The sequence below is a fragment of the Winogradskyella sp. ABM4_392 genome, from assembly GCF_056160445.1.
The window spans coordinates 57,672-115,342 of the sequence record NZ_JBSWXE010000001.1 but is presented as its reverse complement, the minus strand read 5'-3'; the positions used below and the strand labels follow the sequence as shown (position 1 = coordinate 115,342).

General features: G+C 34.6%; 39 protein-coding genes and 1 tRNA gene (2 of these 40 cut by a window edge). 16 read left to right on the top strand and 24 right to left on the bottom strand.

The features are described from left to right. Nucleotides 1–1,348, top strand: partial view of an Rne/Rng family ribonuclease gene (locus tag ACXAFS_RS00420; RefSeq protein WP_475304570.1) — the 3' portion only. Its footprint begins 197 nt before the window's first position; 1,348 of the gene's 1,545 nt are visible here — the last part of the coding sequence; its start codon lies off the left edge, out of view; its stop codon occupies nt 1,346–1,348. Nucleotides 1,349–1,402: 54 nt separating this feature from the next. Here the strand turns inward: ACXAFS_RS00420 and ACXAFS_RS00415 are convergent, their stop codons facing one another. From ACXAFS_RS00415 to ACXAFS_RS00375, 9 genes are all read right to left on the bottom strand, one after another. Next, nucleotides 1,403–2,632 (bottom strand): DUF5686 family protein, encoded by a 1,230-nt coding sequence (locus ACXAFS_RS00415; protein WP_475304569.1) that lies wholly within the window; start codon nt 2,630–2,632, stop codon nt 1,403–1,405. Nucleotides 2,633–2,789: 157 nt separating this feature from the next. Further along, nucleotides 2,790–3,344: a ribosome recycling factor gene (gene frr / locus ACXAFS_RS00410; RefSeq protein ID WP_475304568.1), complete on the bottom strand. Its 555-nt coding sequence runs from the start codon at nt 3,342–3,344 to the stop codon at nt 2,790–2,792. Between the two features lie 44 nt (nt 3,345–3,388). After that, the gene (gene pyrH / locus ACXAFS_RS00405; protein ID WP_138432298.1) at nt 3,389–4,096 is read right to left on the bottom strand and encodes a UMP kinase; all 708 of its coding nucleotides are present in this window, start codon (nt 4,094–4,096) and stop codon (nt 3,389–3,391) included. 126 nt (nt 4,097–4,222) lie between these two features. Continuing rightward, nucleotides 4,223–5,197 (bottom strand): translation elongation factor Ts, encoded by a 975-nt coding sequence (gene tsf, locus ACXAFS_RS00400; protein WP_475304566.1) that lies wholly within the window; start codon nt 5,195–5,197, stop codon nt 4,223–4,225. Nucleotides 5,198–5,281: 84 nt separating this feature from the next. Continuing rightward, nucleotides 5,282–6,046: a 30S ribosomal protein S2 gene (gene rpsB, locus ACXAFS_RS00395; RefSeq protein ID WP_475304564.1), complete on the bottom strand. Its 765-nt coding sequence runs from the start codon at nt 6,044–6,046 to the stop codon at nt 5,282–5,284. A gap of 208 nt (nt 6,047–6,254) precedes the next feature. Next, the gene (rpsI, locus tag ACXAFS_RS00390) at nt 6,255–6,641 is read right to left on the bottom strand and encodes a 30S ribosomal protein S9 (protein WP_475304562.1); all 387 of its coding nucleotides are present in this window, start codon (nt 6,639–6,641) and stop codon (nt 6,255–6,257) included. Next, nucleotides 6,641–7,096 (bottom strand): 50S ribosomal protein L13, encoded by a 456-nt coding sequence (gene rplM / locus ACXAFS_RS00385; protein WP_475304561.1) that lies wholly within the window; start codon nt 7,094–7,096, stop codon nt 6,641–6,643. The genes rpsI and rplM overlap by 1 nt, the downstream gene beginning before the upstream one ends. A 161-nt stretch (nt 7,097–7,257) precedes the next feature. Then, on the bottom strand, nt 7,258–7,692 hold the full coding sequence (locus tag ACXAFS_RS00380) for a universal stress protein (protein WP_475304559.1): 435 nt from the start codon (nt 7,690–7,692) through the stop codon (nt 7,258–7,260). Nucleotides 7,693–7,776: 84 nt separating this feature from the next. Beyond that, complete coding sequence (locus ACXAFS_RS00375; protein WP_475304558.1) at nt 7,777–8,736, bottom strand: L-threonylcarbamoyladenylate synthase; 960 nt, start codon at nt 8,734–8,736, stop codon at nt 7,777–7,779. Between the two features lie 127 nt (nt 8,737–8,863). Here ACXAFS_RS00375 and ACXAFS_RS00370 point away from each other — a divergent pair, with 127 nt between their 5' ends. Both ACXAFS_RS00370 and ACXAFS_RS00365 read left to right on the top strand, forming a co-directional pair. Continuing rightward, complete coding sequence (locus tag ACXAFS_RS00370; RefSeq protein WP_475304556.1) at nt 8,864–10,816, top strand: YgiQ family radical SAM protein; 1,953 nt, start codon at nt 8,864–8,866, stop codon at nt 10,814–10,816. Nucleotides 10,817–10,946: 130 nt separating this feature from the next. Then, nucleotides 10,947–11,507 carry a type 1 glutamine amidotransferase domain-containing protein gene (locus tag ACXAFS_RS00365; RefSeq protein WP_475304555.1) on the top strand — a complete coding sequence of 187 codons (561 nt, stop codon included), beginning with the start codon at nt 10,947–10,949 and terminating at the stop codon, nt 11,505–11,507. Nucleotides 11,508–11,559: 52 nt separating this feature from the next. On the opposite strand, the gene polA is transcribed toward ACXAFS_RS00365, so the two are convergent. From polA to ACXAFS_RS00345, 4 genes are all read right to left on the bottom strand, one after another. After that, nucleotides 11,560–14,421, bottom strand: a complete 2,862-nt coding sequence (gene polA, locus ACXAFS_RS00360; RefSeq protein WP_475304553.1) for a DNA polymerase I — start codon at nt 14,419–14,421, stop codon at nt 11,560–11,562. A 184-nt stretch (nt 14,422–14,605) separates the two neighbouring features. Next, nucleotides 14,606–18,820 carry a beta strand repeat-containing protein gene (locus tag ACXAFS_RS00355; RefSeq protein WP_475304552.1) on the bottom strand — a complete coding sequence of 1,405 codons (4,215 nt, stop codon included), beginning with the start codon at nt 18,818–18,820 and terminating at the stop codon, nt 14,606–14,608. A gap of 26 nt (nt 18,821–18,846) precedes the next feature. Continuing rightward, entirely contained in the window at nt 18,847–19,044 is a 198-nt protein-coding gene (locus tag ACXAFS_RS00350; protein ID WP_475304551.1) for a hypothetical protein, read from the bottom strand. 156 nt (nt 19,045–19,200) lie between these two features. Beyond that, a complete protein-coding gene (locus ACXAFS_RS00345) occupies nt 19,201–23,163 on the bottom strand; it encodes a hybrid sensor histidine kinase/response regulator transcription factor (RefSeq protein WP_475304550.1) in 3,963 nt (1,320 codons plus the stop codon). A 116-nt stretch (nt 23,164–23,279) separates the two neighbouring features. Here ACXAFS_RS00345 and ACXAFS_RS00340 point away from each other — a divergent pair, with 116 nt between their 5' ends. Continuing rightward, nucleotides 23,280–24,101, top strand: a complete 822-nt coding sequence (locus ACXAFS_RS00340; protein WP_475304548.1) for a GNAT family N-acetyltransferase — start codon at nt 23,280–23,282, stop codon at nt 24,099–24,101. Between the two features lie 68 nt (nt 24,102–24,169). On the opposite strand, the gene ACXAFS_RS00335 is transcribed toward ACXAFS_RS00340, so the two are convergent. Further along, the gene (locus ACXAFS_RS00335) at nt 24,170–24,430 is read right to left on the bottom strand and encodes a hypothetical protein (protein WP_475304547.1); all 261 of its coding nucleotides are present in this window, start codon (nt 24,428–24,430) and stop codon (nt 24,170–24,172) included. Between the two features lie 260 nt (nt 24,431–24,690). Here ACXAFS_RS00335 and ACXAFS_RS00330 point away from each other — a divergent pair, with 260 nt between their 5' ends. Continuing rightward, nucleotides 24,691–26,115, top strand: coding sequence for an aldehyde dehydrogenase family protein (locus tag ACXAFS_RS00330; protein ID WP_475304546.1), 1,425 nt, complete (start codon nt 24,691–24,693; stop codon nt 26,113–26,115). Between the two features lie 195 nt (nt 26,116–26,310). On the opposite strand, the gene ACXAFS_RS00325 is transcribed toward ACXAFS_RS00330, so the two are convergent. Together ACXAFS_RS00325 and ACXAFS_RS00320 are read right to left on the bottom strand one after the other, a co-directional pair. After that, the gene (locus ACXAFS_RS00325; RefSeq protein ID WP_475304544.1) at nt 26,311–27,366 is read right to left on the bottom strand and encodes a tail fiber protein; all 1,056 of its coding nucleotides are present in this window, start codon (nt 27,364–27,366) and stop codon (nt 26,311–26,313) included. A 287-nt stretch (nt 27,367–27,653) separates the two neighbouring features. After that, complete coding sequence (locus tag ACXAFS_RS00320; protein ID WP_475304543.1) at nt 27,654–31,166, bottom strand: tail fiber domain-containing protein; 3,513 nt, start codon at nt 31,164–31,166, stop codon at nt 27,654–27,656. 123 nt (nt 31,167–31,289) lie between these two features. Between ACXAFS_RS00320 and ACXAFS_RS00315 the strand changes: the two genes are divergently transcribed. Continuing rightward, the gene (locus ACXAFS_RS00315) at nt 31,290–33,212 is read left to right on the top strand and encodes a histidine kinase dimerization/phosphoacceptor domain -containing protein (protein WP_475304542.1); all 1,923 of its coding nucleotides are present in this window, start codon (nt 31,290–31,292) and stop codon (nt 33,210–33,212) included. A 3-nt stretch (nt 33,213–33,215) separates the two neighbouring features. On the opposite strand, the gene ACXAFS_RS00310 is transcribed toward ACXAFS_RS00315, so the two are convergent. The 4 genes from ACXAFS_RS00310 to ACXAFS_RS00295 all read right to left on the bottom strand — a co-directional run bounded on the left by ACXAFS_RS00310 (nt 33,216) and on the right by ACXAFS_RS00295 (nt 39,605). Further along, complete coding sequence (locus ACXAFS_RS00310; RefSeq protein ID WP_475304540.1) at nt 33,216–33,830, bottom strand: response regulator; 615 nt, start codon at nt 33,828–33,830, stop codon at nt 33,216–33,218. 107 nt (nt 33,831–33,937) lie between these two features. After that, a complete protein-coding gene (locus ACXAFS_RS00305; protein WP_475304539.1) occupies nt 33,938–34,945 on the bottom strand; it encodes an isoaspartyl peptidase/L-asparaginase family protein in 1,008 nt (335 codons plus the stop codon). A gap of 10 nt (nt 34,946–34,955) precedes the next feature. Then, nucleotides 34,956–36,626, bottom strand: a complete 1,671-nt coding sequence (locus ACXAFS_RS00300; RefSeq protein WP_475304538.1) for an MFS transporter — start codon at nt 36,624–36,626, stop codon at nt 34,956–34,958. Nucleotides 36,627–36,647: 21 nt separating this feature from the next. Continuing rightward, nucleotides 36,648–39,605, bottom strand: a complete 2,958-nt coding sequence (locus ACXAFS_RS00295; RefSeq protein WP_475304536.1) for a GH92 family glycosyl hydrolase — start codon at nt 39,603–39,605, stop codon at nt 36,648–36,650. Nucleotides 39,606–39,645: 40 nt separating this feature from the next. Between ACXAFS_RS00295 and ACXAFS_RS00290 the strand changes: the two genes are divergently transcribed. The 5 genes from ACXAFS_RS00290 (at nt 39,646) to ACXAFS_RS00270 (ending at nt 46,899) form a co-directional block, all read left to right on the top strand. Then, complete coding sequence (locus ACXAFS_RS00290; protein ID WP_475304535.1) at nt 39,646–41,934, top strand: glycoside hydrolase family 20 protein; 2,289 nt, start codon at nt 39,646–39,648, stop codon at nt 41,932–41,934. 1 nt (nt 41,935) lies between these two features. After that, nucleotides 41,936–42,634 (top strand): copper homeostasis protein CutC, encoded by a 699-nt coding sequence (locus ACXAFS_RS00285; RefSeq protein WP_475304533.1) that lies wholly within the window; start codon nt 41,936–41,938, stop codon nt 42,632–42,634. 116 nt (nt 42,635–42,750) lie between these two features. Continuing rightward, a complete protein-coding gene (locus tag ACXAFS_RS00280; protein WP_475304532.1) occupies nt 42,751–45,225 on the top strand; it encodes a beta-mannosidase in 2,475 nt (824 codons plus the stop codon). Between the two features lie 40 nt (nt 45,226–45,265). Continuing rightward, on the top strand, nt 45,266–46,495 hold the full coding sequence (locus ACXAFS_RS00275; RefSeq protein ID WP_475304531.1) for a metallophosphoesterase: 1,230 nt from the start codon (nt 45,266–45,268) through the stop codon (nt 46,493–46,495). 107 nt (nt 46,496–46,602) lie between these two features. Beyond that, nucleotides 46,603–46,899: a thioredoxin family protein gene (locus ACXAFS_RS00270; protein ID WP_475304529.1), complete on the top strand. Its 297-nt coding sequence runs from the start codon at nt 46,603–46,605 to the stop codon at nt 46,897–46,899. Here the strand turns inward: ACXAFS_RS00270 and ACXAFS_RS00265 are convergent. Next, nucleotides 46,880–47,545, bottom strand: a complete 666-nt coding sequence (locus ACXAFS_RS00265; protein ID WP_475304527.1) for a polysaccharide deacetylase family protein — start codon at nt 47,543–47,545, stop codon at nt 46,880–46,882. The two genes, ACXAFS_RS00270 and ACXAFS_RS00265, sit on opposite strands and share 20 nt — an antisense overlap. A gap of 5 nt (nt 47,546–47,550) precedes the next feature. Next, the gene (locus ACXAFS_RS00260) at nt 47,551–50,988 is read right to left on the bottom strand and encodes a glycosyltransferase family 117 protein (RefSeq protein WP_475304525.1); all 3,438 of its coding nucleotides are present in this window, start codon (nt 50,986–50,988) and stop codon (nt 47,551–47,553) included. Between the two features lie 153 nt (nt 50,989–51,141). On the opposite strand from ACXAFS_RS00260, the gene ACXAFS_RS00255 reads away from it, so the two are divergent. Then, nucleotides 51,142–51,214: transfer RNA gene (locus ACXAFS_RS00255), tRNA-Gln, on the top strand. Between the two features lie 170 nt (nt 51,215–51,384). Here the strand turns inward: ACXAFS_RS00255 and ACXAFS_RS00250 are convergent. Further along, a complete protein-coding gene (locus ACXAFS_RS00250; protein WP_475304524.1) occupies nt 51,385–52,209 on the bottom strand; it encodes a universal stress protein in 825 nt (274 codons plus the stop codon). A 154-nt stretch (nt 52,210–52,363) separates the two neighbouring features. Between ACXAFS_RS00250 and rimP the strand changes: the two genes are divergently transcribed. From rimP to infB, 3 genes are all read left to right on the top strand, one after another. Continuing rightward, complete coding sequence (rimP, locus tag ACXAFS_RS00245) at nt 52,364–52,828, top strand: ribosome assembly cofactor RimP (protein ID WP_475304523.1); 465 nt, start codon at nt 52,364–52,366, stop codon at nt 52,826–52,828. Between the two features lie 12 nt (nt 52,829–52,840). Then, complete coding sequence (nusA, locus tag ACXAFS_RS00240) at nt 52,841–54,073, top strand: transcription termination factor NusA (RefSeq protein WP_076619800.1); 1,233 nt, start codon at nt 52,841–52,843, stop codon at nt 54,071–54,073. 71 nt (nt 54,074–54,144) lie between these two features. Further along, complete coding sequence (infB, locus tag ACXAFS_RS00235; protein WP_475304521.1) at nt 54,145–56,826, top strand: translation initiation factor IF-2; 2,682 nt, start codon at nt 54,145–54,147, stop codon at nt 56,824–56,826. Between the two features lie 72 nt (nt 56,827–56,898). Here the strand turns inward: infB and ACXAFS_RS00230 are convergent, their stop codons facing one another. Next, nucleotides 56,899–57,282 carry an SPOR domain-containing protein gene (locus ACXAFS_RS00230; protein WP_475304520.1) on the bottom strand — a complete coding sequence of 128 codons (384 nt, stop codon included), beginning with the start codon at nt 57,280–57,282 and terminating at the stop codon, nt 56,899–56,901. Nucleotides 57,283–57,492: 210 nt separating this feature from the next. Here ACXAFS_RS00230 and ACXAFS_RS00225 point away from each other — a divergent pair, with 210 nt between their 5' ends. Further along, nucleotides 57,493–57,671, top strand: partial view of a c-type cytochrome gene (locus ACXAFS_RS00225; protein WP_475304518.1) — the start only. The gene runs 1,135 nt beyond the window's last position; only the first 179 of its 1,314 coding nucleotides appear in the window; it begins with the start codon at nt 57,493–57,495; the stop codon falls past the right edge of the window.

The window sequence follows — 57,671 nt, the reverse complement described above, 5'->3', positions numbered from 1 at the left end:
ATTTTTACACTATCATGATCTAGGACCAAAATTACCTTCACTTTTAAAATTCATTAAACGTGTAAGCACAGGAAAATTAAGAGATTACAGTCTCAAAGACTTTCCGTTTGAAAAAGATTTAGACAAAAATGGCAGTATAGCCAATGCGCTTAAATCTAATCAATCAATTTTAGTACAAGTAGTAAAAGAACCAATTTCTACAAAAGGACCTCGCATTAGTTCAGAATTGTCTATTGCAGGTAGATACATTGTTTTGGTACCTTTTTCTAATCGTATTTCAATTTCTCAAAAAATTGAATCTCAAGAAGAAAAAGATAGATTAAAACGATTAGTAAAAAGTATTACACCTAAAGGATTTGGTGTTATTATTCGTACTGTAGCAGAAGGCAAAAAAGTTGCCGAGCTAGATAGTGATTTACAGAATTTGCTGGCAAGATGGACAGCAATGTGTAAAAAGTTGTACAAAGCACATCACCCAACAAAAGTTTTAGGAGAAATGAACAAAGCGTCTTCTATTCTTAGAGATATTTTTAATGATTCATTCTCTGGTATTGTTGTAGATGATGAAGAGTTGTACTTACAAGTAAAAGATTACGTGCAAAAAATTGCACCGAAAAAAGAGTCAATCGTAAAGTATTATAAAAACGGCATTCCAGTTTTTGAAAAATATGGTATAGAACGCCAGATAAAAACATCTTTTGGAAAAACCGTTTCTATGGCTAAAGGAGCTTATCTTGTAATAGAACATACCGAAGCTATGCATGTTATAGATGTAAATAGTGGTAACCGTTCTAACAAAGAAAAAAGCCAAGAAGACACAGCCTTAGAAGTAAATCTAATTTCTGCAACAGAAATTGCTCGTCAATTACGCCTCCGTGATATGGGAGGAATCATTGTAGTTGATTTTATAGATATGGGCAGAGCAGAAAACCGAAAACAACTTTACAATCATCTCCGTGAAGAGATGAAAGATGACAAAGCAAAACATAAAATATTGCCGCCGAGTAAGTTTGGTTTAGTGCAAATTACCAGACAGCGCGTTAGGCCAGAGCGCAATATTAAAACTAAAGAAGAAAATCCTAATCTCGTAGGTGGAGACGAAATAGAAGCACCAATTAAAGTAGTGCAACGTATTAAGCAAGACCTAGAAAGGATTATTAAAAAAGACTATAAAAAGATAACCTTAAATGCACATCCTTTTATAGCAGCCTTTTTAACCAAAGGTTATCCATCGGTACGTACAAAGTGGTTCTTTGAACACAAAAAATGGGTAAAGATTATACCCAGAGATGCTTACACATATCTTGAATATCATTTTTTTGATAAAGATGGTAACAAAATCAAATAATATCTATTAGAAAAGCCCTTCCAGAATTTGGAAGGGTTTTTTGTTTTTAATAGCTTATAAAGAAATATTAAAAGTAAATTTAAAAGCAATATTATCTTCAAAATTAGGAAGATGATATGCGCCATAGCGATAGGCAAAACTCAATCCAAACCCAAGCAGAAGTTTATTGATTTCAAAACCAGACTCAGAATAGAGATGATTCAGCCTATTAAAGGTTATTCCTTGGTGTCTATTGATGCTTTTCATGTCTCCTAAGGCATATCTGGAAATAAGCACTAATTGTGGCTTAAAACGCTCTGAAATTTTAAAAGGTTTAAAGAAATGTTTTAGTTGAAGGGTAGAGAACTTGTCACTAAAAAATTCATTAAAATACATGGTTTCAAAACTATTAAGTCCAGCCACAGAAAAACGCTGCAGTATGGTTTCTTTGGTAATATTATTTGGATAGGCGTGATACAAATGTGTAAGAGGTGTCTCTCCACCTGCAATACCTGCTACAAGAGTAATATTTGTTTTAGAATCATTGCTGTGCCTAAATTGCTGAATAGTTCTAAAATCTAACTTAGAGAAATTAAAATCACTACCAAAAACAGATTTAAAACCTTGTGTAAATTGTAATGTAAATTTAGGATAACCATCTTTGGTAACTACAATTTGGTCTTCTTTTAACTCAAATTTGCTAAAAGGACTCCATTGTAAGCTAAATTTAGCTGTACTCAAATCAAACGTGTTATAAGACTCGCCACCTAATACAAAATTGTAATTATATGTAGGGTTAATTTTACTTGTTGAAAATTGTGTTTCAGATAATAAATGGTTAGATATTTTGTGCTGTATTCCTATGGATTTTGTAATGTGCCTATGAAATAAATCAATGTTAAGAAGTCTAGGCTCAAAGAAAGTGAAGAAGCGTTTGTCAGTTAAAAATGTAGAACTCCCTGTTTCCTTTAAGTCATCAGTATAAGCAAAGTTGATCCATGTATTGGTAGCTTTATTAACTCTAAATCCACCACCAATACTGTACTTATAGCGTTTATCTTTAAAGCCATAAACACCATAACCATTTACACGATAGCGTTCAGAAAATCGCTTGTTTGTAATACCACCTAGGCCTGTTCTAAAACCTTCATATTGATTAAACTTTATTAGGTATCTTAAATCTAAATCAAAGAAATTAACAGGTAAAAAACCGTTTCCTATATTTTTTAAGAATTCAGCCTTTTTTATAGAATCTCTAGCTGTTTTAGCAGAATCACTTTCTTTGGGAATAGGATTTTGAGCCATGCAGAAGGTTGCAAGACAAAGAAAAAAAATAGCAAGAGTATGCTTAAGCATATAAATGGATTAATATGAAAAGCTCAATATAAAAACTTCGCTTTACCTGAAATTTGTTTCAGATAGTTTGTCTTACCAAAAAAACTAAATCTAAAGCAAGATGACTTTAAACCGTCATAATTTCGTTTTCTTTTACATCAAGAATTTTATCTATTTTCTTAACGTAAGAATCGGTGAGTTCTTGTACATCGATTTCTGCATTTTTTTGTAGATCTTCTGAAACGTCAGCCTTTTTAATATCGTTCATGGCATCTTTACGCGCATTTCTAACACCTACTTTAGCATCTTCAGCTTCAGCTTTAGCCTGTTTTGCTAAATCCTTTCTACGTTCTTCAGTTAATGGAGGAACGTTGATAATGATAGTTTCTCCATTATTCATAGGATTAAAACCAAGATTCGCTAGCATTATACCACGCTCAATTTCTTGTAGCATGCTTTTTTCCCAAGGCTGAACAGAAATTGTTCTTCCGTCAGGTGTGTTAACATTGGCAACTTGGTTTAATGGTGTCTGAGAACCGTAATAATCTACCATAACACTTCCTAACATGGCAGGACTTGCTTTACCTGCTCTAATGTTTACCAATTGCTTTTCTAGATGCTTAATAGCATTGTCCATTGCTTCTTTTGCAGAATCTAATATAAATTGAATGTCTTCGTCCATAATTTTAAAATTTTAATTGTGAGTTATCAAAAGTTAAGCCAAAACTAAAGGTTAACTTCCGTGCCTATGGTCTCACCAGAAACTACTTTTAGTAAGTTTCCTTTTTTGTTCATATCAAATACTATAATTGGTAATTTATTTTCTTGACTAAGTGTAAATGCTGTTGTATCCATAACCTTTAGCCCTTTTCTTAGGACATCATCAAATGTAATATGGTCAAATTTAACCGCAGAACTATCTTTTTCAGGGTCTGCAGTGTAGATTCCATCAACACGTGTTCCTTTTAAAATAACATCAGCTTCAATCTCAATAGCTCTTAATACAGCTGCAGAATCTGTTGTAAAATAAGGATTACCGGTTCCTCCACCAAAAATAACGACACGTCCTTTCTCTAAATGACGCATTGCTTTACGTCTTATAAATGGCTCTGCAACCTCATTGATTTTAATAGCTGTTTGTAGTCTTGTAGGAATGTTAGCATCCTCTAAAGCACTTTGTAAGGCTAGTCCATTTATTACCGTAGCAAGCATTCCCATATGGTCTCCTTGTACACGATCCATACCATTACTAGCACCAGCAACACCTCTAAATATGTTTCCTCCACCAATAACTATAGCTACTTGTACACCTAAGTCGGTAATGGTTTTAATGTCTTGTGCATATTCTGCTAAACGTTGTGGATCTATACCATATTGACGCTCTCCCATTAAGGCCTCGCCAGATAATTTAAGTAAAATTCTTTTGTATTTCATTACTTGATTTGAAAGTTGAACAAAGCTACATAATTATTAGCATCTGTAAAAGTGAAAAAATTGCCAAAAAAAAGCCTCTCAATAATTGAAAGGCTTTTGGTATTATAAATTATTTTGAATAACGAATTATCCAACTGAAGCACGTTTGAAACCAGTTACTTCAACATCGCCAAATGTCTTAACGTATTCTGCAACAGTTTTCTTTTCGTCTTTAATGAATTTTTGGTCTAATAAACATTGCTCTTGGTCTAGAGTCGTGTTATCAGAAATAAAACGCTCCATTTTACCCGGTAAGATTCTATCCCAAATTTGCTCTGGCTTACCTTCAGCTTTTAATTCAGCTTTAGCATCTTCCTCAGCTTGTGCTAAAACTTCAGGAGTTAATTGTGCCATAGAGATATATTTAGGTACGTTCTTTAATGTTTTACCTAAACGAGCAAGCTCTTCATTGTCTTTTTCGATAACTGCGATACGAGCCTCAGTTTCTGAAGCTACAAAAGCAGGATCAAAATCTTTATAAGATAAAGTAGTTGCTCCCATAGAAGCTACTTGCATTGCTAAGTCTTTAACTAAAACATCAGCATTATCAACTTTTGCAGATAAACCTACTAAAGCAGCGATTTTATTAATGTGAACGTATTGTCCAACAAATGGTGCGTCTAATTTTTCAAAAGCAGTGATATCTAATTTTTCACCGATTACACCAGTCTGCTCAACTAATTTTTCAGCAACAGTCATACCACCAAAATCAGCAGCTAAAAACTCTTCTTTAGAGCTGTAGTTTAATGCAGCTTCAGCAAGATCGTTAGCTAATTTTACGAAGTTTTCGTTTTTACCTACGAAATCTGTTTCACAACCTAAAACGATAGCAACACCAGATGTGTTATCTGCATTTATTTTAGCAACAGCAGCACCTTCAGAAGAATCTCTGTCAGCTCTCTTTTCTGCAACTTTTTGTCCTTTTTTACGTAATACTTCAATGGCTTTATCAAAATCACCACCAGCTTCAACTAAAGCTTTTTTACAATCCATCATACCAGCACCAGTTGCTTGTCTTAGCTTGTTTACTTCTGCTGCTGTAATTTTTACAGTATTTTCCATAGTGTTTAATTTAAAAAAGTCGATTAATTAATGTTCTGCGAAGAAACGAATTAAACGACTTTTATATATTTTCTAAATGTTATTTTATTCTTCTTCTTGAGCTGCTACTGGAGCTTTCTCAGCTTTTTTAGCTTTACCGCTATCTTTATCTGCTCTCTCAGCTTTTCTTTCGTTTAATCCATCTTGAATTGCAGATGAAACAATAGATAAAACTTTATTGATAGATTTTGAAGCGTCATCATTTGCTGGGATTAAATAGTCAACCTGACGTGGGTCAGAGTTAGTATCAACCATTGCAAAGATTGGTATGTTTAATTTTTGAGCTTCTTTAATAGCAATGTGCTCTCTTAAAGTATCTACAACAAATAAAGCGCCTGGCAAACGTGTCATATCAGAGATAGAACCTAAGTTCTTTTCTAATTTAGCACGTTGACGGTCTATTTGTAATTTCTCTCTTTTTGATAATGACTCAAAAGTACCGTCTTTTTTCATACGATCAATCGAAGACATTTTCTTAACAGCTTTACGAATCGTTACAAAGTTTGTAAGCATTCCACCTGGCCAACGCTCTGTAATGTAAGGTTGGTTTACAGATCCAGCTTTCTCAGCTACGATATCTTTAGCTTGTTTCTTTGTAGCTACAAATAAGATTTTTTTACCTGATGCAGCAATTTTGCTTAATGCAGCACAAGTTTCTTCAATCTTAGCAGCTGTTTTGTAAAGGTTAATAATGTGAATTCCGTTACGCTCCATGTAGATATAAGGAGCCATGTTTGGATTCCACTTACGTGTTAGGTGACCAAAGTGTACACCTGCGTCTAGTAGTTCTTTTACTTCTACTTTTTCCATTTTTGTAATAGTTTACGTTCTGTTGAATTAGCAATGATTAAGTGGTTTTTATTTGCCTTAATCATTTAGATGCTAAACTAAATCCTGACAGTGATGTCATGGACAACAATAACTGGTTTATAAATTGCTGCACTATACAGCGGTTTTCAATAAAATAAAATAATTCAGAACTTAAAAAGTCAAGTTCTGAATTAAGTGTTGTTGGATATTAACGTTTAGAGAACTGGAATTTCTTACGCGCTTTCTTCTGACCGAATTTCTTACGCTCTACCATTCTTGGATCTCTTGTTAATAGACCTTCTGGCTTTAATATTGCTCTGTTTTCAGCATCTAATTCGCACATTGCACGAGATAATGCTAAACGTATAGCTTCCGCCTGGCCGGTGATACCACCTCCATATACGTTAACAGTAATATCAAAGTTGCCATCATTGTTAGTCATAGCTAAAGGTTGGTTTACTTTATACTGCAACGTTGCAGTAGTAAAATAATCCGCCATGTCTTTTTTGTTCACCGTAATGTTACCTTTTCCTTTGGCAACGTATACACGGGCAACAGCCGTCTTTCTACGGCCAATTTTGTGAATTACTTCCATTAGTTAAATTCGTTTAAATTAATTGCTTTTGGCTTTTGAGCTTCATGAGCGTGCTCAGCACCAGCAACAACAGTTAAGTTACGGAATAATTGTGCTCCTAATTTGTTTTTAGGCAACATTCCTTTTACTGACTTTTCTACTAATCTGGTTGGATCTTTCTCAAACATCTCAGTAGCAGTCAAGCTTCTTTGACCACCTGGATAACCTGTGTGACGGATATAACTTTTATCTGTCCACTTGTTACCAGTTAAGTTGATTTTCTCTGCGTTTACAACGATTACATTGTCACCGCAATCAACGTGTGGCGTAAAGTTAGGCTTGTGCTTACCTCTTAAAAGTATTGCTACTTTTGAAGCTAAGCGACCTAAAGTTTGTCCTTCAGCATCAACTAAAACCCACTCCTTATTAACGGTAGCTTTGTTAGCAGAAACTGTTTTGTAGCTTAATGTATCCACACTAATTTGATTTATTATTGCACCAAAGGGTACAAAAGATTAAACATTCCTCTTCCGAAAAAGAGTTTGCAAATTTACGACAAACAATTGGATTGACAAACCTTGAAATGGTTTTTTTTGAACTGAAAATCAGTAATGTTAGGATGGATGTAAAAATACAATTAATCTAAAGGTACAACTAAGACAGGAATATTAGTTTTTTTAATCAAACCTTCAGAAACACTTCCAAATAACGCTTTGTAAATAAGGCCATGTATCTCATGACCGATAACAATAAGATCAATATTTAATTTTTCTGCTTTTTTTAGTATGGTTTCTACCGTACTACCTTGAATTAATAAAGCTTCACATTTAATACCTTCTCTTGTTAATTCGTTAGCAAAATCCTGAAGTTTCTGATGTTCCTCACGTAATTGATTGGCTCTATTATCCCTAACCGATTGTGGCCCAACATCAAAACCTACATAATCAGGATCAGGTGACGCAACATGTATCAACCAAACTTTAGAGTTAAATTTTTTACTTATTTCTAGAGTTTTGTCTACAAGTATTGTTTCTCCACCATTAAAGTCTAAAGAAAGTAAAATATTTTTCATGGCAATAAGTATTAGATTAACATACAAACACAATATTATGCTTAATAAGTTAAGAAATATTATTGTTGAAACTAATGAGAAGTATCAGTTTTTAGTAGCTCTTGTTAATCTATCATTTATGGATTTTCCTAAACCATAATCCGGTAGTCGCTCAGCAATGATAAGATCTAAGTCTTGTTGATCTAATTGATGCAATGCATCATACAATTTTGAAGCCGCTTCTTCAAGATTCTTGCCTTCGGATAGCACAATTTTGAAATGAATAGCATCATCATTCAAAATATCATTAAAGGTTAGAAGACCAATTTTTAAATCTTTATGAGTTTTAATGGCTTCCGCAATATTTGTGGTGAGAATTGTTTTCGTTTTAGGTGCATAATGACGCTCTAACATACCTGGTGCGTCAGGTGCATTCTCTTTTTTATTTTTAATTTCAATTCTTCCAACTACGGCTCCAATAGCTTCAATAGAAGTAGAGCCAAGTCTATATATAATAGGTTCACCGTTTTCAAAACCAATAATTGTAGATTCAATACCGCTTTTACATGGACCACCATCTAAAACCATTTGAATTTTATCCATAAAGTAACTTTCAACATGCTCAGCTTTTGTTGGGCTAATTCTATTAAATGGATTAGCACTTGGAGCAGCAAGTGGAAAATCTAATTTGCTCAAAAGGTCTAATGTAAGCGGATGATTAGGAATTCTAACAGCAACTGTGTCTTTTCCGCCAGTAATTAAATCTGGTATTATGGATTTCTTTTTTAAAACCAAAGTTAAGGGTCCAGGCCAAAAGGCTTCAGCCAAGAGTTTTGCTTTTTCAGGAAACTCTTCAACAATAGTCTCGAGATAATCGATACTAGGAATATGAACAATCAACGGATTAAAAAATGGACGTTCTTTAGTTTCAAAAATAGCTTTTACCGCTTTTTCTGAAAAGATATTGCCAGCCAAACCATAAACCGTTTCAGTTGGTATAGCAACAAGCTCTTCATTATTAAGAAGCTCTACAGCTTTTGATAAATCTGTTGATATGATGCTCATAATGTCTTTCAAGATGCAAAATTACTTCAAAAAAGAGAATCTATCATAAGGTACCAATCGAATTCTACACACTTATTAACGATATTTAAAACGAACGAATACATTTTCTATTTACCTTTGTGCCGTTATGCAAGAAGAATTAAGACTTTCTAGTTGGTTGCCTACCACAAACAAAGAGGTGAAAATTCGAGGATGGGAGTACCTAGATGTTATCCTATTTAGCGGAGATGCCTATGTAGATCACCCAACGTTTGGTCCTGCAGTTATCGGACGCTTATTAGAAAGTATGGGTTTGAGAGTCGCTATTGTACCACAACCTAATGTTAACGATAATCTTCAGGATTTTGTTAAGTTGGGTAAACCGCGTTTATTCTTCGGTGTTACTGGTGGTTGCATGGATCCTATGATTAGCAACTACAACGCCAATAAAAAACGTCGCGATAAAGATGCTTACACACCAAATGGCGAAATTGGCTTTAGACCAGATTATGCATCAACGGTTTACAGTAAAATTTTAAAAGAAAAATGGCCAGATACACCAGTTTTAATTGGTGGTATTGAAGGTTCATTACGTCGTGTCACACATTACGATTATTGGAGCGACCAATTAATGCCAACTATTTTAGAAACCTCTAAAGCCGATATGTTGGTGTACGGAATGGGAGAACAACCACTTCGTGAAATTGTCCGTTTGCTAGAACGTGGTGTACCTTTTAATAGTATAAATACTGTTAACCAAACGGCAATTCTTATTAATGATGATAACGATATCCCAAAAAACAAAAATTGGGAAGATGTTGAAATCGCCTCACACGAAACCTGTTTAAAAGATAAAAAGGCTTACGCATCTAACTTTAAAGTGATAGAGCAAGAGTCAAATAAATTGGCGGCAAGACGAATTTTCCAAAAAGTAGGTAATAAGATACTGATGATAAATCCGCCTTATCCTACAATGACGGAAGCAGAGATTGATGCATCTTTCGATTTGCCTTATACGCGTTTACCGCATCCAAAATACAATAAGCGCGGACCAATTCCTGCTTACGAGATGATAAAAACCTCTATAAATATTCATCGTGGATGTTTTGGTGGATGTAGTTTTTGTACCATTTCGGCACACCAAGGAAAATTTATAGCGAGTCGTAGTAAAGAGTCCATATTAAGAGAAGTTGATAAAGTGGCGAATATGCCAGATTTTAAAGGCTATTTATCTGATATTGGTGGACCAAGCGCCAATATGTATCAAATGAAAGGTAAAGTACAATCTATTTGCGATAAATGTGTTGCACCAAGTTGTATTTCACCAGTAATTTGTAGCAATTTAGATACGTCTCATAAACCGTTAACCGAATTATACCAAGCGGTTGATAGTCATCCAAAGGTAAAAAAATCGTTTATCGGTTCTGGAATTAGACACGATATGTTGGTGCCAGAATTCAATAAAAACGCAGATCCAAAAGAATTAGACGATTATACCGAAGAAGTGATGACCAAACACGTTTCTGGTCGACTTAAAGTAGCGCCAGAACATACTAGCGATCCAGTATTAAAATTAATGCGAAAACCATCGTTTAGTTACTTCCATAAGTTTAAAGAACGTTTTGATAAAATCAATATTAAGAATAAACTGAACTTGCAGTTAATTCCGTATTTCATTTCAAATCATCCAGCTTGCGAAGTTGAAGATATGGCTAATCTTGCTGCCGAAACTAAAGATATGGGCTTTCAGCTAGAGCAAGTTCAAGGCTTTACGCCAACACCAATGACGGTTGCAACGGTGATTTATTACAGTGGTTACCATCCTTACACACTTAAAAAGGTGAACACGCCAAAAACCAGAAAGGAAAAAGACGAACAACACCGTTTTTTCTTTTGGTATAAAGATGAAAATAAAGCTTGGATTAAAAACACGCTTAATAAATTAGGAAGACAAGATTTACTTGACGTTTTGTTGCCTAAAAAGGATGAAAAATGGCGTAAAAATAAACCTGGTAAAACTAAAAACACCTTTAACGATGCTGTACCTTTTAACAAACGAAAGAATAAGGCTAAATTCCGAAGTAAAAAGAAGAAGCGCTAACTCATAAGTATTTAAGATTCCTTAACAATAGCTGTTAAGTCTAGGTTAATCCACCCACATTTTTTGGTTTTGGTTGATATATCTGTTAGTTTGAATGGAGAATTATTAACCCAAAAAATCACAAATGATAATGGAAAATTTAGAAAAAAAGACTGTTGCAATTTTAGCAACCGATGGCTTTGAAGAAAGTGAATTAAGAGAACCTAAAAAAGCGTTAGAAGAGGCAGGAGCAGATGTGCATATTGTGTCTTTAAAAACTGGCGAAATTAAAGGTTGGGATAACGGAAATTGGAGTAATGCTTACAAAGTAGACAAAACTCTAGATGAAGTATCGCAGAGTAATTATAATGCTTTAATGCTGCCAGGAGGCGTCATCAATCCAGATATTTTAAGACGTAATGATAAGGCTGTAGATTTTGTAAAGTCGTTTTTTGAAAACAAGAAACCTGTAGCAGCAATTTGTCATGCACCATGGTTGTTAGCTGAAGCAGATGTTTTGAAAGGGCGAAAAGTAACATCCTACAATTCTATTAAAACCGATATTGAAAATGCAGGAGCGCATTGGTTAGATGAAGAAGTTGTTGTAGACGAAGGTTTAGTAACAAGTCGCTCACCTGAAGATTTACCAGCATTTAATGCTAAATTAGTAGAAGAAGTCTATGAAGGTAAGCACGAAATGCAAACTGCATAATAGGTGTAATATATAAAACGAAAAAGCAGGATTTAATCCTGCTTTTTTATGTCTAATGCGCTTCTAACCAGTTGTCGCCAAGACCAATTTCAACATCTAAAGGTACCGAAAGTTTAAACGCATTTTCCATTTCAGTTTTAATAAGTTTTGAAATCTCATCTAGTTCTGGTTTATAGACATCAAATACCAATTCATCATGAACTTGTAAAAGCATTTTGGTTTTGTAATCACCAGCTTCTAATTTCTCGTAAATGTTAATCATTGCTAGTTTGATGATGTCTGCTGCACTACCTTGAATTGGTGCATTAACCGCATTTCGCTCTGCTGCACCACGAACAACAGCATTTCTAGAATTGATATCTTTTAAATATCTGCGTCTACCTAAAACCGTTTGCACATAACCATGATCTCGTGCAAAATCGACTTGCTTACTGATGTAGTTTTTAAGCTTTGGATAGGTTTCATAATACGTATCAATTAACTCTTTGGCTTCACTACGAGATAAATCGGTTTGGTTACTTAAACCGAATGCCGACACACCATAAATAATCCCGAAGTTAACTGTTTTCGCATTACTACGTTGCTCTCTAGTCACGTCTTCAATAGCAACATTAAATACTTTTGAAGCAGTTGATGCGTGAATATCTTCACCATGTTTAAAGGCTTCAATCATCGTTTCTTCTTCACTTAACGCTGCGATAATGCGTAACTCAATTTGAGAATAATCGGCAGCTAATAATGTGTAATCTTCATTACGAGGTACGAACGCTTTTCGTACTTGACGACCACGTTCTGTACGAATAGGAATGTTCTGTAAATTAGGATTATTACTACTTAAACGACCAGTTGCAGCAACAGTTTGCATATAATCTGTATGTACGCGACCTGTAGCTTCTTCTACTTGAAGCGGTAACGCATCAACATATGTGCTTTTAAGTTTGCTTAAACCTCTAAAATCCAAAATATTTTGAATGATTTCGTGGTCTTTAGCTAAATAGCTCAATACATCTTCTGCGGTAGAATATTGCCCAGTTTTAGTCTTTTTTGGCTTGTCAACCAATTTCATTTTTTCGAATAAAATGACACCTAATTGCTTTGGTGATGCAATGTTGAATTCTTCGCCAGCAGCTTCGTAAATATTCTTTTCTAAGTTGGCAATGTCTGTGTTTAATTGCTCTGATAAGCTGTTTAAAAAGTCTTTGTCAAGGTTAATGCCTTCTAATTCCATTGCGGCTAAAACGCGTAGTAATGGGATTTCAATCTCATCAAACAATTTTTGTGTGTTAGCTTCGCCTAACTCTTTTTCAAAATGTTCTTTAAGTTGAAGTGTAATATCAGCATCTTCTACAGCATATTCGGTTTGTTTATCTAAAGGCACGTCGCGCATTGACAACTGATTTTTACCTTTTTTACCAATCAAGGTTTCAATGGAAATAGGCGAGTAGTTTAGATAGGTTTCTGAGAGTACATCCATGTTGTGACGCATGTCTGGATTAATCAAATAGTGCGCTAACATGGTGTCGAATAAAGGTCCTTTAACTTCAATATTGTATTTAGCTAAAACCTTGATATCGTATTTTAAATTCTGACCAATTTTCTGAATGTTTTCAGCTTCAAAAAACGGACGTAATTCTTCAATTAATTCTTGAGCTTCGTCTTTGTTTTCAGGAAATGGTAAGTAGAAACCTTTACCAGTTTCCCAAGAAAACGCAATACCAACCAATTCTGCAGTTAAAGGATTTAAGCCCGTAGTTTCGGTATCAAAACACACTGATGATTGATTGAGCAGGTTTTTTACAAAGAGTTTTGTTGCCATTCCGCTTGCAACACTTTGGTAAAAGTGACTTGTGTTTTCGGCTGTATTTCTTGTAAAAGATGTGTTTGTTTCAGAATTTGAGCTATCGTCTCCGCCACCAAATAAAGAGAATTGTCCTGCGCCAGCAGATGCTTTTTCTTTTGTTGTTTGAGACTTCTCGACTGCGCTCGAAGTGACATTTTGATTAGTTGTTGTATTTGAATTATCGGTTTCAGACGTAAACGTTTTAATAAAATTATCAGTAAGACGTCTAAACTCTAACTCTTGAAAAATTTCTTTTACTTTTTCGATGTCTGGATGATCTAACTCGAAATCTTTAGCGTTGAATTCCACTGGAACATCAAGCATAATTCGCGCTAATTCTTTTGAAAGCCTTCCTAATTCAGCATTAGCTTCAACCTTTTCTTTCATCTTACCTTTTAGCTGGTCTGTGTTGGCTAAAAGTCCTTCCATGCTACCAAATTCTTTAATAAACTTTTTGGCAGTTTTCTCGCCAACGCCAGGCAAACCAGGAATGTTATCACTAGAGTCGCCCATCATTCCTAAAAAGTCAATAACTTGTTCTGGTCTTTCGACTTCAAATTTTTTCTGTACTTCTGGAATTCCCCAAGTTTCGTATCCGCCACCAAACGATTTTGGGCGATACATAAAAATATTTTCGGTCACTAATTGTGCAAAATCTTTATCTGGCGTGACCATATAAGTTTTGTAACCTTCTCTTTCCGCTTGACGGGAAAGTGTCCCAATAACATCATCTGCCTCAAAACCTTCCTTTACCATAATTGGGATATGCATAGCTTCCAAAATGTTGCAAATGTGAGGAATTGCAGTGCGAATACCTTCTGGTGTCTCGTCACGGTTGGCTTTGTAAGCTTCGTACATTTCTACACGATCTACACTTCCGCCTTTATCAAAACATACCGCTAAATGGTCTGGTCTTTCGCGTTTGATGACATCTAAAAGTGAATTCATAAAACCCATAATGGCTGAAGTATCTTCACCTTTAGAGTTAATTCTTGGGTTTTTTATAAAAGCATAATACCCACGAAAAATAAGCGCGTAAGCATCGACTAAAAAGAGACGTTTTTGTTCTGACATTTTCTAGAAATTTGAAGTCTATAAAACTACAAAACTTCAGCCTTGAAATGAAAGAATGACTTGCCAAATAATAAACAAAAAGAAAGCCGATCCCTACTTCGGCTTTCTTTGTATGTTCGACATAGCTTTAGCGACGTCGAAGCTCTAAAAAATAATTGAAGACAATCAATTATGGGTTAATATGTTATAGTTGTTCTATTTCGAAAAATGTGAGGCCACCATTGGCAAGAATTGTAGCGCCAACTGCTGGTCTAGAAAAAGCTACATCTACAGTTTGTCCGGCTGTTAGATTTAAAATAGATGTCACTTGTCTTACCACTTGACCGCTACCAGTATGGTTAAACTCTGCTCTTCGTACTTGCCCACCATTAACTCTAATTCGTACACTAAAAATTCCTGTGCCTGTAGAATTATCAGCTGTTACTTGAGCAGTAACTCTATATAAACCATCAGCTGGTACTACATAATTATCATTTGTAAGGTTAAAGTTTCCACCAATGTCAAAATCTCTTGTATCAAAATTAACCTTTGTTGTACCAGCTCCTGTATTGGTTTGTCCTGCACTCATTAGTATTCTTGCAACAGCTTTGGTTGGGTTAAGATTTGATAAATCTACTGTTTGTGCTACTTGACCATCATCTTCTAGTTCTAGAGTAAGCACGTTGGTAGAACTGTTAAAATTAAAAGTATCTATTTGTTGGTCATCAGTATCTGTATAAGTTGGTAAATCTTGAAAAGTCACAACTCCTGTACCATTTGTAGTCATAACTTGGCCATTTGTGCCATCATTAGTAGGAAATGCATAACCACTACCACTTGGGTCGCCAACTTGCAAGGTACCGTTGGCTCTTAAGATGTCATTGTCAAATTCACCATAAAGTAAAGGTGTATTAGAATCTGAATTTTCGATAAAAAGTCTGTTACTATCTGTTTGATATCTACCAGCATTATGACCTATAAAAACATTTCCTGTTTTTTCGAAGTATGGTGGATTACCATTATTTACTGTACCACCACCAGCAAAGGATCCGATATAAACATTTTGAGAAGATGTTAAATTATCTCTATTACCAGCTTGATTACCAATTATGATGTTATCATTTCCTGTTCCTAAATTATTGCCAGAATCAAAACCCATAGTAATGTTACGGCTTCCAGAACCATTAAAATTTGATTGGGTACCTAACGCTATATTATTTGAACCTGAAGTATTAGTAACTAAAGCGCCAGAACCTATAGCAATATTATTAAGGCCTGTTTGGTTTCCTAAACCAGTTCTATAGCCAACAAAAGTATTACTCGAACCTGATGTATTTGCTTGTCCTGCTAATTCGCCAATAAATACATTTTCATTGTCAGAAAGATCATCATTACTTCCTGCATTATAGCCTATAAAGACAGATCTGCCAGTATTGTAGTATTCGAGTTGTCCTTTTGTGGTTAACCTTAATTTTTCCGTATTATTAGTTCTAAACGAAAGAGACTCGTTATCAGTAGTGCCAATAAAATCTGTAGATGGGTTTGTGCCTGCATTGCCCGCTAAATTCCAATCGTTACCTGTTCCATCTTGCAATAAAGATAGGTCGACTGTTGTTAAACTACCAGCTTCAGTAATTTCTAAGTCGGTACCGTTGAGTGTAGCTGTTGTAATGACCTCGTTACCAATTACTGTATCTACATCGTTGGCAATATGGTTTGCAATTGCGGTTGCATTAGTTGAAACTTCGGTAGACTGATCTAAAGATGATAGGTTTACCGTATCAGAGCCACCATCTTCAATACCAACTGTTAAGATATTACTAGCATTTAAGCTTAGGTTTTGTATGTTTTGATTATCTGTTCCAGAATCATTTAATGAAGATAAATCTACAGTTGTCGTACTTCCAGCTTCGGTGATTTCTAAATCTGTTCCGTTTAAGGTTGCTGCAGTGATGACCTCGTTGCCAATTACAGTATCTGCATCGTTGGCAATATGGTTGTTAATGGCTGTTGTATTCGCGTTAATATTTGTGGTATTATTGGTAATAGTAGTTAGATTGCTAGCTACATCTCCAGATTGGTCTAATGTAGACAAGTCTACTGTATCGGCTGTACCATTTTCAATATCAACAGTTAAAATATTACTACCATTAAGGCTCAGGTTTTCTATGTTTTGATTGTCAGAACCAGTGCCATCTTGTAATACACCTAAATCAATAGAAGTTCCTGTGCCATTTTGAATCCCTAAATTTAAAGTTGTGCCTGTTAATGAAGCGGCTGTTAAATTCTGATTATCAGTGTTTGTAAAAACTGAGCTTGGATCAACCCAACTTGCATCACCGTTGGCATTACTACTAAGAATATAGCCTAAGGTTTCGTTTCCATCTGTATAACGAAATGCAGAAGCAACTTCCAATAAATCATTAACATATACATTACCATTACCTGCGTTATTACCAAAATAGCCTGCCCAGTTGGTTCCACCTCCAGATGCTGTCGCAAAAATACCTGTATTTATAATACCGCCTGAGGTTACACTAAAATAGCCTCCAATATTTTCATCACTTGCTCCTGAAACAACAGTTGATATACCAGTATTATTATCACCATTACCATTTACTACAGTTGATATGCCTACATTTTCATCTCCATTTGCGTTGTTAGCTACTGAAGTTGCAGTAGTTAATGAAGAAGAATTAGAGTTTTGCAATATTGTTTGTAATCCTGTAATAAAGCCTGTGCTAGTGGTTTCAGCAGTAATACGTTGGCCATAAGAATTTGATGCAGATGTTTGAGTATAATCTAAGCTTATTCCATTGGTTTGAGTTCCGGAATAGCTAATATCTAATGAAGCATTTGGTGTTGTGCTGCCAATACCTACGTTACCTTGAGTAAATATATTATCATTAATATTATTAGCTCCAGATGTTGTTCCTACTTCATGCCAATCAGCATCTTGTGATGCATCTTGAAAGGTAATGTTTCCAGCTCCATCTGTTGTCATGACTTGGCCATTGGTGCCATCAGTTAATGGCATATTATACTCGTCGTTAATGTTCATTAATCCACTTTTATAGATGATTAGAGCATTACTTCTATTTGTATCATTTTGACCATTACCAATTGTGAAGATTCTATCTGCACTGTTAAAAAAATTTGAATTAGTAGTAGAATAGGTTGTGCCGTAAGATCCTATTATTGTCTCTGCATATGATGGTGCTGAATTGTCAACCCCAAAAGATGAACTAAAAGCACCTGATGCGATAGTGTTTATACCTGTTGCAAGAGAAGTAGCTCCTGAAGCTGTATTTGATTGCCCAAATGAAGTTGACGTTTGTCCACTAGCTGTATTATTATTTCCTAGACCTACAGAATGATTACCAGAGGCAACATTACTAGCTCCGGCAGTAAAAGAATTATTTCCAGATGCTGTATTCAGTTGCCCTAAAGCTGTGGCAAAACTGCCACTAGCTGTAGTGCCATAGCCAATTGCTACAGAACCAAGAGCTGTTGCGTCAGAACTATATCCTATAGCAGTACTGTAATCTCCAGATGCTAAATTATTACTTCCAATGGTACTAGCTCTTTCTCCATTAGTAGAATTATCTCTACCTAGTGAGACACTAAAATCACCAATAGCATCATTGTTGAAACCTAATGCAATTGTGCTATTACCACTGGCCACATTTTGATAACCTGCTGCGAAAGAATTTTCACCATTTGCGTAACTAAATTCGCCAAAAGAAGCCGCAAAGTCACCTTGTGCACCACCATTTAAACCAGCGGCAAAAGAAGCTGTTCCTGTGGCTACATTGTCATAACCAAAAACAGCTGAATAGTCACCACTTGCCAAGCTTCTGCGGCCAGTAGCGAATGAATAATCACCAATATTAGTAGCATCCCATTGGTTACCATCTGCCCAACCAGCTCTAAACGCAGCATTATTAGGACTAAAAAACATGCGAACACCATTACCAGTTATTTCTGTATCCATTGAATTTCCATTACCAAAAGTTCCTGTAACCAAAAATCCATCTGTACCATTTATACGAACTGCTCCATCTGAAGCATCGATGTTTTTTCCTACGCCAGCACCACCTTCGTCATAGGCTTGATCTAAAGTGTTCTTTGTACCAACTACCGAAACCCAAGTAGCACTCCCATTATCCCAATAATAAAAGCCTTTTCCAGATAAAGCAGTGCCAGTATAAAATACCATCATGCCATCTTGGTCTGCTCCAGGGTTTGTGGTAGGGAAATTAGCAATTCTGGGTATAAGAATACCATCTTCATTGGTTGGTGTTGTTGTGTTAGAAGCCGAAATATCTAAACTTGCCTTTGGGTCTGTATTGCCTACACCAACTTGAGCAAAGGTTAAGAGCGAAAAGCATAGAAAAGCTATAGTTGTAATTGTCTTCATAATTGTAGGGTTTTAAAAATGTAAGATTAAAGTTTAACCTCTACATCAAATGTGTTTCTTACATCTCTAATTATTCTATTGATATAGTATAGCAAGCCAAGAAAAATTTCACTTCCACCTAGTATAATCGGATTAACATTTCCGAATAATTGAATGGAAACATGACCTGCCAAAAAACTAGAATTAATGATTAAAAGTGACACAAGAAATGTAGAGGTCTTCATCCCAAAGAGATTTAATGATTAATAGCTCTTCAAAATTATTATTGAAGTGTAAAAATCGTCTTGATTATTTTTTCAAAAGCAAGGAGTATTTTGTCAAAATGAAGAAAAATGACAAGGATTATTTATTCAAGTTAATTTTAATTAACTGATAATAAATTAATTACGAAATTCTGTTGGACTTTGCTTATATTCATCCTTAAAGGTTTTAGAAAACCAGTTTGGATCGTTAAATCCTGTAGCATAAGCAATTTCAGAAACGGATAATTCTGAAGATTTCAGTAACTCCTTTCCTTTTTCTAAGCGTACTTTTCGCATAAAAATGGCTGTGCTTGTATTGGAAATAGCTTTTAGTTTTCGGTAAAGTTGAGAATCACTCATTGCCATAGATTTTGCTAATTCTGTTGCTCCAAAGTTTGAATCTTCAATATGTTGATGAATGACATCAACAACAGAGTTTAAAAAGATGAGTTTTTTATCAGTTGGCTTTGGTTGTTCTTCCTTTTGTACAACTACCGATTTAACTGCGTAGCGTTCTTGTAATTGTTTACGCTTAGTAATTAGCATTTGCATTCGCAGTTGTAATTCTTTTTTCTGAAATGGTTTGGTTAAATACGCATCAGCTCCACTAGTAATCCCTTCCAAACGGTCTTCTTGCATTGCTTTGGAAGTTAACATAATGATTGGAATGTGATTGGTGTTGGAATCTGCTTGTAGTTTTTGGGTTAACTCAAAACCATCCATTATAGGCATCATTACGTCTGTTACTATAATATCTGGAATTTGTTGACTAGCCATTTCTAAGCCTTCTTTGCCATCTTTAGCAAAGGTGACTTTGTATTCTGGTTTTAAACACGACGCAATGTAGCGAGCCATATCTGTATTGTCTTCTACAATGAGAACGGAATTAGCATCTTCATCTGAGATGACATCATCTATTTGAGGAACGACTGTGCCAATACTCATTTTGCGTTCGTTTTGCTCTATAGATTTAGTTTCGGCAGTATTGCTTATTGGCAATGTTATAGTAAAACTGGTGCCTTCGTTTACCTCTGAGGCTACTTTTATGGTACCATTAAATAATTCAACCAATTCTTTGGTCAAAGCCAAACCAACTCCTGTTCCTTGAGACACTTTGTGCTCGGCATTTTCTACTTGGTAAAAACGATCGAATATAAAAGGGAGTTCATCTTTAGCAATGCCATAACCTTGGTCTGCAACTTCGATTTCTAAAGTTGAAGTATCTTTTTTGTTCAGTTTAATATTTAATTCTGAATGCTGAGGCGAAAACTTTATAGCATTAGAAATAAGGTTTGTTATTATTTGACGAATTTTTTCAGCATCAAAATCCATAAGTATGTCTTTTGGCTCTGCGGAAAATTTTAAAGACACGCCTTTGTCTGTAGCAATACTTTTAAAGCTATCAACGATATGAGATATAAACTCTACGATATCATTTTGAACCAAATTAACGCTAAGTTGTCCTTTTTCAAGCTTTGCTAAATCTAGCATTTGATTTACTAGATCTAAAAGATTGTTGCTATTTTGCTCAATAGTTTCTAGAGAACTATTGACGTCGCCTTTATCAGAAAAACGCTCCTTAAGATTACCTAAATACCCTAAAATAATGGTTAGAGGTGTTCTAAACTCGTGCGTAATATTGGTAATGAAGCGCGACTTTAAATCATCTAAATCTTGTAAGCGCTTAGATTCTTGTCCTGCAATTTGCCGTTGTAAGCTTATGCGATAAAAGGCATAAACAATAGCGAGAAACAAAAGCAAGTAGGATAAGTAGGCCAGATTACTTCTATACCAAGGAGGTTTAATGGAAAACGACATCGTGGTCGGAGTGCTTTTCCAGGCTATATCTCGCGATAATCCTTGTACTTCTAGCTTGTAATTACCAGGTGCTAAGTTTAGTAATTGAATGTCATTTTTATCTTTAAGCTTAGACCATTTGTCATTACTTGGTAACAATCTATATTGATATTCAATATTTTTGTTGGGTCTATAGTCTATAGCAGAGAATTTTATCTGAATTGGAAATTCATCATAGTTAAAATTAAAGTCCGCATTATTATCTATAGTATAATAAGCCGATGCTTCACTTGTGATACTGGTAATGGCAATAGGTAATTCTTTATCTAGTTGGCTTACGTTTTCAGTAGAGAATCTATTTAAGCCTCCAATACCGCCAAAGAATAAATCTTCGTTTTCATTCTTAAAAACGGCTCCAAGATTAAACTCAGTGGATTGTATACCATCTTTAGGTGTGTAATTAGCGAATTGTTTAGTTGTTGTATTAAATCTAAAAAGCCCTCCATTTGTAGATATCCATAAATTTGAGTTTTTATCGTCTTGAAGATGGTACACAAAACTATTACTAAGGCCATCTCTTTTTCCATAGGATATGAAAGTATCTTTTTCAGAATTATAATGGCTGATGCCTTTTCTTGTGGCAACCCATAAATCGCCATTAGCTGTAACAAGTGTACTTAATACTCCACTTGTAATAAGACCATCATTTTCAGAATAGTTTTTAATCATTGGCTGACTAGCTTCATCTAGCCTTATACGAGAGAGTCCTTTTTGCGATGTTAACCAGTATGATCCAGTATGATCCTGATTGATGTTAATAGTCAGTGGTGATGGTAATTCGCTTAGTTTTTCCTTTTTAATTATTGGATTGAATTGTAACGTATTCTCAGATGCCTTTTTGGTGAAACGATAAACACCTTTATTAAAACTTACTACCCATACTTTATCATCCTTATCTTTAAAGAGACTACGCACATTTTTTGATAAATCTACATCATCATCTGAAATAAATTTTGAATAGTGAACCGGAGTTGTTTTATGAAAAGGGAGACCATTTTGTTCATAAGCGTATATGCCTTGACTACTTCCTACCCAAATATCACCATTTCTCTTTTTAACAATGCTTCGTGCTCTAATACCAGTATTTATATGAAATTGTTTAGATAGCTTATGTTCAATAACTAATCCGCTAGATGTTCCAATCCATCTATATTCGTTATCATCATATATTGCAAAGACCGAAGGATTGTCTAGTTTGTACTTGTCTGTACAGTTTTCAAAAACATTAATAGCATTGAGGTTAGTGAAATTTAGAGTTAGATGACCAATAGCTAAAATATCGTTGACCAAGTGTAAGTCATTAATACCACTAGAGCTAATAGAATAGGTATTATACTTATCTGTTCCAATATATTGTTTATCGATTTTAATTGAATTGGGTAAACCCACCACACTACCTTCGAGTAATCCACTTGTAGTACTTAAGAAAATACTTTCATTATGAATAATAATATCAGTAATACTAAATTTATTTCTATCTGTAGCAGAATAATCACTGCGAATGTCAATTAAGGTATTGTTTTGTAGCTTTTTTAATCCATCATCGGTTGCTACAAGTAAGATACCATTGTATTCTTTAAACTCATTGATTTGTGTAACATCCGTGGCAACTTGAGTTAGTTCAATAGAGGTGTTCTCTTTAAGGTTATTTACCTCAAAATAGTATAGCGCACCTTCATCTGTTCCCAGATAAATTTGCTCCTTGTATTCAATAATGTTAGTAATTCGTTTTGGCTCAGTTATAGAGAATTGAAGTGATTTAAAGTTTTGGGATTCATCAATGAGACCTATTCCATTAGAAAAGTAACCAGCAATAATTCCAGCACTAGACTTGTACAGTGCACTGCAATTACTGTCTTTATAGCCTATTTGTTGAATAGCTCTGGTAGAAGTATTATACGACAAGATACCCTTCTGACCTGTGCCAGCATAAACAATATGGTCTGAAGTCAAAATAGCACCGACTCTCCAACCAGCTAAATCTAAACCAGAATTGACATCAACAGGAGGAACAAAAAAGTCTGTACCATCAAATCGCACCACACCATCACTAGTGCCAAACCATATAAAATTATTGGTATCACTAGTTAGGCAATTAACAGTTTCTTGTGGTAAACCTTCTGGTAAACCGTAATGGCTAAAAATTCTTTTTTGGGCACTAGAAATTAAGCTGACTAAACATAACAGTAGGGAGAGGTTAGTTTTACTTAATCTAATGGAACAAATATTAATAAGATTCGTCACAATTGAGATTAATAGTCCTTACTAAAATACAAATTCTTTTTATTAACAGGAAAATACTTATAAAATTCTAAAATGCAATTAGTAATTTTCCATTATTATATTTTAATCTAAACAAAATGGAGGTTAGAACTTTAACAGATACACCTTTTGAGGTTTTAATGGATTGTTTTCTCTCAGCATTTCAGAATTATTTTGTTAAAATGCCAACAGATCACAATTTTTATAGAGAGCGTTGGGAGGCTGCAGGTGTAAAATATAACCTGTCCTATGGAATGTTTGATGGTGATAAATTAGTAGGTTTTATTATCAATGCTATTGATGAAAGGCAAGGGCACTTAACAGCTTATAATTCTGGCACAGGAGTAATACCTGAATATAGAGGTAAACGAATTGTAAAGGATATTTATGATTATGCTATACCAAGTTTAATGAAAAATGGAGTCACAAAATGTCAACTAGAAGTCATTACAGAGAATGAAAAAGCTATAAAATCTTACGAAGGTACAGGGTTTAAAATCTGTAAACACTACAAATGTTATAAGGGAATACTTTCAATTCAGAACAAAATGAAGTATTCTTTGAGAGAAGTTGCATATAGTGATATGAAATTTAATGAGTTTCAAAATCAAAATTTATATTCTTGGGATAATCAAAGAGAGAGTTTAGTAAAGGGAAATTACGATTATTTTCAAGTACAGGTTCAAGGAGAGCTGCAATCTTATTTTGTAATTAATTCTGAAAGTGGTTATATCGCTCAGTTTGAAGTTATGGGAAATAATAATAGACATTGGCAAAACTTATTTTTGGCAATACAATCTATTAATTCAACAGTTAGGATTAATAATATAGATAATAGACTAATTTATAAAATTGAAGCGGTAGAGAAATTTGGATTGGTAAATACAGTAGATCAATATGAAATGGAATTGTTTCTGTAGTTTTTTGATTTCATAAAAAAAAGCCAAAACATTCGTTTTGGCTTTTTCAATGGTTAATAGCATATTAATTAGCAAAGCTTCTTTGTCTTAACTTTAATTTGAAGACTTTTTCTGTAAGCTTTAATACTTATAATCTCGTTACTTTTCTTATGATTTAATTTTAAAACTTTAGCCTTTGCTCTAGCAGATATAGTAGCTTTTGCAACTTCTGGCTTTTCAGGCTTAATAGTTTCAACCAATTCAGTCCCACTGTTACTTACAACGTCCTGCTGAGCAAATCCTGCTAGAGACATTGTTAAGAAAGCTAATATGACTAAACCTTTTTTCATTGTTATTAAATCGTTTTGTTTTAATTTCGGTTCAAAGAAACATCGGTTTGTTAGTTTTAAGTGAAATTTTTGGACGAAACAAGGCGATAATTAGATAACTGACATTTGTTAGTCAAAAACATCGATGAAATACATAAAATGAGCTTTTAGCCCTTTAAAAAGGTTGCTTTGTTGAGTTAAAAACGTTGATTTTCAGTTCAAAAGAGATGCTTTATAGATGTCGTCGATGAAATGCACAGGTATAATTATATTAAATGCACATGAAAAAGGACAGTATAGATTTTAATGAAAACCCTTATTATCAGTTATTTATAAAACAACAATCCCTACAACTAAAAATAGGGACTATGCCTTACAGTTCTCGAATAGAGAAATTAAAAAAACTGAAGACTGCTATTGAAGTAACCTTTAGAGATCAAATTATTGAAGCTTTACACAAAGATTTAAACAAGCCTAGAGTAGAAGCAGAACTCACCGAGATTTATCCGATTATAAGCGAAATTAAATTTGCAAAGTCTAACTTACGTCAATGGATGCGAAAGCAAAAGGTAGATACACCCATGTCCATGCTAGGCTCAAGCTCCTATTATATTTATGAACCTAAAGGTGTCTGCCTAATTATTTCACCATGGAATTTTCCTTTTAACTTAACCTTTGGACCTTTGGTGTCTGCAATTGCAGCAGGTAATTCTGTAATTATAAAACCATCAGAGATGACACCTAATTCTTCAGCTTTGATGACTGAAATTATAAAAACTGTTTTTGAAAAAGAAGATGTGGCATTAGTAGAAGGTGAAGTCGAAACATCCACTCAATTATTACAATTACCATTTAATCATATCTTTTTTACTGGCTCACCAAATGTTGGTAAAATTGTGATGTCTGCTGCAGCTAAACATTTAGCTTCAGTGACACTTGAGTTGGGTGGGAAGTCTCCAACAATAATAGATGGTACTGCTAATATTGATAAAGCTGCAAAGCGAATTGTTTGGGGAAAGTTTATGAATGCAGGGCAGATATGTGTGTCACCAGATTATATTTTAATAGATGAAACTGTAAAAGAGAAGTTTACCAAGGCTTGCAAAAAATGGATAGAACATTATTTTACAAATACGCCTAAGACATCAGATTCTTATGCAAGGATTGTAACCCAAAAGCATTTTGAGCGTTTACAAACTCATTTAGAAAATGCTAAAAGTTTAAATGCCAAAGTAGATGTTGGTGGTGAGATAGAAGCCGATTCAAAATATATAGCGCCAACAATAGTTTCAGATATAAGTGAGGAGGCTTCATTATTAAATGAGGAAATATTTGGACCAGTTTTACCAATCGTTACCTATAAAACATTAGATGAAGCCATTACTTATATCAACTCCAAAGAACGACCATTAGCGTTGTACATTTACAGTAACAGTAAAAGAAACACAAAGAAGATAATTAGAAATACAAGAGCAGGAGGCACGTGTATCAACACTAATGTGATTCATTATGCTAACCATAACTTACCGTTTGGCGGAATAAATAACAGTGGTATAGGTAAAAGCCACGGTTTTTATGGTTTTAAAGCCTTTAGTAACCAGCGTGCAGTGGTAAAGCAGCATACCTTTGGTATTAATGAATTATTGTTTCCGCCATATACTAACCTTAAAGAGAAACTTGCCAAACTTACTATAAAATGGTTTTAAACAAAAAAGGGAATTGCTCCCTACTGCAAATTCCCTTTTAATGATTTTTTCTGTACTAAATTAATAGTTGTACAAATATCCACTAAAAAAGTACCTAAGGCCTCACACTTTTGGGTGATTTATTAATTAAAAAATAAAAAAGTCGCTCCCTACAGCGACTCTTTCCAAAAACTAAAATTAAAAATTAATTAATAGTTAAAACTTTATACAATACACTACGGTAATATTCAATGGTCTATTCTCAGTAGATCCTCCTGTACTATCAGATGAGAAATTAGGAATGTCAACATTGTGATAATGGCTGCCAGAAGGATAAGTGTTTGAACCAGGAATATTAATATTATGTGTATGACTCCCTGAACTGTTGGTGGAAGAAGGTAATGACGTAGTATGAGTGTGATCCCCATCATTGGCTGTGTTATATGTGTCTGCCCCACCAGTTGGTTCAATTAAAAAGTAATCGGTACCCAACCAAGTGTTTGAAAGGTTTAAACTTAAAACTCTTCCTCTCAACGTATGGTTGTGATTCCCATTTAAACCGGTATAGCTAGAGCCTGAACCTGATAATGTATGACTATGATTACCAGCTGAATAACTAGTGATGGACTGGCTTGCAGTATTGTGTTGATGATTACCTGCATAATCAGAATAAATTAAAGGAGGATCCACTTGGTGCAAGTGACTTTCCATTTCGCCATCTTGTAAAGTGCCTACCGCATCACCAGTAGTGCCATCTCCTCTGTCTTGTCGTGCTGCTGCGTCTGGATCATTGCCAGCACCATTATCGTAACCTCTAAGAAATTTGCCTCTATAATCTGGCAGATTAAAGGTTGTAGTACCATCTCCAGCTCCATAACTTGTACCTAAAACCGCAAATAAATCGGCATAGGTTGTACGGCTAACAGCACTGCCATCGCAAACCAAGTAACCTGTTGGTGGAGTTTCTAGAGGAAAACTAAATATAGCACCAGTTGGCACAGGGTCTTTACTTTCTTTTAACATACGATCCCAAGAAGTGCCATCATAAAAATAAAATCCTTTAACATCGTCAGTCTGATACACCATTAGGCCTTCGGCTGGTGATGTTATTCCAATGCGCTCTAATGCTGTCATTCTTGGGATTAGAATACCTTTGTCATCAGATTCAACATCCAAAATACTTGAACTGTCTGGGTTTGTTGTGCCAATACCAACTTGTGCATACAAGCCTAAACTTAATAAGATAAATAGAGTAGGGAGAATTTTTTTCATGACTTTAATTCATTAATAGCTTGTTGTAAAATTCTTAAATTTTCTTAGGTTTTATTTCATCCTTTTGGGTGAATTATTGGTGTCTTTACATATATTTAAGTACTTAAAATTAAAAAAGCCGCTCCCTACAGCGACCCTTTCCAAAAACTAAAATTAAAAATTAACTGATAGTTAAAATTCTTATGTAATATGTTGAAGTTACTTTTTTGAATTTTGAGCTCGAAAAAGCCGCTCCCTACTGCGGCTTTCTCGCCCAAAAACATAATTGCACCTTTTACAATTATTATTTAATCTTCCGTTGTATTATTTTCATTATTTTTTGATATAGTTATAGCACTAGAGTTGTTGTTTTCTAAAGCTAATATTCTTGCCTCTAAAGCTTCTAGTTTGCTAAGTTGTTCTTTTAGTATTGCATTTTCTGTTTTTAAAATGTCAACTTCTTTTTTTAACTCTTGTACAGCTTTTACAGCAATTACACCTGTAGCACTGTAGTCCATATGATATACATCTTCTTCTTTATGGTAAGTAATTAATTCAGGATAAATTTTCTGAACATCTTGTGCTACCATACCTATATAACGTGTTCCGTTATTCTGATTTTTTAATTGGTAAGTAAGAGGGCTTAACTCCATAAATTTTTTCCAATTAAAGTGTAGGTCTTTAAAGTCCTTTTTTAATCTTCTATCCGAGAAAGCTGTATATGCTCCTGAAGCGCCATTAAATGCTCCAATAATAGTAGTTCCTCCTGATACAGAACTATAAAGTCTCAAGTCACCACTAGTAGCTGAAGTTGTATATAACCTCCAATAGTTCCCACCAGATGCATTTTCAATTTTAAAACCACCATTTGCACCACTGTTATTGTGTCTTAAATGTAATCTAGTGTCTGGGCTAGCCTCGTTAATACCAAAGAATCCATTTCCTAAAGCAGTAAATACATTACCAGCATTAGAATGATATAGGTTAAACTGATTGTCTGTTATAGTGTTGTCTGCTCTACCATATAGAATCCAATTCTCATCTGTTTCAACAGAATTATTAAATTTTATACGACTACCATCACCAGAAGCAGTTTCTGTAACTTCTAATTGTGTTACTGTGCCGGTGCTATTGCCTTCAATATCTAAAATAGCATCAGGAGCTCCAGTAGCTATGCCAACTCTATTGTTTCCTGCATCAACTCTAATCATATTGGAAATGCCATCAGACTCCACTCTAAAATCTCTATTTAATCCTTGTTCGTTAAACACAAATTGAGTATTTGTATCTAGATCAACTGAAATAGCTCCATTCTCTCTCAGAATAAACCTAGCATCATTACCATCATCTAGCATTTGGGCTAATATTGTACCACTGGTATTACCGTCTCTCCAAACTTGATCTCCTCCCATAGAAGTATCACCAACTGCATTCACTTCTAGCTTAGTATTGGTTGCTGTACCCACAGAAAAACGACCCAAAAAGTAACCAGCATAACCTGTGGAATTAGTTGCCTCACTATATACACCATAATGAGTGCCACCAGCAGAGTCATTAATTAAATTATAAGAGCCGTATTTAGTTCCTGTACCTGTAGCAGCAGCGGTATATTCATTGCGAACACCATAATAAGTACCGTTAGCAGATGTGGTAAAATCAGTGTAGACACCATTCATTCCATTGGTGCCAGGCGTTCCGTTGGTAAATCGGTTTCTTACGCCTGTAATAATATTAACGCCAGAATAAGCACGTTCAAACTCATTGTATACGCCAAAGAGATTTGCAGCACCTGTTCCTCTCATGCCATTGTAAACTCCATATTGATTACCAGTACCATTATTGTCTAAATTATTAAAAGTTCCAAATTGAAAAGACGCAGTTGCTCCACTTAAAAAATTTCGTGTTCCATATTGCCCTCCATTTGCTGAACTAGTAATTCTATTGAAGATACCGTATTTCTGACCATCACCAGAGCCATCAACATCTGTAAAAATAGCATGATTCCTTCCTGATCCATTTCCTGTTTTTTCAACATATAGCCCAGATGTTTCAGAAGCTGAATTATCTGTTTTATCTATAAACACACCACGTGTAGTACCATTTACAGATTCTGTAATGTGAAGAGGATACATAGGATTTGAGTTACCTATACCAATATCACCTGTATTCTCAACAAAAAATGCATCAGAACCATTACTTTGTATTTCAAAATCACCTGTGCTATTCAGATTAAAAATCATAGACATAGTGTTTTGCGTTATTGTAGTATTTTCAATCAGACTTCCACCAAGTCTAAAATCATTTGCGTTAGTCGTTATACCATTTGTTCCAACGGCATTTATAGTTACTGCTCCTGTTGTTCCACCTCCAGTAAGACCTGTGCCAGCAGTAATTTGAGTAATGTCTCCACCACTATCTAAGTCAGATAAGTTAACGGTTTGTGAAGTACCATTCTCTATCCCAACAGTTAAAATATTTGTAGAACTATTAAATGCGAGATTTTGTATGTTTTGGTCATCACTTTCTGAAATTAACGTATTAGGATCTGTCCAAGATGCATTTCCATTAGCATCTGAGCTTAATACATAACCAGCAGCTTCATTACCATCTTCAAACTGAAAGGTACCAATAACATCAAGATATGCATCTGGATTATTATTGTTGATTCCTACACCTGCATGAGTAATTCGCATGGCTTCGATCATATCAGACAAATTAATATTGTTGGCATGTATATAAAAAGCTAAACCTACATGGTCTGCAACACCAGACGTTTGTATGGCTGCAATAGCAGCTTTTCTTTGGTTGACACGCGCAGTATGTGGAGGACCAAAGCCAATAGAACTTCCTACCGTATTCACACCACTGTTGTTACCACTACCTTTTAAAAAAAGACCATCTTGGCCAGTATTTGCATAGCTTAAATCAAAAGAGGTCTGAATGCCAACATGTAATGGACTTTGAGGATTGTTTTGCCCTATTCCTGTTTTTCCATTGTTTAATACAGTAAAGGCGTTTCTTCTGTTGCTAGCATTATTTCCGTTTCCTACAACAAGTATCGGTTCGCCGTTTACCCAACTATTTGTAGTTCCTGCGAGAACATTATAACGCCCTAAAACTAAGCTAGCATAAGCTTGAGCTGTGGCATTAAAACCTAAAGCAGTAGAATAGTCACCCGAAGCTGTCGTGCTATTTCCCATTGCGGTAGAATAATCTCCAATATTTGTATTATCCCATTGGTTGCCATCTACATGCCCAACTCTAAAGGCGGCTTTGTTGGGATTAAAAAACATTTTTGTCCCAGCTCCAGTAACTTCTGTATCAATTAAATCACCACTTCCTTGGGTTCCTGTTACTAGAAAACCGTCTTCTCCATTTATTCTCACAGCACCATTATTTGCTATTATAACTCTACCAGCACCAGCACCACCTTCATTATAGGCTTGGTCTAATGTATTTTTTGCTCCAGAAGCGAGAAATACCCAATCATTAGCATCATCATCCCAATAATAAAAGCCTTTGCCAGACTCGCCAGAGCCAGTGTAGAAAACCATCATACCATCTTGGTTTGTGGTCATAGAGGCATCAGCCGGTAAATTTGTGACTCGAGGTATCAGTATACCATCTTGATTTGTTGGTGAAGTAGTGTTTGAAGCACTAATATCCAATTGTGCTTGCGGATTTGTGTTACCAACACCAACTTGTGCAAATAGGCTATGGCCAATTAAAAAAATAAGCATAACAACAATACCTATAGCAAAATTTTTAAATGGAGTTTTACTTAATGTATCTTTTGAATCCTTTTGGTTAAAATTATTCATGGCGTAGAGAATTGATTAATAGCTTGGCGTAAAATTCTTAAATTGTCTAAAGTTTTATTTCATCCTTTTGGGTGATTTTAGAATTCAATAGGTTTGTTAACTTTGTATTACTAATAGTTTTACATGAAAATCAATCAAATTTTCCTTGGTCTATGCTTAGTGTTTGCTAATCTTAGTTTTTGCCAAGATGCACCTGTAGATGCTTATCAAGACAGTTTGCAGAACATTATAGATAGTAATGTGTCTAAAAGTGTTAAAAAAGAGTCATTGTTCTTGTTAGGAGAGTATTTGGTACAACGAGATCCAGATAAAGCGGAATCTATTGCAGAAAATTTAGAAACCAATTACATTAAAAGTGATAGTAACGAGATACGTAGAAATAACTACATTTTTGCTGCGAGTCATAGATGGCATGGCGATTATAGTACAGCGTTAGATTATTATAGAGGTATAAATTCTTATTCAAAAAGAAATAATGATTCTCTAGATATTGCAATCAGCTCGCATTTTATAGGAACAATTAGCATGTATCTTGGTAATAATGTAGAATCTCAAAAACACTTATTAGAGGCTGCTGAAATTTACGATGCTGTTGGTACTGCTAAGCAAAAAGCCAGAATAAATAACACATTAGCAGGTTTTTACCTTAATGTAGGTCAGCTTGAAAAAGGAAAGCAACAATATTTAAAAGCGTTAAAACAGTTTGAAGCCATACAAGATAGTACTGGTTTGGCAAGTGTTAACGCAAATCTAGGTATGGTCTATACCGACTTGGGTGAATATGAAAAGGCAGAATATCATTTAATGAAACAAAAGAAATACAATGTTGTATTTCCTACGTTAAGAGAAATGGGCTTTCACCACGATTTTCTTGGGCTATTGAGGCAAGAACAAAACCGATTAGATGAAGCCTATGAAGAGCATTTAAAAGCATTAAAAATCCGAGAAAATCTAAGTAGTACATACAACTTATGTGAATCTAAAATTCATATGGGTGAAATTTTAATAAAACTAAATAGGTATGATGAAGCCATAGACCAACTTAATGATGTGTTTTCTTTTGAAGAGCACGAATCACTAAACCAAGAACAGAGAGCTTATGATTTATTAGCCGAAGCATATGAGAAAAAAGGGGATTACAAATCTGCACTCGGAACGTTTAAGGCTTATAAAACAATGACAGATTCTATTTATTCTAAAGAGTCTATAGAAATTATTGCAGAAAAAGATGCACTATATAATCAACAAAAGAAAGATGCAGAAATTGCATTGTTGAGCAAAGAAAATGAAATTAAAGAGACTAAATTATCACGTTCTAAATCTATAATGATTATTTCGTTGATTGGTATTGGTTTATTAGCTATAGCAGCTTTGGCACTGTTAAAGATGAACAAGAAAATAAAAAGTAAAAATGAAACTATTACTAAAGCATTGAAGGATAGAGAACTCTTATTGCATGAGACACATCATCGTGTAAAGAATAATCTTCAAATGATTTCGAGTTTACTTAATTTACAATCTAAATATGTGAAGGATGATAATGTTTTAGAAGTCCTCCAAAATGGGAGAAACCGTGTGCAATCCATGGCAATTCTGCATAAAAATTTATATGTTGGTGAGGACTTAAACATGGTAAATATTCAACATTATTTTGAAGGCTTAGTAGATAGTATTCTAAATTCATACAATAAAAGTGAGAACGATATAGATCTAAAGATTGATGCAGAAAAGGTTACAATGGATGTAGAATCTGTAATTCCGCTTGGGTTAATTGTTAATGAGCTAGTAACAAATTCTTTAAAGCACGCATTCCCTAAAGATGTGAAATCTAAGCCTGAGATAACTCTAAAAATGTCTGAACGCGATGATTTCTATACTTTAAAGGTAGCAGATAATGGTGTTGGTATGCAGAACGATATTATTGAAAATGATAAGAAAGAATCTTTTGGTCAGCGCCTTATAAGATCGCTTTCAAAAAAATTAAAAGCATCTGTAAGTATTACAAACGACAATGGAACTTCTGTTTCTTTTGTACTTCCAAAATAATTGCTAGTGCAGTAAAGAATGTATTAGCGCTATAGTTTCTGAACGCGTATTAGTGTTCATTTTTTCATAAATATTCTTTATATGCGTTTTTACCGTATTAATACTTACAAACTGCGATTCTGCTAATTGTCTGTTAGTCTTACCTTCATATAAAGCCTCTAAAATATCAAACTCTCTTTGTGTAAGTGGAGTATTTATTTTTGAATTAACCAATTCTATTTCAAGTGAAACTGGCAAAACGAATTTAGAAAAATTATAAAGTGCTACTTCTATATTAGAATACAATTCCTTTTCATTAAAAGGTTTTACAATGTAGCCCATTGGCATTGTAGGTTTAGCAAGCTCTAAAATTTCTTTGCCAGAATACGAGGTAAGATATAAAAAAGGAACTCTTCGGGTTTTATTGATATGTGCAGCAACATCAAAACCTTCGTAATTGCCATCTAGATTAATATCTAAAAGCACTAAGTCTGGTTGCTCATCATTTATATAACTTATAGCTTCTGTTTTAGAATAAGCTACAGCTACAACACTATAATCTACATTGGTAAGCATATCATAAATATCCTCTCCAATAATTGGGTCGTCTTCAACAATAAGTACTCTTATAGTAGACATTTTTGTAGGGAGCTTTTAAAAAATTTATAGCAAGTTACTAAGCATATATTATGTTTCAAAAAAACACGTTATAAATCTATTTTTAATGGATAAATAGAATGAAACCTTTAGGTTTTATTGAAAAAATCAGATTGAATCTTCTCATTTTTCCCATCTTGAAATTTGGTCATACTAAACCATTGATGTATAGAATAGCTGCCAGTTTCTCCTTTTTTGTTTACAGCAATATAGCCTACTTGAAAGTCTTTATAGTTACTGTTTGGTTTGCTTACAATTCTCCTAATCGCTTCTTCACAAGCTTGTTGAGGTGATTTGCCTTGGCGCATTAATTCTACTACCAAAAAGCTGCCAACGGTTTTAACCACTTCTTCACCTAAACCAGTGGCAACACAGCCACCAATTTCATTATCAATAAATAATCCAGAACCTATTATTGGCGAGTCACCAACACGTCCTTGCATTTTGTAAGCCAATCCACTTGTGGTACAAGCACCAGCAATATCTCCATTTTTATCTATGGCTAGCATACCAATGGTATCGTGATTTTCAATATTTATTATGGGTTTGTACTCGCTTTTAACTTTCCAGTCTTCCCAAGCTTTTTTTGAGGATTCCGTCAACAGGTCTTCTTCTTTAAATCCTTTTGAAATGGCAAATTGTTTGGCACCTTCGCCAGCCAACATAACGTGAGGTGTGTCTTCCATTACTTTTCTGGCGACAGATACTGCGTGTGTTATATCTTGAAGATAAACCACAGAACCACAATTTCCGTTTTTGTCCATTATACAAGCATCTAGCGTCACATTTCCATCTCTGTCTGGTAAACCACCTTTACCTACAGAACTATTTTTAACGTCAGCTTCTTCAACCATACAACCTTGCTCAACGGCATCTAGAGACGTTCCGCCAGATTGTAATACTTCCATAGCTTTCGCTGTAGCATTTTTTACGTGCCAGGTGGCAATTACTAAAGGTAAATTTGCCTCATCTGTTGAAACGATAGCGTCATTATTTTCTTCTTTAGATTCAGAGTCAGCACAGCTTGTGATAGAATTTCCAATAGCTAATCCTGCGCCTGTTAGGGCAGCGTTTTTTATAAAGTTTCTTCGTTTCAAAATCTAAGATTTAATATTCAACACCTTGTTTGTCTAAAACGGTCTTTGTTCTAAATGCATAGAATAAAAGGTATGCAAAACAGACAACTGCAATCCAATAAGAAGATTGTATAGTAAATACATCAGCTAACTTTCCTTGTACAGGTGGAATAATTGCTCCACCTAAAATCATCATTATTAAAAATGAAGAACCTTGTGAGGTATATTTACCTAATCCAGCAATACTTAATGTGAAAATACAAGGCCACATTATTGAGCAAAATAAACCACCAGAAATAAAGGCGAATAAAGCCACATTACCCGAAGCAAATAAACCGATGAGCATTGCAATAATGCCTAATAAACTAAATATTTTTAAAGTTTGAACGGGTTTGTCTTTAGCTAAGAAAAAACCACCAATTTGAACCGCAATACAAATGGCAAAGAACAAAATTTCGTCTGTACTAAAGCTATATTTTATAGAATTTACTAGGATAATAACACCAAAGGCAATGTAAGGAACAATGATAAGCAAGGCTTTTTTAAGACCTTTACTTGGATTAAAAACAGTAATGGCACCAACCCAACGACCAATCATTAATCCGCCCCAATATAACGAGATGTATGAGCCTAGTTGAGAGTCATTCAAAACAGGTAAACCTAATGCATTAAGACCAGAGCTCTCAAACTCTTGTTTTAAAAGTTCACCTAGATTACTACCCACAGTAACTTCTACACCTACATAAGTGAAAATGGCTAGCATACCCAAAACCAGTTGTGGATATTTCATCGCTCCCCAACCTTTAGGCTTTTTAGTAGCACTAGAATTAGCAATAAAAACAGCTGCAATTACAGAAAGAAGCGCAATGAATAAAACCATTAATCTTGTATGTTCAAGGTCTTCTGTAGCTTCAGTATTGCCAGAATATGTGCTAAAAATATATCCAAAACACCCAACAATAATTAAGGTTAAACCAATAAGTAGGTTTCTGGCTTTGTTAGCTGGTTCAAAAGCTGTTTCAGATTTTAAGGCTGGTAATTTTTTAGAGAAATAGAATAATGCTGCTGCAGCTAAAAATAAACCTCCAACACCAAGATAAAGCTGTTGCACAGTCATTAGCGTAATTTCATTATTGGCAATCATAGAAGCTAATTCGTCTGTGCTCCAACTTGCTGAACCAAAAATAACTAAACTTACCACAACAGGACCTATAGTTGTTCCGAAGGAATTAATACCACCAGCTAAATTCAAACGATGCGAACCAGTTTTTGGGTCACCAAGTGCAATAGCAAATGGGTTGGCAGCAGTTTGTTGCAGCGAGAAGCCTAAGGCAACAATAAAATAGGCGATAAGCACCAGATAAAATACACCAGTTTGACCTTGTTCGGCACCTGCAGTTACAGGATACATTACAAAAGCACCAACTGCAGAAAGTAACAAGCCGTATATGATTCCATTTTTGTAGCCCCAATTATTCATAATGTCTTTTTTGATAGAACCAGAAAGAATAAATAATAATAGCGCTCCAATATAATAGGCGCCATAGAAGGCAAAATCTACCAATTGCGATTGAAATTGGTCAATGTTAAAATACGTTTTACAAAAAGGAATAAATACACTGTTGGATGCAGCAATAAATCCCCAGAAAAAGAAAACGGTGACTAAGGTTGCTAAAGCCGATTTGTTGTTTTGATTGCTCATATAATTGTTAGTTAGTTTTACTTATTTTATCGAAATTTCATCAGCAAAAATCCAGCTTCTGCCATCCATTGGGTAGCCCAAATGCCATTCTGGTAGTTTGCCTAGTTTCTTTGCGATGATTTTAATGTATCTATATTTTTTTGGTACTTGTTTGAAATAAACTTCTTTAATTTCAATATCATTTGATTTTTTAGCTGCATCAATTTTTCTTGGTTGTTTTTCAATAGGGAAAAATTGTTTTCCATCTACCGAACCTAGACATTGGACTTCGGTCGGATAAAAAATCCAAGCCCCTTGGTCTTGCAAAAAGTTTACTGAAACGAGATTTACAGATTTCATTTTACCTAAATCTACAGTGGCCACTAAATCTGTGTTGTGGTAGCCTTGCCAACTGCCTGTTCTGTAGTTTTTGGTGCTTCTAATACCATCTATAAGTGCATCATTGCCACCTGCCGAATACTGATTAGCAAATTCACTTTCAAGCGTGATGCTTAAGTCTTGGTCAATTTTATAAAATGGTGTGGTTAGCACAGGACTTTTCAGTTCGCCTTTTTCAGAATACAACTTCACTTTTGTGTCTTCTTTTATGCTGAAAGGCGTTTCGTATAGTTGAAAATCTTCGTCATTAATAGCATAAAAGATCTTGGCATCTTTTTCAGAAGTATTTAAAACTACTTCCGTAGAACCTCTGAATGTGATATCGCCTTTTTCGATAAATGGCGACGGTAAAATAATATGGTCTGTAATTTCGGTTTTTGGCTCTTGACCGTCTCGACTTCCCCAAACCGCTGGATTGTCAGTCATATGAAATTCCAAATTACCACCATTTACAATATCCTTATGAGTGATGAAGGTGTTGTTCAGTTTTTCGCCATTTAAATACACATATTCTACATACTTATTGGTGTCACTAAGATTATGCGCTGTAATGTTGAATTGTTTTCCATTTTCCAGATTAATGGTGGCTTTGTCAAAAAGTGGTGCGCCAATGATGTATTGATTAGAGCCTGGCGTTACAGAATAAAAGCCCATAGAACTCAATACATACCACGCACTCATTTGTCCACAATCTTCATTTCCCGAAACACCATCTGGGTCGTTTTTATAGAGTTCGGTTAAAATTTGATGAACTTTTTCTTGCGTTTTATGTGGCTTATTTGCAAAATTATAAAGGTAAGCCATATGGTGGCTTGGCTCGTTACCGTGAGCATACTGACCAATTAAACCTGTGATATCCGACTGATGACGTCCCGAAGTTTCGCTTTTTGCCGAAAATAATTCATCAAGTTGGGCTTCTAAAGCGTCTTTTCCACCCAATAAATCTATGAAGCCAGAAATGTCTTGTGGCACATAAAAACTGTATTGCCAAGAATTGGCTTCGGTATAGTTGAAGTTAACTTCATAAGGGTCAAAAGGCGAAAACCACGTATTTCTAAAGCGTCCTCGCATAAACTTACTACTTGGGTCAAACACATTTTTGTAGTACTGCGCACGTTGAATGTATGTTTTATAGTCGTCGTCCTTGTTCATCGCTTTTGCCATCTGAGCTATGGTCCAATCATCATATGCATATTCCAAGGTTTTTGAAACCGATTCGCTTTCTTCATCAACAGGAATAAAACCATAGTTTTTATAGGCTTCTAACCCAAATTTATCTCGCGTTGCCGAATGTTTCATTGCTTCAAAAGCTTTTTCGGTATCGTAACCGCGAATACCTTTTAAATACGCATCGGCAACAACAGGTACAGCGTGGTAGCCAATCATACAGTCAGTATAATTTCCTGATAAATCCCACATTGGCATTATACCGCCTTCATCATATTTTGCCAAAAATGTATTGATGAAATCATTGGTTTTGTCTTGCTCTATAATCGTATAGAGCGGATGAGCGGCCCTGTACGTATCCCAAAGTGAAAACACAGTGTAATAATCGAAATCTTTAGTTTGATGAATTTCTAAATCCATACCTCTATAACGACCATCAACATCTTGATAGATATTTGGTGCAATCATAGTATGATATAATGCAGAATAGAAATTGGTTTTTTTGTCTATGTCGTTAGCTTCAATAACAATTTTTTCAAGTTGAGATTCCCAGGCTTGTTGTGCTTCTTGCTTTACGGTTTGAAAATCTTTGTTTAAAACTTCGGCTTCCAAATTTTTATAAGCACCAGCTTCATCAACGGCTGAAATTCCTGTTTTAATGAGGATTGGTTCGTTGTTTGGGTTTTCAAATTGAATGACGGCCTTTTTACTTTCAAACTTGTAATTTGTACTCACAGCCACACCTTCGCTATCATCATAGACGATGTTTTTTATTGGGTGCGAAAATTTAATATGATAGAACAAACGCTGATCTTTTGCCCAAGCAGCAGAATGTCTGTAACCATTGATTTCTCTGTCGTTTAACTTGTCAATTTTATAACCCAACAGTTTGTCTCTGTGTGCCAAATCTAAAACCACATACTGATTTTCAGCCGATGGAAATTGATATTTATGAATACCACTTCGTTTGGAAACCGTTAATTCAACATCAATATTAGTTGAGTCTAAATGTACTTTATAATAGCCAGGTTCAGCACTTTCATTCTCGTGTGAAAAATGTGCACGATAGCCCGATTTTCCATCTGAACCATTATTAAAATTCACTTTATTGGTTGGCATTAAAAGCACATCGCCATAATCGCTAATACCTGTACCACTAAGATGTGTGTGTGAAAATCCGTAGATGTATTCGTCTGTGTAATGATAGCCAGAGCAGCCATCCCAACCCTCTAAACGTGTATCAGGACTCAGTTGCATCATACCAAAAGGCATCGTTGCGCCAGGATAGGTATGACCGTGACCACCTGTGCCAATGAAGGTATTGACGTAGTTGGATAGTGGTTGGTCTTTTTTTGCAGGTTCAATGGAAGAAGATTCTTTACAGCCAAAAAAAGAAAAGAGAACAATTAAAACTAAGGTTGGTTTAATAGGCATCAAAAAAGATTGCTAATTTTAATGCATCTAATATACTAAAATGCACATCAAGAAATTAATTGCACTTTTCATTTTATCCCTTTCACTTATTAATTGTAAGGAAAAATCGGTACAAATAATTCAACCACAGATTATTCCGCTTCCAAATTCTGTAGACGTAATGGATTCATTTTTTGTCATCGATGAATCTACAGGTATAACTTACGATGACAATCTTAAAGTTAGTGCACTATTTTTAAAAGATTTTATTAAAAGCGGAAGTCTTATAAACCTGAAGGAAGGAAATGAAATTCAATTTAAACTAGATAACAATTTAAAGCCTGAAGCCTATGCTCTAAAGGTTTCAAAAGACGGAATAACAATTAAAGCATCAACAGATCAAGGTGCATTTTATGCTGTGCAAAGCTTAAGGCAATTAATGCCTGTTGGTCTGGAAAACGATACATTTTTAGAAAATGAAATTGCTGTTCAGGCATTGATAGTGAAGGATGAACCTCAATTTTCATATCGAGGTATGCATCTCGATGTGGCAAGACATATGTTTTCGGTTGATTTTATAAAAAAATATATTGATGCTTTGTCTATGTTGAAGATGAACACTTTTCATTGGCATCTTACAGACGACCAAGGTTGGCGCATTGAGATTAAAAAATATCCCAAACTACAAGAGGTTTCAGCATATAGAGATGAAACTTTGGTAGGGCATTACAGCGACCAACCACATCAGTTTGATGGCAAACGATATGGAGGTTATTACACCCAAGAGGAAGTTAAAGACGTTGTTCAATATGCTAAAGCGCGTTTTGTTACTGTGATTCCAGAAATAGAAATGCCAGGTCACGCACAAGCTGCCATTGCGGCTTATCCAGAGTTAGGCTGTACTTCGACAGGCTCAGCAACCAACAAACCAGTTGAAGTAGCCAAGAAATGGGGAGTTTTTGAACAAATTTATTGTCCGAACCAAAAAACCTTTGCGTTTTTAGAAGATGTTTTGGATGAGGTTTTAGAACTTTTTCCGAGTAAATATATTCACATTGGAGGAGATGAGGCACCAAAAACACGTTGGAAAAATTGTACGCATTGCCAAGACCTGATTAAGAAAGAAGGCTTAAAAGACGAGCACCATTTACAAAGCTACTTTATTACCAAAATGGAAGTGTATCTTAATTCAAAAGGACGACAAATCATAGGTTGGGACGAAATTTTAGAAGGTGGTTTGGCACCCAATGCAACGGTAATGTCTTGGCGAGGTACGAGTGGAGCAGTTGAAGCTGCAAAATCTGGACATAATGTGGTAATGACACCAACATCACATTGCTATTTTGATTATTACCAATCCGAAAATGAGGATGAACCTTTAGCTATTGGAGGTTTTTTGCCGTTGGAAAAAGTGTATGGTTTTAATCCAATTCCAGAAGAATTAACAACAGAAGAATCAAAATATGTTTTAGGTGCTCAAGGCAATATTTGGACAGAGTATATTCCAAATGAAAAGCATCTTGAGTATATGGCATTTCCGAGAATGTTGACGCTAAGTGAAGTGGTTTGGTCTCAACCTGAACTCAAAAACTACAAGAATTTTGTTTCGAGGTTAGAAAACTTTCACCAGCGTTTAGATGCTTTAGATATTAACTATGCCAATCATCTTTATGAAATTGAAGGTGATTTAATTTCTGAAGAAGGAAAGTCGTATTATGAATTAAAAACTCTCACAGAAGGCAAGAGCATTCGTTACACTTTAGATGGAAGTGAGCCTACCTTTAGTTCAAAAATTTATGAATCTAAAATTCCGATTACCGAAAGTTCTACAATCAAAGCCGCTGTGTTTAATGAGGAGAAACAATTAGGTAAAACCTTTGCACAACGCATCAATTACCACAAAGCAGTTGGTGCAAAAATCACGATTGATAAGCAACCACATAAAGCCTATTCTGGTAGTGGAGCAGAAGGTTTAATTAACGGTGTTTCAGGAAACGATTCGCGATATGGAGATAAAGAATGGTTAGGATTTTGGGGAGAAGATATTGAGATTGAAATAGATTTAGGAGAGGAAGTTGAGATTAATTCGATTGAAACACGATTTTATAATGGTAATGGCCAATGGATATATGCTCCCAAAGAATTTGAATTTGGTTTTCAAAATCATGGCTTAGATTCAAAAGTTGAAATCCCGATGATAGATAAGAATACTGTTCCAATAAAAATAAAAGCAGATGTTTTGAGTAGGTATATTTATTTTAAAATTCCGAACTACGGCACAATCCCAGAAGGCAAGCAAGGAGCTGGCAACAAAGCTTGGACTTTTATTGATGAGATTATTGTGAATTAATATGAAACTAGAAACCTGCGCTAATTCATACCAATCAGCAAAAAACGCCTGCGACGCAGGAGCACATCGCATAGAGTTGTGTCAAGAACTTTCAGTTGGCGGCATTACACCATCTTACGGCTTATTGAAAAAAGTAATTGAAGAATTAGATATTCCGGTTTTTGTATTGATACGTCCTCGAAGTGGTAATTTTGTGTATTCTGATGATGAATTTCAGATAATGAAAACCGATATTCAGCTTTGCAAAGATTTAGGTTGTAAAGGCTTTGTTTCAGGTGTTTTAAAACAAGATAATACATTGGATGACGAACGAACAAAAGTACTTATTGACCTTGCCAAACCATTACCATTCACATTTCATCGAGCTTTTGATGAGGTTAAAAACCCAAAAGAAACCTTGTTACAACTTATAGAACTAGGCGCAGATCGAGTTTTGACTTCAGGCCAAAAAGTAACCGCAGAAGAAGGCTTAGAGCTCTTAAAAGAATTGAATGAAGTGAGCAACGGAAGAATCATTGTTTTACCAGGTGCTGGAATCAACACTGCTAATGTGATAAAATTTATGAATGCAGGTTTTGAAGAAGTTCATACTTCAGCATCGAAGAAAGTAGAGCAAGAAAAATCAATGTTTGGAGTGACACAAACTGTTTCAGATTTTAAAACCATAAAGTCTATGAGAGATATTATCAGTAAGGATTGATCAATAGTTCTAAATCACATCATTTGTTTTATAAATCCATCAATATGTTCTAAAGTTAAGGGTTAATTTCTGTTAATTTAGCACAAAGATTTTAATTTAAAAATCATTCAATAGCTATGAAAAGACTGTTTTTGGCCATTATTAGTGTAGTTGTTTTAGGTTGTAAAAATGAAGATATACCGCAAAGTGTAGTTTTAAATGCTAATTGGGAATTTAAGGAAGTCAAAGATTCAATATGGTATACTGCTAAGGTGCCAGGACAAGTACATACAGACTTACTAGCTAATCAACTTATTGAAGACCCATTTGTTGCAAATAATGAGTTGGATTTACAATGGATATCTGAAAAGGATTGGATATATAAATCAAAATTTTCTGTTGATGAAGAAATACTGAAGAGGAAACATTTAGCGCTTCATTTTAATGGATTAGATACTTATGCTACGGTCTTTTTAAACGATAGTATAATCCTGAAGTCGAGTAATGCCTTTAGAGAATTTTCGGTAGACGTAAAGCAACTTATTAAACCTGATAACGAAGTTAAGATAGTTTTTGAACATACAGGTCAATATGAGGAAATAGAAGAAGGTAAATTGCCTTACGAGTTACCTGCCGGAAGACGAATTTTTACTAGAAAACCACAGTTTCATTATGGCTGGGATTGGGGGCCAATATTAACTTCAAGTGGTATTTCCAGGCCTATAGAATTAATATCTTGGAATGATTTAAAAATCAATGATGTTTATTTTAATCAAAAGTATTTGGATGACTCTTCTGCGAGTCTTCAAGCAGAATTTGAAGTGGATTTTGATACTTTAAAAGAACCAATTCAAGTTGAGATATTTGTAAACGATGAATTAAAATCAACAACAGAATTTTCAATAGCATCAAATACTTTTTCGGTACCCTTCCAAATCGAAAATCCTAAGCGATGGTGGCCGCATAATATAGGTGAACCTTACTTATACAATATGAAGGCTGTGATTAAACAAAGCAATAAAGTTTTAGATGTAGTTGAAGTGCAAAAAGGGCTAAGAACTGTGGAGTTAGTTAGAGAGAAAGATAGTATTGGTGAGTCATTTTATTTTAAAGTGAACAATGTTCCGGTTTATGCCAAAGGAGCAAATTACATTCCACAACATAGTTTTCAAGGTCAAGTTTTAGTAGAAGATTATGAGCGCTTATTAGACGATACAGTAGAAGCTAATATGAATATGCTACGAGTTTGGGGTGGTGGTATATATGAAGAAGATATCTTTTATAAGTTATGTGATGAAAAAGGGATTCTAGTCTGGCAAGATTTTATGTTCGCCTGCGCTATGTATCCTGGAGATAAAGATTTTTTAGAAAATGTAAAACAAGAAGCTATTGATAATGTTAAACGTCTTAGAAATCATAGTTCTATTGCTTTATGGTGTGGTAATAATGAAAATAACGAAGCTTGGCATAATTGGGGTTGGCAAACCGATAGAAGTGAAGAAGAAAAAAACGAGATATGGGAAAATTATCAAAATTTATTTAATGGTATTCTACCAGAAATTGTTAATCAATATCATTCTGAGATTGACTACTGGGAAAGTTCGCCTAGTTACGGAAGAAGAGATCCAAGATCATTAACAGAAGGTGACGCTCACGATTGGTGGATTTGGCACGATGAATATCCATTTGAACATTTATTGACTGCCGTACCAAGATTTATGAGTGAGTTTGGATTTCAAGCTTTTCCGAGCTACGAAGCTATTAAGTATATTAATGGAAATGATAGTATTTCTATTTCTTCAAAAGCTTTTGATACGCATCAAAAACATCCTAGAGGTTATTCTATAATTAAGAATTATATGGAGCGTGATTATCCTATTCCAGAAAAGGATGAGGATTATGTCTATATGAGTCAGTTGGTGCAATCTCATGGTATGGTTTTAGGGTTTGAAGCACAACGAAGAGCAAAACCATATAACATGGGTACGTTGTATTGGCAATTAAATGATTGTTGGCCAGTGATTTCATGGTCTAGCATTGACTTTTTAGGTAATTGGAAAGCCATGCATTTTAAAACAAAAAAGGCATTTAATGATGTTTTAGTAAGCTCTAAAATTGAGAATGATACACTTAAAACTTGGATTGTAAACGATAAGTTAGAAGCTCAAAAGGGTATCCTAATATCTACTATTATTGATTTTGATGGCAATGTGATTTGGGAGAATAATCAAAATGTGGAGGTAAGCCCTAATACAAGTGAGCTTAAGTTAGAACAGAGTTTAAATGATGTTTCTTTTGATAAAAAGAAAGTGATTTTAATATCAGAATTTAATGAAGAGAAGAGTCATTTCTACTTTGCTAAACCCAAAGATCTAGAATTAAATAAATCAGAAATAGAAAGAAAAATCACCAAAACGAAAAGTGGTTTTTCAATTGAATTGAGTAGCAATACACTTCAAAAGGATGTGTTTTTACATTCAAATTCTAAAGGTCGTTTTTCTGATAATTTCTTTGATATCCTACCCAATAAAAAAGTTCAGGTTCATTACAAAACAAATGCTGAAGCGCTAGATGACTTGCAAATAAAAAGCTTTAACAATTTCATAAGATAAGTAGACAAGTAGTTGCTTAACTTTGCGATTAAAATATGTTATGATTCGCTGGATAATTTTTATTATCATTTATGTTTTGCTCACGCTTTATGCCTTCCAAGCTATTAAGACTATAACAAAGCAGAGTTGGTTACATTACTTGTTTTTAGGACTTGCAGTAATTGTAGTGGGTAATTTTATTGTTCAGTTTACAATCACTAGCGAAGGGCGTGTTTTAAGCCCAGCAAAAAGCTATGCACTTGGGTTTTTGTTAGCATTTATGTCTATAAATTTGGTTTTGGTGCCTATTCTTTTGGGTGAAGATATTATAAGAGGTTTTTATGGTTTATACGATAAATTTGTAGCTAAGAATGAAGTTTTGCATGTGCCTAGTCGACGTAAATTCATAAGTCAAATAGGATTAGGTTTGGCAGCTATTCCTTTTGCTTCTTTACTATACGGAATGGTAAAAGGAAAATATAATTTCCGAGTACTTAATTACACTTTGCATTTTGAAGATTTACCAGACGCTTTTGATGGTTATAGATTAACGCAAATCAGTGATATACATTCAGGAAGCTTTGATAACAAAGAAAAGATTGAATATGCAGTAGATTTGATTAATGAGCAACAATCTGATGTTATTTTGTTTACTGGTGATATGGTGAACAACAAGGCAACTGAAATGCTTCCATGGAAAGAAACCTTTGGTAGATTAAAGGCGAAAGATGGTAAGTATTCGGTACTTGGAAATCATGATTATGGTGATTATGTAGATTGGAATTCAGCTGCAGAGAAGAAAAAAAATTTACAAGATCTAAAAGATATTCAAAAAGAAATTGGGTTTGATTTATTACTTAACGAGCATAGATATCTTGAAAAGGATGGTGATAAAATTGCCATTGTTGGTGTTGAGAATTGGGGGAAAGGTGGTTTTAAGAAAGCTGGAGATCTAAAGAAAGCCTCTTCTCAAATAAGTTCTGATGATTTTAAAATTTTAATGACCCACGACCCAAGTCATTGGGATGCTGAGGTCGTTAATGATGATTACCACTACCACTTAACTTTGAGTGGACATACCCATGGTATGCAATTTGGTATTGAAATACCAGGTTGGATAAAATGGAGTCCTGCAAAATGGAGATATAATCAATGGGCAGGGATTTATGAAGCTTTAGGACAATACATCAATGTTAATAGAGGTTTTGGCTTTTTAGCTTATCCTGGAAGAGTTGGTATATGGCCAGAGATTACTGTTATAGAGCTTAAAAAAGGGTCAAAAGAGGCATAATTGCTAACAATTGTTTATTTTTATATAGTTCATTACGAACTTACTATGTGTTTTGAGTAAAATTTTTATGTAGGTTTGTATAGCTCGTTTGACTAAAATCACAACATATGTCAAAATTTGGGGAATTAATAGATGTCGATATTCCGGTTCTATTAGACTTCTATACAGAAGGGAATGACCAATCTGCTGCAATGCATCCTATTCTCAGAGATGTTGCAGCCGCATTAGGCGATAAAGCCAAAGTCATTAAGATTGATGTGGATAAAAATCAAGAACTGGCAGAAGCATTGCGAGTAAAAGGTTTACCTACATTAATAATTTACAAGAATGGTGAAATGAAATGGCGTCATAGTGGTGAGCAAGATGCAGATACTTTAATAGGTATTATTCAAGAATACTTTTAGAAAGCGCCTTAAAACCAAATCCTTTTTTACTGTAATAATCTAAGACTTTAGGTAATACATATTTTAAGTTTCTAGAAGCCTTTACACTGTCGTGAAATACAATAATGCTTCCTTCCTTGGCTATAGGAATAATGTTTTCTAAACATGCTTTTTCACTTATTGATTTATCCCAATCATACGAGAGTACGTCCCATAGCACAATTTTGTAACCTAATTCTTGTAAAACCTTTGACTGTTTGCTTTTAAATTTACCATAAGGAGGTCGGAAAAGATTATCGAATGAAGATTGACGATTTTCAGTTTTTGAATTGATTAAATCTTGAGTGCGTTTAACATCATCTATATAATCTTTTGTTTTTGTTTTCCAACCTTTGAGGTGATTAAACGTATGGTTGCCAACACTATGACCATGCTTTAAAATAGATTGAAAAATATCTGGATGAGATTCAATATTCTTTCCTATGCAAAAAAAAGTAGCTTTAGCATCATATTCTTGTAAAATCTGAAGCACCCAATCTGTTATTTCGGGTGTTGGACCATCATCAAATGTAAGATAGAGCTCTTTTTTTACAGTATTGATATTCCAGACAAATTTTGGAAATAAAGTTTTTACAAATCCAGGTGTCTTAGCAGGAATAATCTTCATCTTGGTTATTCTTCAGGAACAATTGAGTCTTTAATAGTGTCGTTTAAAATTGTATTAACATCCAGATCATCTAATGGTACTTCTTCCTCTTCATCAGAATCCATAAGTTTAAGTAAGCTCAAATAACTATTAAACTTTTTGGTTTCTTCTAGAGCAAACTCCTTGTCATTGTATATAACCAGTAGGTCTACTAAAGCTCTATAACGTTGTATATCTAGGTAGATATCATCAATTAGTCTTATTTGGTCATACTCGTCCAAGCCACCGTAATACACAAGATTTTCTTGATAGACTTTAGCTACATCTTTATATAATGCTCTCCCTTTTTCGGTATTACCAACTTCATAATAAGCACTTATGTAAGGTTCCAGAAGTGAGTGATAACCAAATTTATCTACTGGCATTTTCTCCATGGCTATATCTGCAATTTCTTCGGCTTCTTTTAATTTATCTTCATTAATAAGCGCTTCTATTAGTCGTGCAAGGTTGCCTCTATATGTAATACCATTTCTTCTTGTTTCAATATCATGGTAGATATCTTCACCGCTTCCGCCCCAATTCCATTCTTTTACCATGTTGTACATAAGGTCTGGATCAACGCGACCCATATCATATGGGTTGGCTCTATCTACAGGAGTTTTTATAGGTACCAGTTTATAGCACATACCATCTAGTTGCAGATAGTCTTTTAACCAAACATAGTCATCAGCTCCAAATGCACCACCAGTAAAATATATTGGACGTTCCCAATTGTTATTGGCAATAATGTCTAGCATTAACAGCCTGTTTTTGTAGATGTAACTTCCTTCGATTTCAGCATATAAGTTATCCTCAATTTTATCAGCATCTTTAGCACTCACAATACCATTTTTAAGCACTTGATCCTTGTTAACAGGAATACTTATGTGTCTAGTAGGAAAATAATTTGTGTTTTGAATATGCTTTGGGTATTGTCTAGGATCTTCGCCTTGTGCTTTAGCCACATAACCAAACTTGGTCTTAGGATCATCATTAGATATAAAATCCATAAAATCACTTATTGGTAGTGTGTCATTAGTAATCTCTCTCCTAATAATAACATCTCTTGTACTACCTCTATATTGGTTGTGTGTTAATTGTGAAGGAATGGGTTCGCTATCATACGCCTTTCGTTTCATTTGGTCAATGTACCAATCTGTTTGAAATAAACTAGTATTGACCACACGAACATCTGTTCTTACACCTTCAATTTCTTGTAGATACCAAAGTGGGAAAGAATCATTGTCACCTATGGTAAATAGAATTGCATTTGGTGCACAAGATTCTAAATACTTTCTAGCCATTGCGTTAGCTGTATATTTTCCTGAGCGGTCATGATCATCCCAATTATTAGCAGCTAAAACACCAGGAACAATAATTAAGCAAACCAAAGTTACAGCAGGTGCTAATAGTTTTGTTTTTACACTTGACTTTAAAAGATCATAAATAGCATAAACTCCAAATCCAATCCAAATTGCAAAAACATAGAAAGAACCAACAACAGAATAATCACGTTCACGAGGCTCAAAAGGTCTAATATTTGTGTAGAACTGTATAGCTAAACCAGTCATTAAAAAGAAAACCAACAAGATCCAAAAGCGTTTTGCATCAGAATACATTAAAAAGAAAAATCCGATTAAACCTAAAAGCAGTGGTAAAAAATAATAGGTATTTCTGGCTTTGTTTTCTAAAACTTCTGTTGGTAAATTATCTTGAGACACGCCTAAATGTAACTCATCAATGAATTTAATACCAGAAATCCAATTGCCATTAAAGTCATCATACTTACCTTGAATGTCATTTTGTCTTCCTGTAAAATTCCACATAAAATAGCGCCAATACATGTAGCCAAACTGATATTGAAACATGTAAGTAAGATTATCACCAAATGAAGGTTTTTCAACCACAAGATATTGTTGACCGTAACGTCTTAAAAACTTGTCGTAGTCTTCGTAATCAACCTCACCTTTTCTGATACGCATTCTAAAGTCATTAACAACCTGGTCAAAACGACGTTTTTCTTGCAATGCGTATGAACTTGCTTGTTCCGAAGCGATTTGGTCTGCTTCAGCTTCACTCAGGCCTTGTCGCATAGCATCATTCATAAACACACTATACGCTTCGTCAAAAGCATTTTTTTGAAGGTTTGGATTTACCTTAAAGTCAATAAAACCAGTAAACATCATGTAGTTATCGGCATGTTCGCTACTCCACATTCTTGGTAAGATTGAAGCATGCTCATGATTGTAGTTTTGTTTTGTGTCTTCCCAATCGTTTATAATTACATATTCGCCTGTTTTATCATCACGTTCGTAATTCTTTTTATCATCTACAAAAGGCTCATCTTTATCGGCACCAGAATAAATTTCTGTAAACTGCGGTCCGTAAAATAAATGTGTTTCTGGGTATTGCTCTAAGTTGTAGTAGGCTAATAATTCTCTGGCATCAGAAGGATCATTTTCGTTAATAATAACATTGGCATTAGCGCGTATTGGTAGCATCATCCATGATGAAAACCCAATAAAAATGAACATTAAGCACAGTACTAGCGTGTTAACATGAATCATGCCTTTTTTGCGAGTGTAATTCAATCCAAAATAGAATAGGGCAATAACCAATAAGCCTGTGATTATAGTACCTGAATTAAAAGGTAGTCCCATTGAGTTTACAAAAAACACTTCGAGATAACCGAAAAGTTTTAAAGTTGAAGGCAATAATAATTTGAAAATAAACAATAGTATAGCCGCAGAAACAATGTTGGCAATTATAAAGTTTTTAACTGTGATGGTTTTATAATTCTTAAAGTAGTAAATAAGACCAATAGCAGGAATCGTTAGTAATCCCATAAAGTGAACACCAAACGACAACCCAATTACAAATGCAATAAGAATTAACCAACGGTTACCTCTCGGCTTGTGCATGTCTTGTTCCCAACGCAACGCTAAATAGAACATTATAGACATAATTAAAGTTGCCATAGCATAAACCTCAGTTTCAACAGCGTTGAACCAAAATGAATCAGTAAAGGTAAATGCTAAACTTCCTACAAAAGCACTTCCTAGAATAGCCATAGCTTTTCCTTGGCTAGAGTCTTTATTATATTTTACGAGTTTAACTAATAATAGACTGATTGTCCAGAACATAAACAAAATTGTAAATGCACTTGATACAGCACTCATCAAATTCATAATCATACCAATTTGAGAAGGCTCTAGCGCAAAAATGGAAAAAAATGCACCCATCATCTGAAATAGTGGTGCTCCTGGAGGATGTCCAACCTGTAGTTTAGAAGATGTTAAGATGTATTCACCTGCATCCCAAAAACTTACTGTTGGTTCTACAGTTAAAGCATAGACTGTGCAAGAGATTGCAAATACTAGCCATGCTAATATATTATTCCATTTTTTAAAGTTGAATTCTGTCATTGAAAACCTTGGTTAATGATGCTGGCGAATTTACTAATTATTATAGTAATGCCTACATTTTTAAGTTAACGTTAAGTAATTTCAATTATTTTTTTACTTTTTTTTTGCCTAAGACAACTTTTGTATTAAATTTGCACCCTCAATTTAAGAGATTGGCCTATGGTGTAACTGGCAACACGTCTGGTTTTGGTCCAGAAGAGTCTAGGTTCGAGCCCTAGTAGGCCAACAGAAAAGAGTCCTAATTATAATAAGTAGTTGGGACTTTTGCTTTTAATACAAAAACTAAAAGGGTGAGAAGCCTGTGCCGAGCGCAGTCGAGGTAAGCCCTAGTAGGCCAACAAAAAATCCTAATCATTTCGATTAGGATTTTTTTATTTTCAGAATATTTATTCCCAATTATATCTTAAAGGTAATCACAGGTCGCTTAGCATGATTAACTAAATCTTCACTTATACTGCTATTGAAAAAGTGCGCTATACCTTGTCTTCCGTGCGTACTTATGCCTATGAGATCAGCATCAATTTCTTGAGAAAAATTTAAAATACCTTCTTCTACACTAGTATCGTTGTGTACATTAATAGTGTAATTTTCAAAACTTTGGCCAGAAATAAAATCATTAATTCGAGTTCTGGACTCGTACGTTGTTATAAAATTATTAGCTGTATTTACCAAAAGCAGATGAATTTTAGCGTCGAACAACTCAGCAAACTTTACGGCTTGTTTGTAGGTTTCTCTATTGTCGTTCTTAAAATCAGATGCAAAAACAAAATTCTTAATATTAAAACTCTGATGTTTATTTTTAATAACTAAAACAGGAACATCGGAAGAGCGTACCACTTTCTCAGCATTAGAGCCAATAAACATTTCTTTCAGACCAGATGCACCATGAGAACCCATAACAATCAAATCAATATCAAAATCCTTGCAAGCGTCCTTTATTTCGTTAAATGTAATGTCGGCTTTAACAGTTTCGTGTACTGTAATACCTTCTAAAAAATCACTATCCAAAAGGTCTTCAAACTTTTTGTGAGCTAGTCGCATAAAAAACAACGTTTCAGGAATATCACTTTTTACAGCACCTGGATCTATATGTTGCATTGGGATTTCCATCATGTGCAATAAATAAATATCTGCATTATGCTCTTTAGCTAACATTGCAGCTACTTCCAAAGCATTTGTTGCTTGCTCCGAAAAATCTGTAGGGACTAGAATTCTGTTCATTATATTGAGTGATTATTATTAGTCTTATAAATCTACGAAAATAAATCCACTTTATTTGGCTTTGAAAAATTGATATAAATATTGTATATTTGCACCATTGTTTACGGAAAGAAAACGAGAGAGGACGAAAAGTCCTCTCTTTTTATATCAAGAGATGTTTAAGGATACAGTAAAAGATTTGTTAGATCAGGCGTTGGATCAGCGTAAGGATTTGTTTCTTATAGATTTTGAAATTTTGTCTGACAATACCATTAGAGTTGTGATAGATGGTGATAAAGGGGTGTTGGTTGAAGACTGTATCTATATCAGTAGAGCTATAGAACATAACCTTGATAGAGAAGAACAGGATTTTTCATTAGAAGTAACATCATGTGGTGCAACATCACCTTTGCAGCTACCAAGACAATACAACAAGCATATTGGTAGAAATTTAGAAGTTAAAACCTTTGAAGGCGATAAAGTAGAAGGGCAGCTGGCAGATGTTAATGAGGAAGATATTACGTTAAAGTGGAAAACAAGAGAGCCAAAGCCAGTAGGTAAGGGCAAGGTAACAGTAACAAAAGAAGTTAATATTGCTTTTGAAAACATTAAAGAAGCAAAAGTTAAAATAAAATTTTAATTCAATTCAATTATGGAAAATGTAGCGTTAATAGAGTCATTTTCAGAATTTAAGGACGACAAGTTAATTGATAGAGTGACGCTGATGGCGATTCTAGAAGATGTGTTACGTAATGCTTTAAAAAAGAAGTACGGAGACGACGATAACTTTGATATTATTATAAATCCAGATAAAGGTGATTTAGAAATTTGGAGAAACCGTATCGTTGTTGCAGATGGTGAAGTAGAGGATCCAAATCAAGAAATTGCATTATCAGAAGCTCAGAAAATAGAGCCGGATTTTGAAGTTGGAGAGGACGTTGCAGAAGAAGTAAAATTGGTTGATTTAGGAAGACGTTCAATTTTAGCATTAAGACAAAATCTTATTTCTAAAATTCATGAGCACGATAATACTAACATCTATAAGCAATTTAAAGAGTTAGAAGGCGAAATTTATACTGCTGAAGTACATCACATTCGTCACAGAGCAATAATTTTGTTAGATGATGATGGTAATGAAATCATTTTGCCAAAAGACAGACAAATACCTTCAGATTTCTTCAGAAAAGGAGAAAACGTAAGAGGAATAATTGAAAGTGTTGAATTGAAAGGAAGCAAGCCAGCAATCATAATGTCTAGAACATCACCTTTGTTCTTAGAAAAGTTGTTTGAGCAAGAAATCCCAGAAGTATTCGACGGTTTAATTACAGTTAAAAAAGTAGTTCGTATTCCTGGTGAAAAAGCTAAAGTAGCTGTAGATTCTTATGATGATAGAATTGATCCTGTTGGAGCGTGTGTGGGTATGAAAGGGTCTCGTATTCACGGTATTGTACGTGAGTTAGGGAACGAGAATATCGATGTTATTAATTACACAAACAATATCCAGCTTTTTGTAACCAGAGCATTAAGTCCAGCAAGAGTAACATCTTTAAAGTTAGATGAAGAAAATATGCGAGCTGAGGTGTTATTAAAACCAGAGGAAGTATCAAAAGCAATTGGTAGAGGTGGACACAACATTCGTTTAGCTGGCCAATTAACAGGTTACGAGATAGACGTATTTAGAGAAGGTGCAGAAGAAGATGTAGAGTTAAAAGAATTCTCAGATGAAATCGATGGATGGATTATTGATGAATTCAGTAAGGCTGGTTTAGATACAGCAAAAAGCATTCTGGAGCAAGACGTTGACGATTTAGTAAAACGTACTGATTTAGAAGAAGAAACAATATTAGAAGTTATTAGAATTCTTAAGGAAGAATTTGAAGACTAATAGCAGTTTAACTTTAAAAACAATAGAAGTTAGATTGATATAAAACAGATTTAAGTATATTACAGCAATTTATGGCTCAAATTAGAATTAATAAAGTATTAAGAGAACTAAATATCTCATTAGATCGAGCGGTAGACTTTTTGGAGTCTAAAGGCATCGAAATTGAGAAAAGTCCTAATACAAAAATTTCGCAAGAGGTTTACGACACGTTGTCTGATGAATTCCAAACAGATGCATCTAAACGTGAAAAAGCTCAAGAAGTAAGTGAAGCAAAACTCAAGGAGAAAGAGAAGCTTCGTGAGCAGCGCGAACGCGAAATTGAAGAAAAAGAAAAACAAGAAGCCGTTAAAGAAACTGTAGTTAAAGCTAAAGCTGAGCTTAGTGGGCCAAAGCAGATTGGTAAAATCGATTTAGATAAGAAACCAAAAGCTCAAGAAGAGAAAAAAGAAGAGCCTAAGAAAGAAGAGCCAGTAAAGGTTGAAAAACCAAAGGTAGAAGTAGAAAAACCTAAAAAGGAAGAACCTAAAAAAGAAGAGCCAAAAAAGGTTGAGCCAAAAGTTGAGAAAAAGGAAGAAACTACAGAGCCTAAAACTGATGAAAAGTTAAAAACCCAATATCAAAAATTATCTGGTCCAACTACGACTGGTAAAAAAATAGATCTTTCTCAATTCAACAAACCAAAAAAGAAGAAAGAAGAAAAGAAAACTGAATCTTCTAATGATGGTAATAAGCGTAAAAGACGTAGAATTAGCAAAGGCGGAAACGATGGTGGTGGAAGACCAAATTTTGATAACAGAAGAGGTGGCAAAGGAAGAGGTTCTAGACCAAAAGTAGTTAAGGAAGAGCCTAGCGAAGAAGAAGTACAAAAGCAAGTTAGAGAAACTCTTGAAAAACTTCAAGGAAAGTCTAGTAAAGGTAGAGGAGCTAAAAATCGTCGTGAGAAAAGAGATCGACATAGAGAGCAATCTGAAAAAGAACTTCAGGCTGAAGCAGCAGAAAGTAAAATACTTAAGGTTACTGAGTTTGTAACCGTAAGTGAAGTTGCTACAATGATGGATGTTGGAGTAACTCAGGTTATTTCTGCATGTATGTCTTTAGGTATGATGGTGACTATGAACCAGCGTTTAGATGCTGAAACTCTATCTATAGTTGCTGAAGAGTTTGGTTACGAAGTTGAGTTTGTAACAGCAGACATTGAAGAGTCTATTGAGACTGTAGAAGATGATCCAAAAGATTTAAAGCCGCGTGCACCAATCGTAACGGTTATGGGTCACGTAGATCATGGTAAGACATCATTGTTAGATTATATTCGTGAAGAAAACGTAATTGCAGGTGAGTCAGGTGGAATTACACAGCATATTGGTGCTTATGGTGTACAACTAGATAGTGGTCAGAAAATAGCGTTTTTAGATACACCAGGTCACGAGGCCTTTACGGCAATGCGTGCTCGTGGTGCTCAGGTTACAGATATCGCTATTATCGTGGTAGCTGCTGATGATGCTATAATGCCGCAGACAAAAGAGGCTATTTCACATGCTCAGGCAGCTGGAGTACCAATTGTATTTGCGATTAACAAAATAGATAAGCCAGATGCCAATCCAGATAAAGTAAAAGAAGGATTAGCCAATATGAATTTATTGGTAGAAGATTGGGGAGGAAAAATTCAATCTCACGATATCTCTGCTAAGTTCGGTACAGGTGTAAAAGAACTTTTAGAAAAAGTACTTCTTGAAGCTGAATTATTAGAATTAAAAGCCAATCCTAATAAACCAGCAAACGGAACTGTAGTTGAAGCTTACTTAGATAAAGGTAGAGGTTATGTGTCTACAATATTAGTACAAGCAGGTACTTTAAAAGTAGGTGATTATGTATTAGCTGGGAAGAACAGTGGTAAGGTTAAAGCTATGCACGATGAGCGTGGTAATGATATCGAAGCTGCTGGTCCATCAACTCCAGTATCTATTCTTGGTTTAGATGGTGCACCTCAAGCAGGTGATAAATTTAATGTGTTTGAAGATGAGCGTGAAGCTAAACAAATTGCTGCTAAACGTACACAATTACAACGCGAACAATCTGTAAGAACGCAACGTCATATCACATTAGATGAAATCGGAAGACGTATTGCGCTTGGTGATTTCCAAGAGTTAAATATTATTCTCAAAGGTGATGTGGATGGTTCTGTTGAAGCATTAACAGATTCTTTCCAGAAATTATCAACTGAAGAAATTCAAGTTAATATTATCCATAAAGGTGTGGGTGCAATCACAGAAAGTGACGTATTACTGGCATCTGCTTCAGACGCGATTATCGTTGGATTCAATGTGCGTCCTGTAGGTAATGCAAGAATGATTGCAGATAAGGAAGAGATTGATATCAGAACATATTCTATTATTTATGATGCTATCAATGACCTTAAGGATGCAATGGAAGGTATGTTGTCACCAGAACTTAAAGAAGAAGTTACTGGTACAGCAGAAATAAGAGAAACTTTCAAGATTTCTAAGATTGGTACTATTGCTGGTTGTATGGTTACTAACGGTAAAATTTATAGAAATTCTGGCATTAGACTTATTAGAGATGGTGTTGTGGTTTATACAGGTGAATTAGCATCTTTAAAAAGATTCAAAGACGATGTTAAAGAAGTCTCTAAAGGCTATGATTGCGGTATGCAAATTAAGGGATACAACGACATCAACGAAGGTGATATCTTAGAAGCATTCCAAGAAGTAGAAGTAAAAAAGAAATTAAAATAGTTTCTAAAATATATTTAAATAAAAAAGCGACTTAATTAAGTCGCTTTTTTTTATACTTTCTTTTGGTTCTGTCTATTTTTTATCCGACTTAGGTTGAAAAATAATAGCGTTCATGTATTTCTTTTTAATCTTTGCTAATGCTCTATCTGCCTCAAGTCTCGTAGCAAAATTACCAACCCAAACCTTGTAATTTGGTGTATTCCAAACAATCTCAACAGGCCATTCTCCATAAGCATTCAAAAAATTAGATTTTTCACGATCTGCCTTGTCAGGATCTATACTCTGATATACTTGTATTCTATAAACCTTAGAGGTCTTAATATCTTTTTTATACTCTAGGAGTTTATCAATATCACTGTCTTGCTCTACATTAACCTCGCCTTGCTGTGCATTTAAGGTTAATGACAGTAATAATGTTAAAATTGCAGTGCTTGTATATTTTATTTTTTTGCTCATAATTAATGGTTTAAATGCAAAGTTATACTATTCAACGATATAGCCATAAAAATGTTATTTAGAATGTATATAAATTAGTTATTAACACTTCTCTAAGATTTCTAAAATCGACTTTATATCTTACTTTTGCCAGAGTTTCAGAAACATGACTTTTGTCATATTTAACTGAAAAAATCGTACCAAAGTTTAGAAGATAATTCAACTAACAATATGAAACAGGTGATTTACCGTAATTTAACCTCTAAGATACTTAGCCTCGGTTTTATTTTATTACTTACGTTTTCAACTTCACTGACTGCTCAAGAGGGCGACCCAGCAAACGGAAAATCTTTATTTAATGCAAATTGTGCTGCTTGTCACAAATTAGACAAGCCAATGACTGGTCCTGC

What these genes read in the sequence shown, in the direction of transcription:
- ACXAFS_RS00355 (WP_475304552.1), bottom strand. Translation starts at nt 18,820, where the DNA reads ATGAAGACAATTACAACTATAGCTTTTCTATGCTTTTCGCTCTTAACC.
- nusA (WP_076619800.1), top strand. Translation starts at nt 52,841, where the DNA reads ATGGAAAATGTAGCGTTAATAGAGTCATTTTCAGAATTTAAGGACGAC.
- ACXAFS_RS00335 (WP_475304547.1), bottom strand. Translation starts at nt 24,430, where the DNA reads ATGAAAAAAGGTTTAGTCATATTAGCTTTCTTAACAATGTCTCTAGCA.
- ACXAFS_RS00380 (WP_475304559.1), bottom strand. Translation starts at nt 7,692, where the DNA reads ATGAAAAATATTTTACTTTCTTTAGACTTTAATGGTGGAGAAACAATA.
- ACXAFS_RS00350 (WP_475304551.1), bottom strand. Translation starts at nt 19,044, where the DNA reads ATGAAGACCTCTACATTTCTTGTGTCACTTTTAATCATTAATTCTAGT.
- ACXAFS_RS00375 (WP_475304558.1), bottom strand. Translation starts at nt 8,736, where the DNA reads ATGAGCATCATATCAACAGATTTATCAAAAGCTGTAGAGCTTCTTAAT.
- pyrH (WP_138432298.1), bottom strand. Translation starts at nt 4,096, where the DNA reads ATGAAATACAAAAGAATTTTACTTAAATTATCTGGCGAGGCCTTAATG.
- ACXAFS_RS00330 (WP_475304546.1), top strand. Translation starts at nt 24,691, where the DNA reads ATGAAAAAGGACAGTATAGATTTTAATGAAAACCCTTATTATCAGTTA.
- ACXAFS_RS00295 (WP_475304536.1), bottom strand. Translation starts at nt 39,605, where the DNA reads ATGCCTATTAAACCAACCTTAGTTTTAATTGTTCTCTTTTCTTTTTTT.
- frr (WP_475304568.1), bottom strand. Translation starts at nt 3,344, where the DNA reads ATGGACGAAGACATTCAATTTATATTAGATTCTGCAAAAGAAGCAATG.
- ACXAFS_RS00260 (WP_475304525.1), bottom strand. Translation starts at nt 50,988, where the DNA reads ATGACAGAATTCAACTTTAAAAAATGGAATAATATATTAGCATGGCTA.
- ACXAFS_RS00415 (WP_475304569.1), bottom strand. Translation starts at nt 2,632, where the DNA reads ATGGCTCAAAATCCTATTCCCAAAGAAAGTGATTCTGCTAAAACAGCT.
- rpsB (WP_475304564.1), bottom strand. Translation starts at nt 6,046, where the DNA reads ATGGAAAAAGTAGAAGTAAAAGAACTACTAGACGCAGGTGTACACTTT.
- tsf (WP_475304566.1), bottom strand. Translation starts at nt 5,197, where the DNA reads ATGGAAAATACTGTAAAAATTACAGCAGCAGAAGTAAACAAGCTAAGA.
- ACXAFS_RS00365 (WP_475304555.1), top strand. Translation starts at nt 10,947, where the DNA reads ATGGAAAATTTAGAAAAAAAGACTGTTGCAATTTTAGCAACCGATGGC.
- ACXAFS_RS00315 (WP_475304542.1), top strand. Translation starts at nt 31,290, where the DNA reads ATGAAAATCAATCAAATTTTCCTTGGTCTATGCTTAGTGTTTGCTAAT.
- rimP (WP_475304523.1), top strand. Translation starts at nt 52,364, where the DNA reads ATGTTTAAGGATACAGTAAAAGATTTGTTAGATCAGGCGTTGGATCAG.
- ACXAFS_RS00250 (WP_475304524.1), bottom strand. Translation starts at nt 52,209, where the DNA reads ATGAACAGAATTCTAGTCCCTACAGATTTTTCGGAGCAAGCAACAAAT.
- ACXAFS_RS00285 (WP_475304533.1), top strand. Translation starts at nt 41,936, where the DNA reads ATGAAACTAGAAACCTGCGCTAATTCATACCAATCAGCAAAAAACGCC.
- ACXAFS_RS00340 (WP_475304548.1), top strand. Translation starts at nt 23,280, where the DNA reads ATGGAGGTTAGAACTTTAACAGATACACCTTTTGAGGTTTTAATGGAT.
- ACXAFS_RS00280 (WP_475304532.1), top strand. Translation starts at nt 42,751, where the DNA reads ATGAAAAGACTGTTTTTGGCCATTATTAGTGTAGTTGTTTTAGGTTGT.
- infB (WP_475304521.1), top strand. Translation starts at nt 54,145, where the DNA reads ATGGCTCAAATTAGAATTAATAAAGTATTAAGAGAACTAAATATCTCA.
- ACXAFS_RS00370 (WP_475304556.1), top strand. Translation starts at nt 8,864, where the DNA reads ATGCAAGAAGAATTAAGACTTTCTAGTTGGTTGCCTACCACAAACAAA.
- ACXAFS_RS00290 (WP_475304535.1), top strand. Translation starts at nt 39,646, where the DNA reads ATGCACATCAAGAAATTAATTGCACTTTTCATTTTATCCCTTTCACTT.
- ACXAFS_RS00325 (WP_475304544.1), bottom strand. Translation starts at nt 27,366, where the DNA reads ATGAAAAAAATTCTCCCTACTCTATTTATCTTATTAAGTTTAGGCTTG.
- ACXAFS_RS00300 (WP_475304538.1), bottom strand. Translation starts at nt 36,626, where the DNA reads ATGAGCAATCAAAACAACAAATCGGCTTTAGCAACCTTAGTCACCGTT.
- ACXAFS_RS00320 (WP_475304543.1), bottom strand. Translation starts at nt 31,166, where the DNA reads ATGAATAATTTTAACCAAAAGGATTCAAAAGATACATTAAGTAAAACT.
- ACXAFS_RS00310 (WP_475304540.1), bottom strand. Translation starts at nt 33,830, where the DNA reads ATGTCTACTATAAGAGTACTTATTGTTGAAGACGACCCAATTATTGGA.
- ACXAFS_RS00275 (WP_475304531.1), top strand. Translation starts at nt 45,266, where the DNA reads ATGATTCGCTGGATAATTTTTATTATCATTTATGTTTTGCTCACGCTT.
- ACXAFS_RS00230 (WP_475304520.1), bottom strand. Translation starts at nt 57,282, where the DNA reads ATGAGCAAAAAAATAAAATATACAAGCACTGCAATTTTAACATTATTA.
- rpsI (WP_475304562.1), bottom strand. Translation starts at nt 6,641, where the DNA reads ATGGAAGTAATTCACAAAATTGGCCGTAGAAAGACGGCTGTTGCCCGT.
- ACXAFS_RS00270 (WP_475304529.1), top strand. Translation starts at nt 46,603, where the DNA reads ATGTCAAAATTTGGGGAATTAATAGATGTCGATATTCCGGTTCTATTA.
- ACXAFS_RS00265 (WP_475304527.1), bottom strand. Translation starts at nt 47,545, where the DNA reads ATGAAGATTATTCCTGCTAAGACACCTGGATTTGTAAAAACTTTATTT.
- polA (WP_475304553.1), bottom strand. Translation starts at nt 14,421, where the DNA reads ATGTCAGAACAAAAACGTCTCTTTTTAGTCGATGCTTACGCGCTTATT.